Here is a 55,550-nt window from a genome sequence, read left to right as displayed (position 1 = left end):
AGATCGGCGTCGTCTACAACTATCTCCCGCTGATGATCCTGCCGCTCTTCGTGGCGATCGACAGGGCCGGCAAGAACCTGCGCGAAGCCAGCCGCGACCTGGGCGCAGGGCGATGGCGGACCTTCATGCAGGTCACGCTGCCGATGGCCGCCCCCGGCATCGCCAGCGGCTGCCTGTTGATCTTCGTGCCCCTCATGGGCGACTACATCACGGCGTCCGTGCTGGGCGGCGCGCACGGCACCATGGTGGGCACCCTTGTGGCAAGCCAATTCAACGACGGCGCGAACTGGGCGCTCGGCGCGGCCATGGCCGTCGTCCTGATGCTGTTCGTACTTGCCACGGTCGTGGTGGTCGGCGTCATCGTGCTCATCGTCAAGCGGCTCATCAAATGGCATCTGCGCGTCGATATACCCGCCGGCGCGACGGGGCGCCGGCCGGCTACGGAACGTCCCGAAGCGGAGGTCACGGCATGAGCGGCAATGAACGCGGGACGGCGACGGCGTCGCGGGCCGGCAACACGGACGGCGCGGCCGGCAAGCGCGACGGCGCAAACATCGCCTTGACGGTGTGGGGCGTCATCATGTTCGCCTTCTTGTTCCTGCCGATCTTGGTCGTGGTGGTGTATTCGTTCAACAACGGCCGACTGCTCGCGTCCTGGGACAGCTTCGGCTTCCAGGCGTACGTGCACGCGTTCACCAACGACGTCATGAAGTCGTCCGTGCTGACCTCGCTCAAGGCGGCAGTCGGCACGGCGATCCTGGCCACGATCTTCGGCACCCTCGGCGGGATCGCCCTGGCCAGGGCAAAACACGGCGCCAAGTGGGCGCTCGGCCTCACGGCGCTGCTGGCCATTTCGCTTGTCACGCCGGAGATCGTGGACGCCATCGCCATGTTGCCCTGGTTCGTCTCGCTCGGCGTCGACCACGGCATCACGCCGTTGAACAACGGGCTCGTACGGCTGATCATCGCTCATACCGTCGAATCCATGGCGGTCGTCACCTTCATCATCAGGGCGCGGATGGCCGGGCTCGACGAGTCCCTTGAAGAAGCGGCCGGCGACCTGTACGCGACTCCGTGGCGCCGTTTCCGGGACATCACGCTGCCGATGGCCGGGCCGGGCATCATGGCCGGTGCGCTGATGGGCTTCACGCTCAGCCTCGACAACACCATCGTGTCGAGCTTCGTGCAACAGCCCGGGTACACGCCATGGCCCGTCTACATCTTTTCGCAGGTGCGCGTGGCGCTCCGACCCGAAGTCGCGGCGCTCTCGACGGTCATGCTGGTACTGACCCTCATTGCGCTGGCGGTTGTCGGGTACGTGCTGCGCCGCGTTGGCGAAAACACATCGGACATCGTGAAGACAATGACAGGGGAGTCGTGAACACAGACGCTATCCACACCGCCCTCGCCGGCGCCAAACCCGTGCCGTTCTGGTTGGACGACCCGGCGCGCCCGGACTCCGTTGCCGCGCTGGAGGGAACCGTCGACACCGACTTGGTAGTGGTCGGCGGCGGATACTGCGGCCTCTGGACGGCGCTCATGGCCAAGGAACGCGATCCCGGCCGGCGAGTGGTGCTTGTTGAAGGACGCGAGCTGGGCTGGGCGGCGTCCGGCCGCAACGGCGGATTCTGCTCGGCGAGCCTGACCCACGGAGAGGCCAACGGGCAAAACCATTTTCCGGGTGAGCTGGACACGTTGAATCGGCTGGGCCTGGAAAACCTCGACGAACTCGAATCGGCAGTGGCCCGGTACGGCATCGACTGCGAATTCGAGCGCACCGGCGAGCTCGCCGTCGCCACCCGGCCGCACGAAATCGAATGGCTGCGCAGCGAAGCCGGTGACGACGCCGTGTTCTTGGACCGGGATTCGGTGCGTGCCGAGGTGAATTCGCCCACCTATCTGGCCGGCCTATGGGACACCCGCGGCACGGCGCTCGTGCACCCGGCCAAGCTCGTGTGGGGCCTGGCCGCGGCGTGCCGGGAACTCGGCGTGCAGATTTACGAGTCCACTGTCGTGCGCAAGCTGACGTCGGACGCCGGCGGGCTGACTTTGGCGACCGATCGGGGCCGGATCACGGCGCAGCACGCCGCGCTCGCCACGAACGTGTTTCCATCGCTGCTGCGCCGCACCAGGCTGCACACCGTACCGGTGTACGACTACGCGCTGATGACCGAGCCGCTGAGCCCGGAGCAGCTCGACTCGATCGGCTGGCGCGGCCGTCAGGGGATCGGCGACGTGTCGAACCGGTTCCATTACTATCGGCGCACCGCCGACGACCGGATCCTGTTCGGCGGGTTCGACGCCATCTACCATTACGGGCGGCAGCTGCGCGCCGACTACGATCAGCGCCCCGAGACCTTCGACAAGCTGGCCCGGCACTTCTTTGAGACGTTCCCGCAGCTGGCCGGGCTCCGGTTTACCCACCAGTGGGGCGGGGCAGTGGACACGTGTAGCCGGTTCTTCTCGTTCTTCCGGACGGCGCATCGGGGCCGCGTGGCGTATTCGGCCGGGTACACGGGTCTCGGCGTCGGCGCGACTCGGTTCGGCGCCAACGTGATGCTCGATCTGCTCTCCGGACGGCCGACCGAACGCACCGAACTCGACATGGTGAAGAAGATGCCGCTGCCCTTCCCGCCCGAGCCGTTGGCGTGGGCCGGAATCGGCTTGACGACCAAGGCCATGATCCGCTCGGACGCCAACGAGGGACGCCGTGGATTGTGGCTGCGCGCACTCGATGCCGTAGGGGTCGGTTTCGACTCGTAGAGGCGGCGGGCTGCAAGTGCCGCGGTACCGCCCGCCAAAACGCCCGGCGCCGTCGGGAACGCCCCGTGGCGTATAGCCCGCCCCGTCATGACGGGGCGGGCTATACGCCACGGGGCGTATTGCGGGAGGTAGCGGCGAGGAAGAGCGGCTTCCGAGTAAGCGGTTTATAAAGTCCGCGGATAGCTACTGATTTCATCTCAGTCGCTTAGCTGAACAATGGATCGAGTCGTATTACTACTCGATTCTATTGGAATCCCTTGTGTGAGTACGTGACTCATGTCACAATGTATTTCAACTACTCGGGCCGATGTAGGACCGGGAGGACCTCAAGGTTGGGGCGCTATGAGCAGAGTGGCTCAGCACGACGCAGCACTGCATGCATCAATGGGCGGTGAAAGTACATCCGGAGTGCCCGCCATCGAGTTGAAGGGCGTCACCAAGGACTTCACCACCCGGCACGGAACCGTTCAAGCCGTCGAGGAAATCGACCTTTCCATTCGGCAGGGGGAGTTCTTCTCTCTGCTCGGCCCTTCGGGCTGCGGCAAGACGACAACCTTGCGCATGATCGCCGGCTTCGAAGAGCCGAGCCGGGGGACGATTCTCCTGTACGGCAACGACGTGACCAGGACGCCGTCGAATAAGCGTGACGTCAACATGGTGTTTCAAAGCTATGCCTTGTTCCCCCATATGAATGTCTTCGAAAACGTGGCGTTCGGGCTGCGGCGGAAGAAGCTGCCGGAAGCCGAAATCACCACCCGGGTCGGCGACCTCATCACGCTTGTCGACATGGCAGGGAAGGAAAACCGCAAACCGAAAGAACTTTCCGGTGGGCAACAGCAGCGCGTGGCGCTTGCCCGAGCACTCGTGAATCGGCCCAGGGCGCTGCTCCTCGACGAACCACTTAGCGCCTTGGACTTGAAGCTGCGCCAAGCCATGCAGCTTGAACTCAAACGCATTCAACGGGAAATCGGGATCACGTTCATCTACGTGACGCACGATCAAGGCGAGGCGTTGACCATGTCCGACCGGATGGTCGTGATGTCCGACGGCCGCATTCAACAGCTTGGCAATCCACGGGAAATCTACGAGGAGCCGTCGAACCGGTTCGTCGCGGGATTTATCGGTACGTCGAACATCCTGACCGGCACCATCGAACGGATCGACGGTGACATTGCGGTGATCGGCGCGTCGTCCGATGAGCGACTCCAAGTGCGGTTACGGGGGCAGGCGGCGATCGGCAACATGCTCGAATTCAGCGTCCGGCCGGAAAAGATGACAGTCGCCTCCACGCCGTCCGACGCCGGTTGCACAGTTCGAGGAACCGTCAAAGAAGTCGTGTACCTCGGCACTTCCACGCACTACATAGTCACCACATCGCCCGGAGCCGACGTCACCGTGTACAGCCAGAACACCGCCCTGGCTCACGATCGTTTCGCGACGGGCGACGGCGTGTGGCTGAGCTGGTCGGCCGACCACTCTTATCAACTTGCCGGAAACGATGCCGGCGACGGCTCCACGGATCAGTAAAGGACAAACGCCATGAACAATCACATTGATCCCGTCCTGCTTCGCGGCCTCACAGAGCGCCGGGCGAGCCGGCGCGACGTCCTGCGCCTGGGCGGCGTCGGTGCCGGAGTCATCGGAGGGTCCGCTGCACTGGCCTCGTGCGGCGTCAAGGGCCAAAAGAAGAAGGTCAGCGATTCCGACGACAAGGTGAAGGCGTTCTGGTCCAAACAAAAAAAGACCGGAACCGTGAACTTCGGCAACTGGCCGCTGTACATGGATGTGTCGCCGAAGAACAAGAGTGATCACCCCACGCTTGACGCGTTCAAGAAGGAAACCGGCAGTACCGTCAACTATTTCGAAGTGATCCAAAGCGACTCCGACTTCTTCGCCAAGCTGCGCCCGAGCCTGGAAGCCGATAAGTACTGCGGATACGACATGGGCATCGTGCAGAATGACCAGTACTTCTCTCAGTACCTCGAACTCGGCTACCTGGTGCCACTCGACCAGAGCCGGATGAAGAATTTCTATGCCAACGCCGGCGCTCAGTTCACGAAGCGCGGATACGACAAAGGCAATCAGTACAGCATGCCGTGGCAGGCAGGGTTCACCGGGATTGGCTACAACCCGAAGTACACGGGGCGTGAGATCACCAGCTGGCAAGACTTGGCCGACCCGAAATTCGCCGGCAAAGTCGGAATGTTGGGCAACACCGTCGACCTTCCCAACTGCGCGCTGCTGGCGATCGGCGTGGACCCGCAAAAGTCGACTGTCGACGATTGGAAGAAGGCGGCCGACTGGATCCGCAAGATCAAGCCGAAATTGCGGAAATTCTACGATCAGGACTATATTTCCGCGCTGGCAAAAGGCGATATCTGGATCACCATGGCGTATTCCGGTGACGTCTTCCAGCAAAACCTGTCGGGATCGAAGCTGAAATTCGCACTCCCCAAGGAAAAGGCGATCTTCTGGATCGACAACATGATCATGTTCAAGGGTGCGAAGAACCCGGTCGACGCCATGGAACTCATGGACTTCTACTACAAGCCGCGCCAAGCGGCCGACCTCACCGAATACGTCAACTACATCTGCCCGGTGCCGGCCGCTCGGGGGCTGATCACCAAGGACGCCCACGCGGCAGCCAAGAAGAGCCAGAAGAAGTACTTGGAGGCACTCGTCGATAGCTACGCCGTATTTCCCACGAAAGCGGAATACGCCAAATCGGCGCTGGGGCACATCCCGACGTCCAAGGAACTGTCGAAATGGAACCACATCTTCGAGCCGGTGTTCCAAGGATGAGCTCAGAGCGTCGGAGCCGCTGGATTCCTTATCTGCAGGTGCTCCCGGGCGGCCTGTGGATGGTGTTCTTTTTCGTCGTCCCGATGCTCTTCATGCTGTCGCTGTCCATGCAGCAAGGCGATATCTTCAACGGGTTCACGCAGACTTTCCACGTGCAGAACTACGCCGAGGTGCTCAGTCTCTACCACGTGCAATTCATCCGCTCGATCATTTACGGCGTGATAACGACTATCGCGACTATCGCCATCGCCTACCCGATGGCGTACTGGATCGCGTTCCACGGCGGACGACGAAAATCCGTCTACCTGTTTCTCGTGCTCCTTCCGTTCTTCGTCACGTTCGTGTTGCGGACGATCTCGTGGCAATTCCTGCTCTCTGACAACGGCATCATTCTCGGACCACTGAAGTCGCTCGGGCTCATCTCTTCCGACTTTCACGTGCTGGCGACGGGCTTCGCGGTCGTAGCCGGACTGACGTACAACTTCCTGCCCTTCATGGTGCTTCCGATCTATGTCTCGTTGGAGCGGATGGATCCCGCGCTGCTCGAAGCCGCAAGCGATTTGTACGCCGGACGCTTCGAAGCCTTCCGGCGGATAGTGTTCCCGCTGTCGCTTCCCGGTGTCTTTGCCGGCGTGCTGCTGACATTGGTGCCGGCCACGTCGGACTACATCAACGCCGGCATTCTCGGCGGTACGGGGCAGACGATGATCGGCAATGTCATTCAGACCCTGTACATCACCAATAGCGATTACCCGTCGGCGTCCGCGTTGTCGTTCATTCTGTTGGCGGTGTTGCTGGTCGGGGTGCTGGTGTACGCGAAAGTGCAAGGTACTGACGAGGTCATGGAGGCGGCTGCGGGATGACACTCTCCACCACGCGGCCCGGGCAGGTCGACCCGGCCCCGGAAGCGACCGAACCGCAGCGGCGGCCACGCAAACGCGGACGTTTGCTGCACGCGTACACCTGGCTGGTGATCTTTTGGCTGTGCTTGCCCATCCTCGTCATGATCGCGTTCGGGTTCAACGCCACGACCGGACGGTACAACTTCGTGTGGCAGGGCTTCACGTTCCGGTGGTACCGCGAATTGTTCGCCATCCCCAACCTCACGAACGCGTTGATCAATTCGCTGACTATCGCCGTCATCGTCACGGTGATAGCGACGGTGCTGGGAACCTTTGTCGGCTTGGCGCTCGGCCGGTACAAATTCCGCGGACGCAGCGGAATCGACCTGCTCCTCTTTGCGAATATCGCGGCCCCCGAGATCGCCATCGGCGCTGCGCTGCTGTCGCTCTTCGTCTCATTGGGGATACCGCGTGGATATTGGACTATCGTCGTGGCGCACGTGATGTTCGACATCGCCTATGTCGCGATCACCGTGAGAGCTCGCACCGCAGGATACGACCAGTCGCTGGAGGAAGCCGCCGCCGATCTGGGCGCCGGTCCGTGGACGACGTTCAGGCTCATCACGCTGCGGGTCATCATGCCCGGTGTGATGGCCGGCGCCATGCTCTCCTTCGCCTTGTCGATCGACGATTTCATCATCACCCAATTCACTGCCGGCCAAACTCTGACCTTCCCGCTGTGGGTGTGGGGTGCCAGCCGGGTGGGCACCCCACCGCAAGTGAACGTGATGGGCACCCTGATCTTCGTTTTCGGCGTGCTGTTGGTTCTCGGCAACATCGCCATCATGCGCCGCCGCGACAAATCGAGCCGCACACCAGCCGAGTAACCGGCCACCGGTCTTCGGCCGGCCCGCCCGCCAAAACGCCCGGCGTCGTCGGGAACGCCCCGGGGCGTATAGCCCGCCCCGTCATGACGGGGCGGGCTATACGCCACGGGGCGTTTTGCGGGAGTGCGACGCTAACGGTTAGAGCCACCCGCGCCATTTGAACAGCCCGTACAACACGAAGGCACCGCCGACCATGATCACCAGCGATGCGGGCAGGCCCCAATACCAGTCCAGTGCCGGCATATGGGTGAAGTTCATTCCGTACACGGTGCCGACGAGTGACGGCGCGAAGAAGATGGCCGCCCAGCTGGAGATCTTCTTCATGTCATCGTTCTGGCGCAAACTCGCCTCGGTCAGATGTTGCATGTCGGAGTTCTGCCGTTGGGCGATCAGCGTTGCGTTGACCGACATGATCTCACGCAACAGCTGGCGGAAACCGTCGACGCGCTCGCAGACGCGTTCGACGTGATCGGACACGTCGCGCAAGTATCGTTGCAGCTCGGTGTCGACGCGTTCCTTGTCGAATCCGGTTTCCAACGACGTGATTGCTCCCCGAAGCGGATCCGTCGCCCGTTGGAACTCGATCACCTCGCGGGAGAGCGCGTAGATGCGCCGGGAGACGGCGGGGTCGCCGCCAAAGACCTGGGTTTCGATCTCGTCGATGTCGTTCTCGAGCCCGTCCACCACCGGTGCGTAGCCATCGACGATCTTGTCGAGGATCGCGTACAACACGGCCTCGGTGCCGACTGCCAGCAGATCGGGGTCGTTCTCCATCCGATGCCGGACCGTGGAGAGGTCCGGGGACTCGCTGTGGCGCACAGTGATCACGAAGTTGCGGCCGATGAACACGTGCAATTCGCCGAAGTCGACGGTTTCGTTCTCATCGAAGTACTGGGCTGCGCGAAGCACGACGAACATTGTGCTGCCGTAGCGTTCGACCTTGGGCCGCTGGTGAGCCTTGATGGCGTCCTCGACCGCGAGTTCGTGCAATTCGAACTCGGCGGCCAGCGAATTCAACTCCCGCACCGACGGCCGGTACAGGCCGATCCACGCAAGGGCGCCGCGGCGCCGGCCGAGCTCGGCGTAGGTGGCGTTGAGCGACGTCGGCGAACTGACGCGCCGGCCGTCGACATAGATCGCGTTGTCAATGAGGCTCTCGTCGACGACTTCGGAATCGCCGTCGCCGGGAGCCGTCACGGCATCCGACCGGTCCGGCGCGGACTCGTGCGCGCCGGGAACGGCCGGGCGCGGACGAGCCCGGAAGCCGAGATGAAACCTGCGATCGCTCATTGCTCTCTTTTAACACAAAACCGGGCCGGCCGGGAGGGAGGCTAAATCGTCTCGATGTACTCTTCGTGCGGGCCCAATTCGGCATCGGACGCCAGCTCGATGCGCTCGCCGATCCGTTCGAGCTCGAGCACCGTGATCCGGTTCGTGCCGGCGTGCAGCAGCGGCGCCGGCACATACAGTGTCCGCTGCGGGCCGACGTGCCAATACCGGCCCAGCAGGAAGTCGCCGATCCAGACAAAGCCCTTGCCGAACCCGGGGAACGCCAAAAACGTGTCCGCCGGCTCGTCAATGGTCAGCTCGGCCGTCGCCACGCCGGCCACGCCTGCAACTCCGGCGGCACCGGCCGCCGTAGCCCCGGCCGGCCAGGTTGCCCCGGCATCGGCCCGCAGCGATGTTTCCGGCACGTCGTCGGACCGATCGGGCATGTCCAACGCCGGTCCGTTCGCGCCGAGGGCGTCCGGCGTGAGTTCGTCGAGCGGCACCGGCACCATCGACCAGCCCATCACCAATCGCCGATCGATCAGGACGCCGTCGATGATGCCCTTGTGTTCGCCGAGCTTCGGGCCGTAATTGATCCGGCCGAGATTCTCGACGAGGATCTCCAGGCTCAACTCGTCACCGGTGCCTTCGATGGCAAGTCCGTCGCCCGAACCGAGTCGGTGCACGGTGCCGGCGAGCCGGCCGTCGGAATACACCTGCGCCCGGTCGTGCAGCCGCGGGAATTCGAGCACGTGTTTGCCGTCCGGGACTACCGGCGCGGCCCGATAGAGCATGAGCCCGGCGTCCAGCCCAACCTCCTCGAACGTTTGCGGTGCCGGGAACTCCACCGCAGGGGCGACATTGCGCAACGCCGGGAGCAGCTCGCGGCGGAACGTGATGGGCAGCGACTCCTCGGGGAGCGTCGGCGGAACGGGCGGCGGCTCGGGAAAATCCTCCTGAGCGTGCTGGGTGAGGACCTTGCGGAACGAGAAGAATTTGTCCGTCACCGCGCCGTTTTCGGAGATCGGGGCGTCGGAATCGTAGCTGGTGATCGTCGGCTGCAATTGGAAATCGTCGAAGTTGGCGCCGGCACGCAAGCCGAAATTGGTACCGCCATGCGCCATGTAAATGCTGACGGACCCTTCGGCGAGGATGTCGTCGAGCGATTGCGCGCCGCTTTCGGCGCTTCGCACGTGATGACGTTCTCCCCAATGGTCGAACCAGCCGTCCCAGAACTCCGCGCAGAGGAACGGCTCATCGGCCCGCCGAGATCGCAACAATGCCGCCGCAGTGCTCGGCTGGCTGCCGAAAGTGGCGGCCGTGAGGACGCCGGGGACGCTGCCGCCGTCCAGCATCAGCTCGGTCGGCCCGTCCGCCGTATACAAAAGTTCCGTGATGCCGCCCGACCTGAACGTATCGGCCAGCCACCGGAGATACTCGTGGTCGTCGCCGTAGCTTCCGTATTCGTTCTCCAACTGCACCGCAACGATCGGGCCGCCGGCCGAGGCCTGCAGCGGGGCCAACCGCGGCAACAGGTGCGACAGCCACTCGGCCACCGGAGTGGTGAAACGTTCGTCCGAGCTGCGCAGCCGGATACCCGGGATGCCGGTGACCCAACTGGGCAGACCGCCGTTATCCCACTCGGCGCAAATATACGGGCCGGGGCGGACCATCACATCGAGGCCGGCGTCCGCGGCTAGACCGATGAATCGCTCGAGGTCGCGCGGACCGGAGAAATCGGGCTCGCCGCGGTACTGCTGATGGAAGTTCCACGGAATATACGTGTCGATAGTGTTCAAACCCATGGCTTTGGCACGGGCCAATCGGTCCGCCCAATAACCCGGATGCACCCGGAAATAGTGAAGCGCCCCGGAGCGGATCGTATGCGGCCGATCGAATCGATAAAGGCTCGCGTCGCGATACGTCAGCGCTCGGGGATTCAGCGCGTTGTTCTCGCCCATGAGAAGTTCCTTGCGGTTGGGAGCTACATCGTTGTAACCGTTGACTTCGACTATTTCAGATGTCCGACGTCTACTCAATAAAAATCATACGAAAGTTCGCTGGGAATCGGGTGAGCGCGAGGTAGCCCGGACCTGAGCCCGGCCGGTCGGACTCGGGCCCGCCGCTCTCTACAGGTAGCCCAGCGCTGCCGACGTCAGGAGCCGCACACCCGTCGACAAGGTCGGTTCCGGTGCGGACGGCGCGAACTTGTCGGTGTGATTGCCCGGCACGTTCACGACCTTGTCGGCGAAAGAGTCACCCTCGGCCGCATCCCACGTCCGGGGATCGGTAATCCCCAGGAACCAGTATGCGTACGGGATCGGCGCGCCGTCGTAACGACCCGGGCCGGGGATTCCGAGTTCGGAGAAATCCTCGCTGCCCATCATGGTGGCGCCCTCGATGACGGCGCCGCCCTCCAGCTCCTCGTGGGCGGCTCGGACGGTGCGCACGACGTCGGCGTCGTTGACTGTGACGGGAAAGTCGGAATACGTGGTGACGTCCGGCGGGGCCGGGCAACCGGCGGCCAGGCATTCGGCGTCCGCGATCCTCCGGATGGCGGCCAGCATCTTGTCTTTGCTGCGATCCGACCGCACCCGGATATTCATGGTGATCACTGCTTCGTTCGGGATCACGTTGGCCTTCGAGCCGGCGTGGAACATGGTCACGGACAACACGGCGGGGTCCGACGGCGCGAACTCCCGGGACACGATCGTTTGCAGGCGGGTGACAAGGTAGGCGCCGACCGCCACCGGGTCGACGCCGAACTCCGGCTGTGAGCCGTGACCGCCGCGGCCGTGAATTGTCACGTCGACATTGGCCGCCGCCGACATCACGATGCCTTCCTTGTGCATCACCGTGCCTTCACGGCCCGGCATCACGTGCTGGCCGAGGCACACGTCCGGCCGCGGGAACCGGGTCATGAGCCCGTCGTCGACCATTGCCAGGGCGCCTTCGGCAGTCTCTTCGGCGGGCTGCGCGCAAATGACCAGCGTGCCCGACCACGAGTCGAGGTGCGCGGCAAGCAGTTCGGCAGTGGCGACCAGGCACGTGGTGTGCACGTCGTGACCGCACGCGTGCATGGTCGGGGTCGCGGTGCCGTTCACGTCGACGGTCCGCGTGCTGGCGTAATCGAGCCCTGTCGCTTCTTTGACAGGCAGGGCATCCATGTCACCGCGCACGAGGACCGTCTTGCCCTCGCCGTTTTGCAGGACGCCGACCACGCCGGTCTTCCCGACGCCCTCCGTCACGTCGTATCCGGCGGCGCGCAGCCGCTCGGCGACCTTGCCGGCGGTCCGGTGCTCGGCCATCGACAATTCCGGATGCGTATGCAGATCGGTATAGAAATCCACGATGTCGGCTTGCCGGTCATCGGCCGAGTCGGCAAGAAGCGCGCGGGTGCGTTCGGCAGCGGAGAGAGTCATCGTCGGGCCCTTCATCGTGTTCCGTCGGAAAGCGCCGGTACCGGCCGCTTCACACAGTCGATTATGCCCTGCTCGGCATCGCCGGCGAGAGCCCCGGTGAACAGATTTCGTCGGTGAGCTCGGCGATTTGTCGACATTCGCCAATTCGGCTCCGCTCGGTCGCGGCTAGGCTGAGAGGAAGTCGACCTCCCGATCAGAAAGCGACGGCCATGACCCTCACGACGTACAGTTCCGCTATCGACATGCGGGCTGCGCTCGACCGGAAGGAAATCTCCGCCCGCGAGCTTCTCGCCTTGCACCGCGAACGCATTGACGCCGTGAACGGTGAGGTGAATGCGCTGGTCAGCATCGATTTCGACAAGGCCGAAGCGGCGGCGGCCGCGGCGGACGACGCTGCGGCGCACGGCCGGTCGCTTGGCGCCCTGCACGGGCTGCCGTTCGGGTTCAAGGACACTGTGGACGTTGCCGGCTGGCGAAGCACGCATGGATCGCCCGTGATGGCCGATCACGTGCCGGAAGCCGACGACCTGTTGGCCGAACGTGTGCGCGGCGCCGGTGCGGTGACGGTGGCAAAGACCAACGCGCCGGAATGGGCCGCCGGCTCGCACACCTTCAACCCCATCTTCGGCACGACGTACAACCCGTACGATCTCAGCCGGTCCGCCGGAGGATCGTCGGGCGGTGCGGCCGCCGCATTGGCCTCCGGCATGCTTCCGCTGGCGGACGGAAGCGATATGGGCGGATCGCTGCGCAATCCGGCGTCGTTCAACAATGTCGTCGGCTTCCGGCCGAGCCCCGGACGAGTGCCGACGTGGCCGAATTCGACGCCATGGGACAGGTTGGCCGTACAGGGGCCCATGGCTCGATCGGTCGACGATCTGGCGCTGCTGTTGTCGGTCATCGCCGGGCCGACCGACAGGACGACTATGTCACTGTCGACGGCCGGATCGACGTTCGCCCGGATCGAGCAGACTCCGCTGGCCGGATTGCGCGTTGCATTCAGCGCCGATCTGAACGGTGCGCTCGCTCTCGACCCGGCGGTCCGCGCGGTGACGGCGGCCGGACGCGACGTGTTTTCGACGGCCGGCGCGGACGTGCAGGACGCCGCACCCGATCTGAGCGGCGCCGACGACGCCTTCACGACGTTGCGGGCGTGGCAGTTCCAGATGAACCTCGGCCCCATGCTGGCCCGGCATCCCGATCAGTTCAAGGCCACGCTGGCGGAAAACATTCGGGACGGCGAGGCTCTCACCGGGCACGACGTCGCCAGGGCGATGGGAGAACAAGCTGCGATCTATCAACGCATATGGCGGTTCTTCGAACGGTTCGACGTGCTGGTCATGCCCGTCTCCCAGGTCCCGCCGTTCGATGCCGGGCAGGAGTACCCGGAGACCATCGACGGCGCAACGATGACCTCCTACCTGGATTGGATGCGCTCGGCGTACTTCATCACCGTGACGGGGTGCCCGGCCATTTCCATGCCGGCCGGCTTCACACCGGAAGGGTGGCCGGTCGGCGTCCAAATTGTCGGCCCGCCGAACCGGGATCTGAAGCTGTTGGGCATCGCGAAGGCATTTGAAGCACTCAACCCGGCCGGTGCCCGCCGTCCGGAGCTTGACAGGATGAGGTGAAGGACAGTCCTTCCCAACAAACAGGTGTGTCGGTGACGGGCGAGACGGCGGCTGAGCAGCTGATGTTCCCGCCCGACGGACTCTCGCGCTTTTTGATGACGTACCGGTTCGGCATCGACGAGATGATGACGAAGATCAACATTCTCAAGGACGAATTCACCTATACGCACGAATACAGCCCTATCGAGCACGTCACGTCGCGGCTGAAAGAGCCGAAGAGCATTGTCGAGAAAGCGTGTCAGTTTCAGAAGTCGACGGCACGAAATGTCAGAAGTGGCCTTCACTCCCTCGACTGACGTCATAGTCCGTGAGCAGCTCACGTGAGGATTCGCGCCCGAAGTTACTTGCTCTTGCTCTGCTTCAGTACCTTTCGTCCGTCCTCGCGGAGTTCTCCGCTGGGAGAGACGTGGCGGTAGAGGGTTTGGCGGGTGATACCGAGTTCTTTGCAGAGTCCGCCGACCTTCGTGTCGAGTTGGCCCATTGAGGCTACGGCCAGTCGCACCTTGGCTGGCGTCATCTTGTACGGCCGTCCGCCTTTGCGTCCGCGGGCGCGGGCTGAGGTGAGGCCGGCGACGGTGCGTTCGGAGATCAGTTCGCGTTCGAACTCTGCCAGGGCGGCGAATATGCCGAAGACCAGTTTCCCGGACGCGGTGGTCGTGTCGATGGCCGCACCCTGGCCAGTGAGGACTCTCAATCCGATGCCACGTTCGGTGAGGTCATGGACGGTATTGACCAGATGACGCAGATCCCGACCGAGACGATCGAGCTTCCACACGATCAACGTGTCACCGGCGCGTAACGCTTTCAGACACGCGGCCAGATGTGGCCGATCGTCTTTCTTCCCGGAAGCCTGGTCCTCATACAGCCGTTCGGCCCCTACTCCGGCGGTGAAGAGCGCGTCACGTTGCAGATCGGTGGTCTGCGACCCATCGGCCTTTGAGACCCGCGCATATCCGACAAGCATCCGGTGGTCCTCCATCACTTATTCGTTCGATAAAGTGACACCGTTCAGACGATTCGCTCTCCTAGACTATTGTGTCACTTATTCCGTTACTTATTCTACGTAACACAGACGGTATCGTCCGCATCTATTGTGACAGGAATTCGAGAGGGATGCCGAGCTGGTCGAATTTGAGTCGGATGCCGCCTCGTTGAGACGCGCGCATAGCCGATCAACTTCCCCGTGACGTCCTCTCAAGATGTCTCGAAACTAACGTCGAGCACTCCACTTCAGCCGAACGGTTTCAAGACATAGTTGTGAGATTATCTGGAGACGAGCGACCACGCAGGATTCCGCGAAAACCTGAAGGACATCGTTCATATGCGCACCCGACTGGCGAGACGTCTCATATCCCTAGGGTTACGAGACTGAGCGACAACATCTGCAGAGCTCATCGTCTGAACCTGCCTCGGCATAATTCCGCATTCCCACTCAAGACTTACCGAGCAGATTCACTGACACGTGTGTGCAAGCACAACGAAGAGACTCCTGGTCGCCTCCGATTCTCACCAGTCCCTCACATTCGCTACACGAAAACTCCTTGATCAAACACCTCCACGACTTCGCTACCAGAGCAAATTCAGCCGGGGTCTGATTCTCCCATTCGTTGAAGTGAACGACAGTGTTGATTGCCCATTCATCTTGTTTTGCTTCCTGGGCTGCCGCTTGTATTTGGGTATCCCACGCGTCTAGTTCAGCAACAATCTCGGAATGCCCCCAAGAGTTGGCAGAGTTCTTTCCCTTTTTAATTGTTGCTCTCAGCGCCTTGATGCTGCTGTTGAAGAGTTCTCCAAGCGTATTTTGGCCGTCCAGTCTGTACGGGACTGGTGCTGCGACGTTGCTGGCGCATTCGCGCCCAATGTGCTCAAGGTAAGAGCGCAATGATCCAGCAGCAGCTTTCACCTGCCCCTTACCCAAGAAGGTCGAAATCTCATCCCACGGTTCATAGTTCGCCCAGTCGACAGGCCCGCTATCGACACTCCATGTCCGAAATTGAAGTACGTTACGGCCTTGTGCAAAACCCTGTGATTTCATTTGGCGCATCCATTGCTCGTCGTGGGTAGTCACGACAAACTGCGTGTTCGGAAATTCCTTCATCAACAACGAAACGACGAGACGGCGGTGACCCGAGTCGATCGACATTAGGACGTCGTCCAAGGCGCACAGGGTAAATTTGGAGCTCATGGTCAATTGGGCTAGAGCGAGATAGAGACATAGCCCCATCGCATCTTGATGACCCTCGCTATGGTATGCCCCAGGAGGGTACTGACCTCGACCGTAGAAGTCGACATTCATGTCCAAGCCTGCGCCTGATGGAGTTAAAGTTGCAGAAAATTGGCTCTCATCGTCAGCATTGACAGCCGCGTAAAAGGACGCAAACTTAGTTTGAACATCGAGATAGATTTGCTCAAGACTCGTAGACGTCGACGATTCAAAGACCTTGCAGACTGCGCTTGATCTTCGAGACTTTTCGGACAGTTCAGAAGCCACTTGCTGCTGTTGTTTATACTCATCCAGAGCATGCGACATTGACCGCAAGCGACCCTTTCGTTCATCCGATTCGCTAGGTAAGGGGAGTGCCTGAACTTTCAGTTGCAGCTCCGAAAGCCAGGCACTAATTGGCTCCATATTCGACTTCGCGAGTACAGCAAGCGCTGCTAGCTCCGAGGGCGAATCGACGGAAAGGAGAGTATTGATTGCCGCACGAATTATTTCAAGTTGCTGCTTTGTTGCGGTCGATTCGTGGTCCATCGCTTCCGCAATGGGAAGCACATCCGAGATCTTGTTCTGTAAATCACTAAAACGTGGCACCAGAAGGCCGGACCTAGCACTGAGGGCCGTTAGAGCGTTCTTTGCTGCAGTAGATTCAACCCTTTTACGTGCAACGACCGCCTCAAACTCGCCTGGGAGCCAGGTGGTTGCGCAAACGGGGCACTCCACGCCCTCGAACAGCTCCAGCGCAGATTCCAGAAGGTCATCGGACTTCAGCGCTGTCATAAACTCCACCGAATCAGTCCGACGAGCAGCATCATCTACCAATTGGCCTAGCTGCCCGTCGACGTCATCTTGAAGGGAAGCTTTCAGACTTGCCTCAAGTATTGACAGCTCGTTTATCCATTCGGGCCGGTTGTGGAGCGATGCGGACTTGCTCGCAGAAGAATCGACTCCTGCGACAATCCCTTCGGGATTTACGTCGACGACAGACCGAAGTCCCAGACCTATCCTGTTCGTGTTGACCACAGTTAATAGCGCATCACCATCTAGAGTTTCGATTCCAGACGCAGAAAGTAGTTTGTCCTTTCGACCAGAGAGATCTGTTCTGGCTATATCAGAATCGCGCTTGTCCACATTGCGAACCCGGACCAATGTCGATCTCGCTTGGCCGATACGTTGAAGACCAAGTAGATCCGCAACACCCTCCCCTCGACTTTTTCCCTCAGCTAGAACGAAGCGGACTATCTCTCTTCGCGTGAGAGCGAACTCAGGATGTTGCACCATCCAATTGAGCGCGGCCTCAGATTCGAGAGTATGTGGAGTCAAAGCTGGCTCCCGAGGTTTCGCGACAGTCCGCTTCAATACATGAGACGAGCCTGTCCCAACGACGGTGAATGTCATTTCGACCCAAGCATCTTTAGGTGTCTTGACCATGTCAACATGCGAAGCATGCGACTTAACCGAAACCCCGGCCGAACCTCTGCCTGTCAAACGGGTGATGGATCCTGTGAGTGCGAACTCGAGTGCGTCGATCACGCCGCTCTTTCCTGTCCCGTTCCGCCCTTCAACTACGAAAGACTTCTCATCCATCTTGAAATCAAACGAGCGGATGCCTCGAAAGTTGTTGATGCGTAGCATCTCGATTTTGATCATTTCGTGGCACCTTCGAGGATCGCACGAACTTCAGCTTCAGTGGGTGCCTTCTCCCGACGTAGAAGTATCGCCAAATCAGCTCCGGTAGTCGAAAATCCCTCTAGTTCTCCCAAGGAGCGACCAAATTCGATCATGATTTGATCTACAACGGAAAGAACGTTGTCGTCCATTGGCACCTCAGTGTGCGCTTCTTCCTCAGAGTTGAGCATGTTGTCATTCTGGGCTGTAGAGGCGTCATTTACTAGCATTACCGTCTTTCAGCGAGATTCGTTAAGATCCAGGGTTCTTCATTGAACCGCACTCTGAGGCCGGGTCACTCAAACAATGTGTCTCAGAACCAACGTGTGTCACAACCTATGGTTATAAGATGACGCGCGGCCCGACCTGCAGTACGGAGCGACCACAAACGTCGCTACGAAGCGACGAACTCCACAGCCAGGACATCACTTTAACGATGCTGATCAGCGCCGTGTTTGACCGGTAAGGGATCCGTTTACGGAACGTGGAGGGTGGCCATGTTGGCCTGTTACGGGGTCATGGGCGTGAAGTGCCTTGGTTCGCAGCGACGGACTCGCGCCATTCTGGGCGCAAGCGACGGGCTTGACGTTCCGTGGCGATCACGCCGATAATCCCGACAGTCAGCGCGACTAGCAGCAGCCACCAAAGACCGATCCAGATGAGGATGACGGCTGCGATAATGACTCCAACAACCACGGGTGGCCACTTGAGGACCCGGACTCCACCGCGCTCCAAGAAGCCCGTGGCCGTTGCGACGGCGATCGGCCGCAAGTTCGGATCGTCTAACCGTTGGCCGCGATCGACAGCGAATTTCACTGCCTGCCGGTCACGGAAATTCAATCGGTAATAATCGGCCACCGAATACGGCATCGCACGCCTCCACCCCAATCCCGAAAGCAAAGCCAGTCACCAAAGCCAACCGAGCCGCCGCTCACGAACTCACGCGGCCCGAGCGTCGATAGGAACGACGAGCGAAGCGGATCAGGTGCAGGCCGGCTTGGTGCAATGCGACTCCGGCCGCGGCATTGATCAGTCCCAACGCGGCACCGGCCGCTAGCCCCGGTCCGATACTCATCGCACCACTCACAACGAGTATCACCGGCCAGACGACAACTGCCGCAACCAGAGCCGGACGCCACCAGCGACCGAACAGCACCCCAAAAAGGATCATCGTCGGAATCATCGACCTCACCTCGTGATTCCAGTCTACGACGGCACAGACGACCCGGAGGCGACTTCGACAGCTCCGGCAGGCCAAGTGCTCCGATTAGGGATCCCGCTGCGGGACAGGCGGAATGTGTTTATTGGGTGTGTGCATCCGCGCTCAGCGGCCATTTGAGCGGGCCTGGCGAATTCGTCGGTGCACACGCCCTCGTCGTGTCAGCCGGCTACCCGTTGCAAAGAGCGGCGTCATAGCTCAGCCGGACCGTAGTTGTGGCGTCGTGTGTGGCGCTGTGCAAATCGAGACAGCCGCCTGACTCCTTGATTAATAGTCCGCCGAACCAGGAACCCTTGCGAGAAGGGCGGCCCGTGAAGTCGGTTTCGTTGGCTACCCATTCGTCAAGATCGACCGGCCCGGCATTACCGGTCCAGAACTTGGCTGGAACAAAAGCGAGGTGAATGTCGGAGGGGCTACTGACCACCAACCTCAGAGTGTGGCGCTGCGCAACGGTGATGGGTCCCTTATAGAAGTACCAGTCGTTCAACGCATCCGGTGGCTGCAAGTTCACTGTCTTTGCCGCGGGTAGATTGCTCACTCGTACTTGTTGATGCCTTTGGAAGTGGTCCAGTCCCCATCCGGCGGCTCGGCCGGTTCGATCGGATTCTGTGGTGCTACTGGAATCGTCACAGGTGAGCGCTAAAGATTTGGTGTTGTTGTGTGAACTCGTAGGAGTCGTTCTCTTTGAGTTTGGCGACGAAGTGGTGGGAAACGCGACGTTATCCTCAGTCCCAGTGTTACCGCAGCCTGCGGCCATGACCGTCATGGCGACCATGATCACCCAAAAGAAGTGTCGACCTCGTTTCAACGCGGCCACCACCCTTCTCCGGAGAGAATACTCGCTTTCGATCGCCTTGGTTCCAGCCACGCGAGGCCGTTCGAACCGTTCGGCTCAGCGCCGAATCTCCTTTGCGGACCGGTAGCCGAAATGCCATCCCTCAGCGAACACTTAAGCTATCCCGAGCGCTGCTGCGCAGTCGCCCACTCCCTGCAACCGGATGTCGGTCCTGCGGTGGGGAAGCCAGTCGTCGCGGGTCAGTCTCCATCGTTGGAGCAGGCCCACTTCGCCACGGCGAGTCGCCCAATCAACACCGTTCTCCGTGTACCCAAGAGCCCTCGATACACCGTTGGAGCCGGCATTGTCGACGAACGCATCGGAGGCTGCCTCTGTGGCTTTAAGCCCCTCGAATGCCAGATGCAGAATTGCCTGACGCATTTCTGTGCCGATCCCACGGTGGCGTATGTCGGTGGACAGCCATGAGAACGACATCACTGTTCCGAAGGTATCGAAGTTTTCGCCGATCAGGTCTTGCATTCCCACTGGTTGACTATCGAGCACCACGGCGAAGTTCAGCCTCCAGGAGCCCGGGGCTGCGTGCCCGCGGCCGCGCCATATGCCCTGCAGCCACTTGTGTACGCGAACTGCCGGGTCTTCTTCGTAAAGCGATATGGGGTCGTCATAGGGTGCGGGGTCCGCATTGGCTTTGCCATCACGCACGAGGGGCTGCAGTTGTTCGAGCAGCTCGTCAGTAGCGCCAACGAGCTCGATTCGCGGCGTCGATACTCGGACTTGCAGCGGTGCAAAGCTCAACATCGCTTCACCGTACATGCGCGTGGCCCAGGACGGCATCTCAATATTGGACCGAGCGCCGGAAGACCAGAAACACCCGAGGACCAGTCCCGACTTGTACATCCGTAAGAGGAACCCCAACTGACAGAGCCGAATCGCCATGGCGCGGAGTGCCGTGTCGTGAATGGGACTTCAGAGCAAAACGCACGCTTGTGAACGGGACTTCTGACAAATAAATGTCAACAGTCCTCTGCACAACCCTGAAATTGCGCGGCAGGCCGTGCCGTCGACTTCTGAAACTGACAACCGCCCCCAACATTCCCTCGATGAAGAACCACGGCTCATTGAAGAGCAGGTCCTGCACATCGGCCGAGCGCCGGTCGAAGGACAGCCAGAACTGTTCAGGCAGCTGAGCCGGGTGCACCCCGGTCACGCTGAGCAACCGCAGCACGCCGTCGACCAGGGCGTGCATGCAGCAGCCGACCGCGCCGATCCAGCCCACCACCGGGATCGTCGTCCGCAGCGCCGTCGCCCGGGAGAGCACCACCGGCAGCACCGCGGCGACCAGCAAGATGGCGGCACCAGTAGCGTTGACCCGCCGGAACAGCCCCTCCGAGACCGGACGGCCGATCATCCCAACTTCGCCACCGTCCGCGTAGTAGGCCCGGTAGCAGGCGTAGCCCAGACCCCAGAGAGCGAGTGCCGCTACGACCGCCGACCGCAGCCGGCACCGAGACTCCCGTGCACGGGTCGTGGCCGCCCGGTGGGACGTCGCCCGCGCCGAACCCTTCCCGATGACTTCCTCCCGTGTCGGCGTACTACCTCATATGTCGGTGTGGATGTCCGGATATGTCGACATCATGCCACGACCGCACGTGACGATTCATAGATTTTCCTACCGTTGAGTTTTCAGGCCCGCAGTCACTTCATCCCGCGACATATTGACAGCAGGGGCCGACATCTTTAATGTGTAAGCAACTGCTTACGGTAAGGAAATACTTACATGAATAATCGGGATCGGCTCAGCACGGCGTTCGCCGCATTGGCCGATCCGACACGTCGAGATATTCTCACCCGACTCCGCAACGGCTCCCTGACCGTGAGTGACCTGGCGGGGCACTATTCGATCAGCAGGCCCGCCGTCTCCCAGCATTTGGCGGTGCTCGAGAAGGCGGGGCTCGTCACGCGCGACCGTAGAGCACAGTGGAACGACTGCACGCTGGAGACCGCCAGCCTGGACGAGGCGGCAGCATGGATCGAGCAACAACGCGCGGAGTGGATCGAAAAGTTCGACCTGCTCGACGAACACCTCCGCAGCCGCCGAGAGCACGACCACGCACCACACGACCCGAACGAAGGAGAACAGCAATGATCAATACGACCGAAGGCTTCACGCTCGTGCGCACGTTCGACGCGACTCGCGAGGAAATCTGGACGGCGTGGACGGACCCCGATTCGGTAGCGAAATGGTGGCATCCGCGCGGGACGAGCACGCCCCGGGAGACAGTGGACATCGACGCGCGAGTAGGTGGCCGGTACACGTACGCCATGGTGAACGACGCTACCGGCGAGAAAGTCGTCACTGGAGGCACCTACCTGACGGTCGACCCGTTTGAACGTCTCGCATTCACCTGGGGCAATCCGGACGACGATCCCGATGACTCGCCGGTCGTGACCGTCACTCTCGAACCGGTTGCCGACGGCACGCGGATGACGTTCGAGCTGCGCGGCGTCACCGGGGCGAAGGGCGATGGGTACTTTTACGACGGGTGGGACGCAACGCTCGATTCTCTCAGCGAGCACCTGGGCGGGCCTGCTGCATGAAACAGCAGGTCATAGACTACGAACTCGCCAGTCCCGGCGCCCAAGAGCTGCTCACCTCGAGTCGTTTGGCCCATCTGGCGTACGTCGGGAAAGATGACACGCCGAAAGTCATCCCGGTCGGCTTCTTCTGGACCGGTGCGCAGGTCGTCATTTCCACGGCGACGACCTCGCCCAAGGTCACGGCACTGTCGGCCCGTCCGGACGTCGCCGTAAGCATCGATGCCGGCGACTCGCCCGATCAAGCAAGGACGCTGTCGATACGCGGGCGAGCGAGCGTCGAGATTGTCGAGGGTCTCACCGGGGAGTATCTCGCCGGCGCCGGGAAGATCATGGACACGGAAGCCCTTGCCGCGTTCGAGCGGAACTCGCGCAACATGTACGACCAGATGGCGCGCATCGCGATCTCACCGAGCTGGGTACGGTATTACGACTTCGGCGCCGGACGATTGCCGCACTTCCTGCAGAAGCTGGCCGACCAGAACTCACCCTGAGGCGCGGGCCCGGGACGCCCGATAACGGTCGAGCACAGGGCAATCCCACATATGGCGAGCGACGACCCATGCAACGTTCATCCCACAAGCCGAACCGATTGGGGCCGGCCCGCTCAATGGTGAAATAGGCTTACACAATTCAATTTCCCGGCTGTTGGCGCACTGCGCGCAGACGAGCGTTGGCCTCCGTTAACTCCGCAGCGGTTCGATCCCGCGCACTGCTAGTCAGACGTCGCAACTGTAAGTCCAGCACCGCCACGGCGCCGGCGTACTCAAGACCCAGCTTCTGCTGTAATCCCTCCAACGCGACCTCTGCTCGTGGTTCCGTAAGCGGACCGGCTTGCGGCGATCGTTTTGGCTGGGTCGAACCGTCGGTGTGAGTGGTCGTAGGTCTGTCTTGCCGTGGAGATCACCCAGGAGAACCGAGTTCGAGGCATGGCAGTCATGCGTACCGCCATCGAGCCACGCCCCCATCCGGTAGGCGGATCGCCAACCGGAACGGGGTTTGTGGCTCATCGGCTCGAGGCTCGAATTGTTCACCGTCGTCGCCGGATGCGGTTCGGCTTACGGTATATAGCCAATAGCCGTCAGCCCGGCTACGCCTCGATCGGTGAGAGTAACTGCTCGGTGTTGGTGCCGTCGCATCACCCACCCGTTGTCGATGAGGGTCGTGGCGAGGACGGCACCGAGCCGACCGGCCAAATGTGGTTGCTGCTCGCTCCAATCCACACAGAACCGTAAAAGCGGTCGTCGACTCTTAACCACTCGCACCTCCGCCAGGCTAATTCCGAGCCGGTCGAAGATATCGTCGGAGGCTGGTCCGAGATGGTAGGGGTTGGATGCCACCGGCCCGGCGCCGAGTTTGGCATGAGGGTCTCGGCCGATAGGGACGAGTGCGTCGCGAGCGATCAACGCATCCGTGATAGCCACACCAAGCCTGCCTGCGAGGTGATCGTAACAAGTGCGACCCGCCCGAAGAGCTCGCGCCTTGCTGCCTTGGCGTAGTGATCGTACTGATTCGGCAGGGGCGAGCCGGGCCAGGGCTTCAACCAAGTCCGCCACGTTGGGTCCGGCGAGGCGGTAATAGCGTTGCCGGCCAGCTGCCTCGGCGGTGATGAGGGCACCTCGCACTAGTTTGGCCAGATGGGCGCTGGCTGTCTGTCGTGATACTCCGGCTTCCGTGGCCAGTGCCGAAGCCGACAATGCCCGTCCGTCGGCCAGTGCCATGAGCACTCTGGCGCGCGAGGGTTCGCCGACCAGCGCGGCGATAAAGGCAACGTCAGCCTCGCCGACTGTCACCCCGACCGGATCAGACGATTTCCTCATAGTTTCAATGTAGCGCGGTCACAGTTCCACCACCATTGAATTATTGGCGTGGGATTGTGAGAAAGCCCTGTCACGAGAGAGAGGAACCAAAAGATCATGACGGCTACCGCAGAACAAGCAAAATTCGTATTTGAGCAGTGGCATCAACGCATCAAAGATCGGGACGCGGACGGGTTGGCGGCTTTATACGCCGACGACGCCGAGTTGGAAAGCCCGCTGGTGCCCCGCATGTTTGATATCGATACCGGTGTTGTTCAGGGTCGGGAGGAAATCGACCGCTTCGTGGCTGAAGCCACCAAGCGGCGCCCCGATGACGAGTTGCCCTCACTGTATCGAAGTGGGGATTTCATGTTCGACGGCGAGACTCTGACCTGGGAATATCCTCGAAAGACACCTGACGGAGATCAGCTCGACCTTGTTGAAGTAATGGAACTTGACGGCGCACTCATCCGACGGCACCGGATTTATTGGGGATGGCGCGGCACGCAACACATCATCGCCAACGCCATCACCAAAGCCAATCGATAAACGGCATTCCGGAAGATGCGGGCGACGAATCCAACCTGTCGGCAAACCCGACCGGTCAATGATCGGCTTATGGGTTGCTATTCACGTCGAGTTGGCCGAGAAGGCAACCAAGGTCATATTTGCCGCGTTTGATTTGAACCCCGGAAGTATTCTGCACGAGTTCCGGCGATAGCGAGCATTTGTGCAATCTATCCAGGCATGCCGCGTCCAAACTCGACGGCATCTCTACAAGTGGCAGTTTCAGCATTGGGACGTCACACAAAGCGGGATTGCATTTTTTTACTTCACCAAGTAACTTTTTACTTGTGCGAGTAACGAATGCGGATAAATCTGCGGCGGCAAGTGCACGGCGCACGCAGATCGTGGCTGCGACGATCACTGTGATTGCCGAGGAGGGCTACGGTCGGGCGTCGTTCGCGCGGATCGCAGAGCGTGCGGGCCTGTCCAGTACCCGGTTGATCTCGTATCATTTCGCCGGCAAGGACGAGTTGATCACTGCCGCGGCGAATGACGTGGTGAGTACGATCGGGACCTTCATGGCTGAGCAGTTGCGTGACCGGGATGGCGCTCCGGCGCGTTTGCGTGCCTATATCGAGGGGGTAGTGGGCTTTATCGACACTCATCGGGCGCAAATGAAGGCGCTGATGGCCATTTTGCTCGGTGGAGGGCTGAATTACGACGCCGATGCCGACCGCAGAGTGATTTCTCCGGTCGAGCAGATCTTGCGCGACGGGCAGGCGGCCGGTGAGTTCGGAGAATTCGACCCGGTCATTATGGCCGCCGTCGTGCAGCGGGCGGTGGATGGGCTGCCGTTCCTGCTGGACTCGAAGCCGGACCTGGACTGCGCCCACTACGCCCACGAGCTCGTGGAACTGTTCCAAGCCGGCACTACTCGGACCCTGCCGTGAACCAGACGACCACACAGGAGTCTGGTCGACGCACTGGTCGCGCATTGCTCGCCGCAGCACGAATGGTATTCGACTTGGTCGTTCCACTCACGTTGTTCTATGTGCTGCGCGGCGCTGGAGTGAGCATCTACCTCGCACTGCTTGCGGGTGCGCTCGCCTCCGGGATCACCGCGGTCGTCGTAGTGGCGACGCAGCACCGGCTGGACGGTATCGCGGTGTTCGTGATGAGTACGATGCTGCTGAGCGTCGGGGTGTCGCTGCTGACCGGCAGCACCCGGTTCCTTCTGGCAAAAGAAGGTTGGCTGACCGCCGTCACGGGGGTCTGGTTCCTCGGCTCGCTCAGGGCGCGGCGGCCGCTGGCCTATCAGTTCTCTCGACCACTTCTCGAAGGGCGGCTCGGTTGGCCGGCCGATTGGGACGCCGCCTGGGAACGTGCGCCGCGCTTTCGTCGAATGTGGCAAATCTCCACGGTTCTCTGGGGACTCGGCACCCTACTCGACTCTGCCGCCCGGGTGGTCATGGCCTACACCCTGCCCGTCGACGTCGTCCCCGCCATTAGTGCTGCGATGTACGCGATCACCTCAGCCGTCCTCATCGTCGTGACAAACGTCTACTACCGCGCCGCCGGTGCGTACAACCCGACATCGGCGCTCTACCATCCCAAACCCGCTCGACTAAAACGAACGGACGAAATAGGAGGTCTCGATGTCTGACCGGCCCCGCGCAATGCTGCCGATCCTGGTGCTGATCGTGCTCACCCCGTTGGTGGCCGAGCTGTCGTGGGGCTCGCTACCGATCCAAGTCGCGTACGCGCTGCCATTCCTGGTGCCGGTCTATGGGTGCGGCGCGCTACTCGCTCGCGAGCTGGTCCGTCGCACCGGCCGCGGCTGGGCGAGTCTGCTGTTGCTCGGCGTCGCTTACGAGGTCGTCGAGGACGGATTCGGTCTGCGCGCAATGTTCAGCCCGCACACCTACCACGCCGCCCAGTGGGGAGCCCGGGTCCTCGGCGTGAATTGGGCCTACACGGAGTTCAACATGATCTATCACGTGGCATTCACCATCGCCGTGCCGATCTTGATCACCGAACTGATGTTCCCGGCCCGGCGACACCAACCGTACCTTCGCACCCGTGGACTCGTAATCACCGCCGTTGCCTACCTGCTCGGCGTCGCGATCCTCCGCCTTGCCGTCGCGCCCAACGCGCCCGGCGCCAACACCGCCGACGCCGTACCGGTCGGGCACCTCATCGTCGCCGGAACAGTCGTGCTGGCTCTGGGCCTCACCGCGCTGCTGATCGTTCCCAAGCCCACCCACCGGCCGATCGTTCCCGGCACTCCGCCTCCGCCGTGGCTGATCGGCGTCGCCGTTGCCGCTGGTACGGTGCTCGCGCTCCGGCTCACCGCCCCACTCGGCGCAGCCGGCGACCCGCATCCCCTCTTCGGCGCGGGATGGCCCGTCCTGGCCCAAATCGCGGGCTCCCTCGCCGTCACCGCTGTCGTACTCACGATTTTGTGGCGCTCGTCCTTACGTACCGGATGGAGTCGGCGCCACCTCGTCGCTGTCGCCGGCGGTGCACTGTTGGCACACACCATTGTCGGCGCCTCCCTTTTCGCGTCGACCAACCCGGCCGAGCTCATCACCCTTGCAGTGTTCGCTCTGCTCGAAGCGGCCTTGATCATCGCCCTCTACCAACGCCGACTCGACTCGCGGCCGGCATCGTCCGACCAGCAAAGGGCACACCCGCTTTCTGCCGATCCAATCTCCGACAACACGCCAGGAAAGGACAAGAACAGTGCACATCGGTCAAATAGTCCGAAGGACGCTGAAGAGGTGCTTGACCGGCCTGCAGTTTCGAACTGATCCACACAAGGATCGCTTCTTCGCACTTCGAACTTTCCGACGTAACGGGTCCGCCAAGTCGACACCGATCTGGCTCGCACCAGCGAACGGGCGATGGTACGCCGTGACACCCAGCCGGTCGTGGAAAGTCAGACGCATTCACCACAACGACCACGTCGAGATCGCAGCAGCCACGTTCCACGGCGAACCGCTCGGACGATGGCACGCAGGGCGCGCACGCGTCCTGCCCAGAGCGGAACTACGCCCGGCCGCACGCGCCATGACGGCCAAGTACGACAATCAATTTCGCCTGTTCCATCTGATGCTCCTCATCGGCGCGTCCCGTAAGCACGGTGGCCCGGCCGTCGGCCTGGAGATCACCCTCGACACGGAACCCCGGCTACCGCCGGCGGACGGCCTGTGACCAGGGCATCAGAGGGGCACGATTCAACGTGAGGATCAGCAAATGGCAGGTATAAAAAGCAAGGGCACCCATCGTTTTCCTTGGTGGGAAGGCCTTATTTACCTGCTTGTGTTGTTGGTGGCGTCGGAGTTGCTCATTGCGCTGCAGTCCCTCATCGGTACGGCACTAGGTACAGGGAGTGACAACTCGGCACAGTGGGTCCAGTTCGCGCCGGCTTTGGGAGTCGTCGCGGTCATCGTATATCGCCGTTTCACGGGGCGAGATTCTACCGACCTCTTGGATAGCGTGCGCGCTAACGGCGTGGTTTGGCGCCGTGTCATCACGGGGATCATTGCGGCTGCCGTCGGAGTGTTGGGCTGGTTGCTGATCATGCGCGCTCTCGGAGTCACCGATCGCATCTTCACTCCCGTTGACGAGGGTGGAGCCCTTCCAACAATTTTAATTTGGACGCTACTTGGCTCATTCGGTGAGGAGTTCGGGTGGCGTGCATACCTGCAGCCCAAGCTACAGAATCGGTTAGGATTCTGGCTCGGCACCGCCAGCGCGGGGTTATTCTGGGGGGCCTGGCATATTCAAATCTTTACGCAGGCCCCGCTATTCGTGCTCGGGTTTCTCACGACTACGGTCGCCCTGTCGTTCATTATGGCTTTCTTGATCCGGGGGCAAAAGATCGGTTCATTATGGATCGCCGGGTCTGTGCACGCCAGCTTTGACTTGCTCGGCTACCTCAGAGGTCCCGGCGCTGGAACCGGGCCGGCGGAGCAATGGCTGCAAGCACTCGTTGTTGTCGCCGTTGCCGTGGTGGTTGGGCTGTTGACCCGCACGATAATATCGGACAATGACCACACTCAATCTCGCGCCGGTCGCGTGATCGAATAGTTCGTGGCGCAGATTCGTGTGATTCGATAAAGCCCCTTCTGGCTTGTGGAACGTTCCTCGTGTACTGATGAGCCCGATTGACGGTCGCGCCGACCGACACGGCCCACTTGACGATGGTTGAATGGACCGCTCGGGACTGTCCGAGGCACCGGCCACGAACGCCGTCGAGCTTTGAGATTTGTGGAGACAACTTCTGAAACTGACAGTCGATCTTTTGTAGCGTAAATCGAGGCCCTGATGCGCACTGTGCTATCCGAAGGGGTACGCGCCCGGCAGCATAAGCGTGCGCGGTGCTCGGAAGTGCCCAGCAATGCTGCCCTGTGGCGGTTCACACTGTTCCGGGTCGATTAATCGGCCGGTCGCACCTGGCCCAGTTCTTGCGTGCAGCGGGTCAGCGCGACATACAGTCCGTTCCAGCCGCGAGGCTCAGCGGTGATGCCGTCCGGGTCGACGACTAGCGCGGCGTCCCACTCCAGCCCCTTTGCCTCAACGGCGGCCAGCACGACAGCGTCCGGCACAGCTTCTCGCAACACCGCGATACGCGACCGCGGTGCCACCACACCGACACTGCCACTTTGCCACCGCACTCTCATTGCCTCCACCAGGCCCGCGACGGTGTCGGCCAGTTCTGGGTCGGCCGAAGTGACTTCCCAAGGCTCAAACCCTGAGTCGCGGACCGCGCGGGGCGGCTCGTTGTGGCTTCCTGCCCGGGCCAGGACCGGGCCGGTGAGAGCTATAACTTCACGCGGGGTCCGAAAGCAGATCGTCAGGTCGCCGCGGCGCCATCGCTCACCGAAAACCGGGGTGAGCGACCCTTCCCACGTCCTATGCCGATGCGGCGCTTCAGCCTGGTCAATGTCGCCCACGGCGGTGATAGATCGGGACGGGACGCGGCGGGCCACCATCTGCCACTGCATCGCCGAGAGTTCCTGCGCCTCGTCGACGACGACGTGCCCGTATGCCCAATCACGCTGAGCTGCTGCCCGGTCCACGAGGAACTCACCCTGTTCACTTGCTGCTTCGGTCGGTCCCAACAACTCCGCGACGGCGTCCAACAGCGGAATATCGCTGGGCGCGAGCGGCGTCAGGGCGTTAGTGATCATTGCCCGCTCATGTTCATCGAGCCAGGGGGCGAACTCGTGGAGCAGCGCGTCGTCCGCTAGGAACGATTGAAGGGTCTGGCGGGGGTCGTAGAGAGGCCAGAACCCGTCGAGCACGCCAGTGATGTCGCGGTCGCCCGCGATTCTTGTGTGCAGCCGCTCGATGTCATCGTCGGTGAGAGTCCCATCGACGTCGCTGCCCATTGCGCCGGTAAGGGTGCCGCGATTATCCGACTTCGCCAGGCCGGCGTCCACACGGGCCAGGAGGTCCTCAAAGCCATCCTCCACGCCGTCGAGCAATTCCTCGTGGCGTTCGATCACGGCGTCGGTCAGCAAGTCGTGCACGTTCTCGACGAACCAACGACGGGCCGCGTGTAGGTCCCTTCCGGACACCGCACCCTCCACAGCGCGCCGGATCCGATGCGCCGGCAGCGTATGAGTCTCGCCGTCCACCAGGAAGTCCAGAGCAGTCGGCACAGGGGCCAATGAGCGCACGTACGCCGTCAGCGAAGACTGCCAGAGAGAGCGCCCCTTCAGCTTCGCGAGCTCACGGGACTCGTCCCGCTCCACTGCGACACCTGGCACCAGCGTCTCGCAGGTCGCTCCCACGACCGCAGTCTCGCCAAGAGCCGGCAGTACTTGAGCGATGTAGTCCAGGAAGCGGCGCGACGGGCCGAGGACCAATACCCCCTGGCTGGCCAGACTCGGATGGCTGAAGAGCAGGTAGGCGACGCGGTGCAGCGCGACGACCGTTTTGCCGGTACCCGGGCCGCCCTGCACGACCAGCAGGCCATCGGGCGCCGCCCGCACGATGTCGTCCTGCTCACGCTGCAGTGTCGCGACTGCAGTGCCCATCCGGCCGGTCCGGCGTGCGGAGAGCGCCGCGAACAGAGCGCCCTCACCGACGAGATCGCCGGATTCACCTCCCGCGTCGAGCGGTTCGTCGTCGACTCCGACCACCTCGCGCCCGTTGGTTCGGATGTGCCGGCGGCGCCGTTGGCCCTGTGAGTCGAGCGGCGTCGCCGTGTAGAACGGACGTGCCGCGGGAGCGCGCCAGTCTAGTACCAATGGCTCGGAGTCGTCGTCCGGGCTGGGGAGTCCGACTCGCCCCAGATGACGGGTGGATCCGTTGGCGGCGTCGAGCCGGCCGAAGACCAGGCCGGTTTCAGCGTGCCGCAGGTCCGCTTGTCTGCGGCGAAGGATCGTGAGGCGGGCCGCTTCCACGGCATTGCGTGGGACTGCGTCGACGAGACCCTGCTTGACCTCCATCAGCAGCTCGTCTCTGCGCCCGTATGCCAGGTCGACGGCGTGCTGCTCATCGGCAAGCGCGTCGGCCTGTCGGACAATTGCTTCGGACATTCGGCTTCCCTTGAATGGATCGATTTTCTACGATTGAACCAACTCCAAGACGAGGCCACGAAACCTCACGCCGGTCAACGCGCCAATGCGGTCGCCGTCAACCCGTAATGCAGCACGGAACTGCGTTTATGCGAAGTAGAAGATGCCGGTTTCAGAATTCGCCCGTACCGATGCCAGAGCCCCTCCGCACTCGCGCCCAACCTCCTGGGACGAGCCGTGAGCGGATCGGTGTGCGGGACGTGAGCGGGGCGGCCCGGCTTGAGTGGCAACAGGGTTACTGATCCCATGATGAAGGAGTTGGTCGACGGCCTCCATTCCGCCTGCCTCGTGCCGGGCGAACTCGCCCAGCAGTTCAGAGCCGGTCCACGCATCTTCGTCATCTTCGCAGACGAAACGTGTTCCTTTCACCGGAGACATGGGCGTCCATCCGGTTGCAGAGAAGCTTGAGAGCTTCATGCCACAGGACGATCCTCTCTTGGACGCCACCGCGAATTACGTCATGATGAGACGGTGACAATCAACATTGGTTCAGGTCTTGGTATCGATGAACATTCTGGAGAGATGATTATCGTCAACCGGTCGCGTGTCGAGGCGGAGCTTGCTCACTCTCCTGACCACTGCAACCGCGCCGTCGCCGCTCTCGTCGACGGCGACTTAGATGTTGCAGCTACCGAACTTGATGCAGCGCCGCAGAATTTTCGTCGCGATGTTCTCCGTGGAGAACTCGCTCGATGCGCGGGCCATCCCGAGCAAGCCATTGTCATCTTCACCGATTTGTTCCAGATCCATACCCCGAAAGGACTTCGGCGAGCCATGTTGATTCAACACCTTGCCAAAGCGGAATACGCTGCCGGCGATCGGCATATGGCGTTAGCGCATCTGGAAGAAGCGTTAGAGCTTCGCCTGAGGGACCAGGCCCCAGCCGAACAGATCGAGTCTTCGAAGCTGATGCTAAAAATTGCCAGCCGTAAATGATCCGAGACCAAAGAGGTGAACCGTAACAGGATCGGCGAGTGGGTCAGCGATCAAGCATGGCGATGGCGGCGACGACGCAGTCAGCGTTATCGCGTGCTTGGCGACCACCGGGAAGGACCGGAGTGTCCTCCAGCCCGGTCCGGATGCCGTGGCCGAGAGCAACCGCGCGCTGGTTGACCGACCACGATGCGATTCCGTCACCGTGATGCACCTGTCCCAGCGGGATGCCCGCACCGGTCACCAATTCCTCAATGGCCTCGGCCTGCGCCAGCGCGGCATGCGGGTCGGCGTCCAACGGTTCGACCATGACCCGCACACACCATCGTGCCGAACCGGACGCGACGAAGGCTTGGGCGTCGCCGAAGGACAGCAGACCCGCTTCGATTCCAACGCCGCGACCTGCGAGCAGTTCGCAGAGGTCGGTGATGCCGTCCTCGCCTTGGTTGGCGGTGACCAGATCCGGGAGCTTGGTCCACGCTTCGATCGCACGTAGTCGACTCGCAGGATCTGCTTCGACGTCGGCTGAGGTGGTCAACGAGATCGGCGTGTGCGGCGACGAGGCGCGAATGGCGCGCAGCACTTTCGCGACATGATCCGCGGCGAGGGTCTGCCGGCCCTCATCGTCGAAGACGTGGACGTGCACCGACTGGGCACCGGCGGCTACCGCTGCGACCGTGTCCGCGGCGATCTCGTCCGGGGTGTGCGGCACCGCAGGATGTACGCGATCCCCGTTGAGCGCTGCCTGTACGAGCTGTACCGAATTCGTCATACACACCAGAATGCCCGCTACCACCGACAACACAGCAGCACGTGCCGCGAGAGGATCCTCGTGCGGGACGGCCTGCGTTCATAGGTTCAGCTTCAGACCCTCGTGTGAAGCAACGAAGCCGAGTCGCTCGTAGAAGCGGTGCGCATCGAGGCGGGTCTTGTCCGTGGTCAGTTGCACGAGGATGCATCCGCGCCGGCGGGCCTCGGCGATGGCCCACTCGAACATGGCGGCACCCAAGCCTTGGCTGCGGTAGGCCTGGGCCACTCTCACAGCTTCGATCTGAGCTCGCAGCGCGCCCCGCCGAGACATGCCAGGAATGGTGGACAACTGGAGAGTGCCCACCATCTCATCGCTGCGAGTGGTGGCGACCACGAGGAGCTGGGCCGGGTCAGCGTCGATCAGATGGAACGCACGCCGATACGGCCCCAGGTCCGCCTCACCAGCAACATCCTCCCGGGTGTTGCCCAATGGGTCGTCAGACAACAACTCGACGATGCCTCGCACATCCTCAATCGCCGCTCGACGAAGCACGACCACGGCGTCGGGCAGCGCAAGCGTTGTCAACGTTGTACCCACCCTGACAGTCTCCCATGCCCGCACCCCTGGCCGATCCCCAACTGAATGTGAGCCTTCACACCGACTGCCGTTTCGTGAAGGGAACTTTAGAGCAAAACGCAATGTTGCGAACGGGACTACTGACAAATAAAAGTCAACAGTCCTCTGCACAACCCTGAAATTGCGCGGCAGGCCGTGCCATCGACTCCTGAAACTGACAAAGCGAGACGCATCGGGTGCCCGCTGACCTTCGAGGCCATGCGGGCGACAATGCACGATATCGCCGGGATCCGCGTGGTCTGCAGCTTCATCGCCGATTCGTACCGGGTGGCCGATATGCTCACGCGGCAAGGCGATGTGAGCGTGATCGAGGTCAAGGACTACATCAAGTCACCCAAGCCGAACGGGTACAAGAGCTTGCACCTGATCGTGGACGTGCCCGTCTTCATGTCGGACAACGTCGAGCAGGTTCGCGTCGAGATCCAGATTCGCACGATCGCCATGGACTTCTGGGCCAGCCTCGAGCACAAGATCTATTACAAATACGCCAGGGACGTTCCGGCCGAACTGCTTGCCGAGCTCGGCCGCGCAGCCGATGTGGCGAACGAACTCGACGTCACAATGGAACGTTTACATGACGAAGTCCGCGCGCTCGACACCCCGTAAGTTTTCAGCGGACTCCACCACTCGGCGATAGGGGAGGGAGGGTCAGGCCGGGGACTCCGCGTAGTAGCCGTCGGCAACGCTCAGCGCCTCGTCGATCGCGTCCAATCCGCGCACCAGATCGTCTTCGCTGATGACGAGCGGCGGCGCGATCTGCAGCCTGTTGAAATGGCTGAACGGCCACACGCCGCGCTCTTTGCACGCGGTCATCAAGCGGGCCATCGGCTCGGCGTCGGCCCCCGACGCGTTGAACGGCACGAGCGGTTCACGGGTGTCGCGGTTGCGCACCAGCTCGAGTGCAAAGAACAGGCCCTTCCCACGCACCTCGCCGATCGAGGGGTGGTCGACGGCCATCTTCTCGAGCCGGGGGCGCAGCACCCGTTCGCCGAGGTCGCGCACATTTTCGAGGATGTGCTCTTCTTCGAAGATCTTGATGGACGCCGCGCCGGCCGCGCAGGCCAACGGGTGCCCGGAATAAGTCAGTCCGCCCGGGTACGGCGTGTCGTCGAACGTGCGGGCGATCCGGTCGGACAAAATGACGCCGCCGAGCGGAACGTACCCGGAGTTGACGCCCTTGGCGAACGTGATGAGGTCGGGTTCGACGTCGAACCCGCCGATGGCGAACCACTCGCCGGTTCGGCCGAATCCAACCATCACCTCGTCCGCGATCATGGCGATACCGTAGTCGTCGCACAGCTGCCGGACGCCGTCCAGATAGCCGGCCGGCGGAATCAGCACGCCGTTGGTGCCGACAATCGTTTCCAACAGGATGCCGGCAATCGTGCCGGGCCCTTCGAGCTGAACGGTTTGCCGCAAATGGTCGAGTGCCCGCCGGGATTCCTCCTCCTGGTCGGTCGAACCGAACGCGGAGCGGTAGGCATAGGGGCCCATGAAATGCACCACACCCGTCGCCGCCCCGTCGGACGGCCAGCGGCGTGGATCCCCGGTGGCCGTGATAGCCGTCGACGTCGCACCGTGGTACGAGCGGTACATGCTCAGAATCTTGTGGCGACCGGTGTGCACGCGCGCCATCCGGATGGCGTTCTCATTGGCCTCGGCGCCGCCGTTGGTGAAAAAGACTGTGTTCAGGGCGCCGGGAGCACGGTCGGCGATGAGCCTCGCCAGCTCGCTGCGCTTGTCATTGGCGAATGCCGGAGCGATATAGCAAAGTTCGTCGGCTTGATCCTTGATGGCTTGGACGAGCTTCGGATGCTGGTGCCCGATGTTCATGTTCACCAGCTGCGAGGCGAAATCGAGCCACGTGTTGCCGTCCGCATCGGTAAAGCTGGCGCCGGACGCACTCGCGATCGGCACCGGGGTGATCGCGTTTTGCGCGGACCAGGAATGCAGGACGTGCTTGGCGTCCAACTCGCGCACTTCCGCAGTGCTCAGGCGATCCCCGGACAAGGCTACTCGACCTTAATCGACTGGCCGTCGATCTTGGCGATGATGTGGATCGGGACCCCGAAGGCCAGTCCCATCAGGATCATGGCGCTCGACCATTCGATGACGGCCCGCATCTCGGAGATCGCCGGGTCGAAGGCGCTGCCCATGAAGTACAGGCTGGCGGCGAACAACACGAATCCGATAATGAGTCCGACCGCGGTGACGGCCCGGCTGCCCACCGCTCCTCGTTGGAGCTTTAAATCGTTGCTCACTGCATTTCCTTTCGAAGATCCCGCTCACGTCGGCAACCTGCGCCGACGCCTGTGACACGTCTACTTGCCATTATCCGTCACCGACCGTCTTTCCAGCCACCCGGGTGGTCCATCAAGTGAAAGATCGCCGGGCGCCGGCCCATTGTGCGAAGTCGCCGGGCATGCGCGGAATCAAAACGCGCTCGCCGCGGTTGAGTGTGTTGTGCCTGAGACATCCCCAACACCCGCCCCGGCCCCCGCTCCCGCGAGCGCCGCCGCAATCACGCCCCGGCCCCCGATCGCACGAGTGATGCTTTTCGGCGCCCTGACGGCGATCGGCCCTCTCACCATTGACATGTATCTAGCGGCCTTCCCGGCCGTCTCGGCCGACCTCGACGTGTCCTCGGCCATGGTGCAGCTCACGCTCACTGCGACACTTGCCGGTCTTGCGCTCGGCCAGCTGTTCCTCGGGTCGATTTCGGACGCGTACGGACGCCGTCGGCCCCTCATCGCGGCGTTAGTGCTGTACGTGCTGGCGTCGCTCGTTGTCGCCGTGACCTCGTCGTTCGCCCTGCTGTTCGCCATGCGGTTCGTGCAAGGATTCACGGCAGCTGCCGGCATGGTGTTGTCGATGGCCATGGCGCGCGACCTTTACACCGGGAGCGTGCTGGCCCGGCTGTTGTCGCGGCTCATGCTGGTTTCCGGCGTGGCGCCCGTGCTCGCTCCGACGATCGGTGCCGGATTCCTCGCGCTGGGCACCTGGCGGTCCATGTTCTTCGCCCTCGGCGGCTTCGGCCTGGCGCTCGCCGTTCTCGCGCTCGTCCGGGTGAAGGAGACGTTGCCGGAATCCCGGCGGGCGCAGGCCGGCGTGATGCCGGCACTGCGGTCGTACGGCGTCCTGTTGCGGTCGGCACGGTATCTCGGAATCGTGCTGACCGGGTCCGTCGCGATGGGGGCGCTGTTCACGTACGTCAGCGCCGCCACCTTCGTCTACCAGGATCTGTACGGTTTCAGCGTCCAAACCTACGCGATACTCTTTGCCGTCGGAGCCGTCATGATTACGGGCGGCAGCCAGCTCAACGCCAGTCTTGTGGGGCGATTCCATCCGGCCAACATCTTGCGGACGGCGATGGCCGGCGGGGCATTCTTCGGCGCCGTCCTGATAATTCTGGCAGCGTCGGATGCAAGCAAATGGGCATTCATCGGCATGCTGATGCCGGCACTGATCTGCATGGGCATGGTCATGCCCAATACTCCGACGCTCGCCTTGTACGACCACCCCGACCGGGCCGGATCGGCCGCCGCGTTCCTCGGTGCCATGCAGTTCTTGGCGGGAGCGCTATTGGCCCCCGTGACGGGATTGTTCCCTCAGGACTCGGCGGTGCCGATGGCCGCCATGATGTTTGCCTGCTTTGCAGCGGGATCGCTGGTCTTCGCGCTCATCGCCAAGCCGCGCGCGCTCGTCCGGTCGATGCCGTGGCATTGAGCGCCCCGAAGGGCGGGCGCCCCACAATATGCGTCCGCTAGTCGTCGTCCAGCGTGCTCGAAATCGATTCGGGCACCCGCGCCGTGCGAGCATGCTCTTGTTTGGCGACGAACCGCTTGACAAGGAGTTGCACCACCGCGATGCCGACGCCGGACAGCACTGCCCAGCCGATGGCCTCGGCCCACGCGACGTCCGGATCGTGCACGTCGTCCGGAGGATTCTTCCCGGTGCCCTTTTGCCAGGCGGCCGTCATGGCCTTGCGGGTCGCCATTCCGGCCAACGCGGCCCCGCCGGCCCCCGCGATTTTCCAGACAATCGAGTTCATGGCCCATCTCCTCGTGCATCGGCGACGAACCCCCACTATGAGTAGCCCGCCTGTGGTCCTCGGCGCTCGGTATCGAGCATGTCCTCGCCTAACCGTAGCGCGGCCGGACCAAAACGTTCGCGCCCGGATGCCAAGTTTGGCTAAGATCGGTAATTCAGAGCTCTCCGATCGTCGGGTTCCCCACCGGGCTCGTGCGCGAGGACACTTTTTCGCCAGTGTACGAGGCACGCAACACCGAACAAGGTTGAAGGTCAATGATTCGGTTCGAAGCAGTCACGAAGAAGTTCCCCGATGGCACGGTGGCGGTCGACGATCTCGACCTTGAAGCCCCCACGGGCAAACTGACGGCGCTTGTCGGCCCGTCCGGATGCGGTAAGACGACGACATTGCGGATGATCAATCGGCTGATCACTCCCACCACGGGGCGCATCATGCTCGGCGACGACGACACCGCCGAGCTCGATCCGGCAGTGTTGCGCCGGGGTATCGGCTACGTCATTCAACATGCCGGGCTCTTCCCGCACCGCACGGTCCTCGGCAATGTCACTGCCGTGCCGCGCCTGCTCGGCTGGTCGAAGTCCGAGGCACGGTCGCGCGGCATGGACCTGCTCGAGCGTGTCGGCTTGGACGCGGCGATGGCCGGCAGATATCCGGCACAGCTGTCCGGCGGGCAGCAGCAGCGCGTCGGCGTGGCACGTGCGCTCGCCGCCGATCCGCCGGTCATGTTGATGGACGAGCCGTTCTCGGCCGTCGATCCGATAGTGCGCGCTCAGCTGCAGGACGAGTTCTTGCGCTTGCAGGCCGAGTTGGAAAAGACGATAGTGCTTGTCACGCACGACATCGACGAAGCCATCAAATTGGGCGATCAGATCGCGGTCTTCGCCCGCGGCGGGCATATCGCGCAGATGGCCGAGCCGGCCACCCTCTTGGGGCGTCCGGCTAATGATTTCGTTGCGGATTTCGTCGGCCGCGACCGCGGGTACCGGGCGCTCGGGTTCCGGCAGGCCGCGGGTCTGCCGTTGCACACCGAGCCGACGGTCCGGCCCGGCACCGCGTGGAGCGATGCCGCGTCGGCAAGTCTCGATCACTGGATCTTGATCGTGGACGACGACGACCGGCCATTGGGATGGACGGACCTCGATCGGCCGTCGGGCGACGTCATCGACTCCACCACCATGAACCTCGGCGGCACGCTGGCCAGCTCGAACGGCGCGATTCGTGAGGCGCTGGACGCCGCGCTGTCCTCGCCGTCCGGTCGCGGGGTCGTTGTGGACGGTTCCGGCCGGTTCGCCGGCTCCGTCCTGGCCAGTGAAGTCGTCGCGGAGCTTGCCAATAAGCCCGAGGTGGTCGGCGCCGGCGAAGCCGTTATTGAACAGGACGTCGTCCCGTGACCGCGGGGATCGCTGCGGCATCGCTGAGCGGGGGCGCATCGCTGAACGCCGCCGGTAACGTGTCGCTGAACTGGCTGGGCAGCAACGCCGGCGAGATCGTGTCGATGTTTGTCCACCACATTGTGCTGTCCGGCATTCCAACGCTTGCCGGGCTGATCATCGCGCTGCCGATCGGAGCGTTCGCCAACCGCTATCGGTGGGCGTACACGCCCACCATCACCATTGCCGGGCTGTTCTATACGCTGCCGTCACTTGCTGTATTCGTGCTTTTACCGCTCGTGCTGGGTACCAAGATCCTCGATCCGCTCAACGTGATCATCGCGCTGATCATTTACACGCTCGCGCTGCTGGTCAGGGTCGTGGCCGACGGTTTGGCGTCCGTGCCGGAAGAGACGGTGCAGGCGGCCGAGGCCATGGGCTACCGCAGCGTCCGGCGGTTCCTCACGGTCGACCTGCCCATTGCCGCGCCCGTCATCTTGGCCGGACTGCGTGTGGCGTCGGTGGCGAACGTGAGCATCCTGTCGGTTGCCGCCCTCCTGGGCATCCCGCAGCTCGGGCAGCTGTTCACCGAGGGATTTCAACTCGATTTCTACGCGCCAATCATCGCCGGCATCGTCTTGACGGTGTTCTTGGCGTTCGTGTTCGACGGCATCATCGTGGTGGCCGAACGGCTCATGACGCCGTGGAAGCGGGCACGCACGGAAGAGGTGACGGCATGATCGCGTGGCTGTTCGACCCATCCCACTGGACCGGCCAGACCGGCATCTGGATCCGCGTCGTCGAGCATCTCGCCTACTCCGGGATCACGCTGGCCTTCGCCATGGCGATCGGACTGCCGCTGGGCCTCTACATCGGGCATACCGGGCGCGGCCGGGTCGTCATGGCCGGCATCGCCAACGCCCTGCGCGCCCTGCCGACCCTCGGATTGCTGATCCTGGGCGTGCTCATCATTTCGCCGGTGATCACGAATGACCTGGCGTTCACCCTGCCGTGCATCATCGTGCTCGTCATTTTGGCGATTCCGCCGATCATGACAAACACGTTCGCGGGCGTGGCCGCGGTCCCGGAGGAGATCAAGCAAGCCGGATACGGGATGGGAATGACCAGCCGACAGGTGTTGTGGCAGGTCGAACTGCCGAACGCGCTGCCGCTGATCGTGGCCGGGATCCGAAGCTCGGCGCTCCAGGTCATCGCCACGGCGACGGTCGCGGCGTACGTATCGTTGGGCGGCCTTGGCCGGTACCTCATCGACGGGCTCGCCACGCAGGACTACGCGCAGATGGCCGCCGGATCGCTGCTCGTCGTCATCCTGGCCGTTCTCGTCGAGATAGCGCTGGTCGGCGTGCAAACCCTCATCGTGTCCCCGGGCGTGTCGGCTCGTAAACTCCGACTCACGAATGCCCGGTCGGCACGCGCGGCACAGCGTGCGGAGTCGGATGAGCGCGGCACGGGACCCTCGGCCGCGGGGACGTCAGGCACTACGGACCAAGAGATGGCACACAGATAGGAAACGTTCATGCGAAAGATGGCAATCGTTGCGGCCGCAGTGGCCGGGGTACTCGCCGTGTCCTCGTGCGGTGCGGGGAAAGATCCGCTGAAAAATGACAGCACCGAGGGAGGATCGAACGGGAAGATCATCGTCGGCTCCGCGAACTTTCCGGAAAACTCGCTGATCGCCGAGATCTACGCGGGCGCGTTGAACGATGCGGGCGTGAAGGCCGGCACGAAACTCAATATCGGCCAGCGCGAGGTGTACATCAAGGCAATTAAGGACGGCTCCATCGATCTGGTGCCCGAATACACGGGGAACCTGCTGCAGTATCTGGACAAGAACGCCACGTCGACTGATCCGGCCACAGTGATGAAGCGGCTGAAGAAGGCCGTGCCGAACAATCTGACGGTGCTGGACCCCAGCAAAGCCGCCGATCAGGACTCGGTGACCGTCACCAAGGAGACCGCGAAGAAGTACAACCTGAAGACGATCTCCGATTTGAAGCCGGTGGCATCGAAACTCGTGTTGGGCGGGCCGCCCGAATGGGCCAAGCGAAAGACCGGCGTGCCCGGCTTGAAGAAGGTCTACGGCCTGCACTTCAAGGACTTCAAGCCGCTGGATACCGCCGGTCCGGAGACCGTGACGGCATTGAAGAACGGTCAAGTGCAAGCGGCGAACCTGTTCACCACCGACCCGCAGGTCGCCAAGAACGGTTTCGTGGTGCTGAAAGACGATAAACACCTCTTCCTGCCCGGCAATGTGGTACCGCTGGTGAACAAGAAGAAGGCAACGCCCAAGGTCAAGAAGGTGTTGGACGAAGTCAACAAGAAGCTCACGACGCACGAGCTGACCGCGCTGACCAAAAAGGTGCAACTCGACAAGCTGGACAGCAAGAAGGTCGCCGGCGACTGGCTGGCAAAGAACGGCCTCGGCGGCTGAGCCGGCTCCGGCCGCGGGGCGGACGTTTGGGTCGGCCGCCTGTTCCGACGTACACTTGCCGCAGCGACAGGGGAGCACGGCAAGAGTGCTGAGAGTGCGGTGACGAATCCGCAGACCCTCGAACCTGATCCGGCTAATACCGGCGAAGGGAGTCGAGAGCTCTTTACCCCTCCTGATATGCACAGGAGGTCAGTGCAATGGTTACTGCACACGTTTCGCAGACGCCGCGCGCCGGTAGATTCCGGTGGCGCGTCGTCGACATCGTGATTGCGGCGGTTCTTGGCGTTGCGGCAGGCGTCATCTTTTGGGCCTGGGGCCTGGCGTGGACGCCGCTGAGCAATCTACTGGTGGTCATCGCGCCGCTCAGCGGGCTGCTGGCCGGCGTCTGGCTATTTGCCGGAGTCATCGGCGGGCTGGTCGTCCGCAAGCCCGGTGCCGCCGTCTTCACGGAGATCGTCGCCGCGACGGTCGAGATGGCCATTGGCAGCCAATTCGGCTTCTCCAACTTGATCTGGGGGCTCGCCCAAGGGCTCGGCGCCGAGGTGATCTTGCTGCTCTTCCTCTACCGGAAGTGGGGCGTGGCGGTCGCCGTCCTGGCCGGAGCGGCGTCCGGACTGGTCTGTGGGCTGATGGACACGACGTTCACGGACTCGGCGGCGTGGAGCGCCGCTTGGAAATCCCTGTACACGGCGTGCACCATCGTCTCGGGCGCGGTGCTCGGCGGCCTGCTCTCCTGGGTGGCCGTGCGAGCGTTGGCACGCACCGGCGCGCTGAACCGGTTCGCGGCCGGACGCAGCCGGGAAGCGATTTAAATGGCCGAGCCCGAATTCGCCGGCCCGGTCGGCCCGGCCGCGGTCACCGCACGCGGATGGGGCTGGAGACATGCCGGCCGCAAGGCGTTCGCCGTTTCCGGGCTCGACCTGACAATCGCGCCGGGCGAGAAAATTCTGGTGCTTGGCCCGTCCGGAGCCGGCAAGTCGACGCTGATGGGCGCGCTGGCCGGCGTCCTGGGTGGAGCCGACGAAGGCGAAAGCGTCGGGGAGCTGCTCGTTGACGGCCGGCCCGCATTCGGACCGGGACGGCTGCCCGGCAGGTCGGGGCTCGTCCTTCAAGACCCGGAATCACAGGTTGTCCTGGCCCGGTGCGGCGACGACGTGGCGTTCGGGTGCGAAAACCTCGGCGTGCCTCGTCGCGATATCTGGCCGCGGGTCGATTCCGCGCTGCGCGCCGTCGGGCTCCCCGTTGAACGCGATCGGCCGACGACCGCCTTGTCCGGCGGACAAAAGCAACGCTTGGCGCTGGCCGGCGTGCTGGCCATGCGGGCCGGGCTGATTCTGCTGGACGAGCCGACGGCGAATCTTGACCCGGACGGCGTCCGGCAGGTTCGAGAGGCGGTGGTGGCCGCCACCGCGTCGCGTCAGGCCACGACGCTCATCGTTGAACATCGGGTCGCGGTATGGCGGGACGTCGTCGACCGGATCATCGTCCTGGCGCCGGGCGGCGGGGTGTTAGCGGATGGCGAGCCGGACGACGTCCTGGGTCGGCACGGCCGCATGCTTGCCGAAGCCGGCGTCTGGGTGCCGGAATTTCCACCTGCCCTGCCTGGGCGCGGCAGGCGTCCGGCCGGACCGGAACTTCTCCGGGCCAACGGCCTGACGGTCGGCCGCGGGGGACGACGTCGCTTCTTTTCTCGGGAGCGACGGCCGGCGGGGGGCGTGCCGGCTGCCGGCGACATCGACGTGCGCATCCGCTCGGGACGGTGCTTGGCCATCAGCGGACCGAACGGGTCCGGCAAATCCACGCTCGCGCTGACATTGGCCGGGCTGCTGCCGGAATTGGGCGGCGCCGTGGAAGCCGCGTCCGAACTGGCCGGCGATGCCGGCAGCGAGCCGAACGAGTGGTCCTCGCGTGAGCTCCTGACCCGGATCGGCGTCGTTTTCCAAGACCCGGAACTGCAATTCTTGACCGGATCGGTCGATGACGAACTCGCTCTCGGGCTGGTGAAGGCCGGCGTGCCGCCGGAACAACGCCGTGCGCGCATCGACGAGTTGTTGAACAGGCTGCGCTTGTCGGGGTTGGCCCGGGCCAACCCGTTCACATTGTCGGGTGGGGAGAAGCGGCGCCTTTCCGTGGCTACCGCTCTTGCCACCGCTCCCAAGGTCGTCGTGTTGGACGAGCCGACGTTCGGACAGGACGCCGGAACCTGGGCCGAACTCGTCGCGTTGCTTCGTGAACTGCTGGATTCGGGTAGCGCCGTCGTAGCGGTCACGCACGACGCCGACTTCATTGACGCGCTGGCCGACGACCGCTTGCAACTCGGACCGGCCGTGCAGCCCGCGGGCGAGTCGAGGCGGGCCGTCGCATGAGCATCATGGCGGCACCGGTGCGTGCGACACCAATCTCCCGGGCGAACGCCGTGGCCAAAATGACTGCCGCCCTGATCCTCACCGCGACGCTGGTGCTGTCGATCGACCCGGTCTCGGCAGCCGTGGCGCTCGCAATCGAGCTGATCGCGTTGCCGTTCGCCGGGTTGGGCGTGAAGACGTTGCTGGCCCGCACCTCCGTTGTGTGGCTTGCCGCGTTCGCGGGCGGATTCGCGACGCTGTTCTTCGGAGTGGATTCCGGCGCCACCGTGCTCGACCTCCAGGTAGTGCGAATTTCGGAGGGGTCGGCAATGCTGGCCGCGGCAATCTGCTTGCGCGTGCTGGCCGTCGCCTTACCCGGTGTGGTGCTCTTTGCAACGACCGACCCAACGGATTTGGCCGACGGAATGATCCAGCGGCTGGGGCTGCCGGCACGATTCGTGTTGGGAGCGCTTGCGGCGCTGCGCTTGGTGGGGCTGCTCATCGACGACTGGCAGTCGCTCGCGATGGCCCGCCGGGCGCGAGGCGTCGGCGGCGGCATGGGGATCAAACGATTTGCCGGCCAAGCGTTTGCGCTGCTGGTGATGTCGTTGCGACGCGGTTCCCAGCTGGCAACGGCCATGGAGGCTCGCGGGTTCGGCACTGCGGCGCCCCGGACGAGCGCGCGCGTGTCCACGTTTGCCGCTCGGGACGCCGTCCTGGTGGGCGGTGCCGCGCTGGTGGCGGCGCTTGCCGTGACGGCCGCGAACCTCGCCGGTACTTGGAACTTCATCTTCACGTAGCCCCGGCCCCGCGCCTCCTCAGCCCCCTTCCCGTGTCTGGGTCCGCGCCTGGCCCCGCGCCGACACTTCTATGGTTGTGTCAAGCGGTGATGTGTTCGAGGTTTCGGTAGATTTCTCGGGCTATGTAGCGTTTGAGGCTTCGGTGGATGTCGCGGTTGCTGGCGTCGTGGGTGGTGCGTTTGTCGCGGTATGCCTGGGTGGCGGGGTCGTGGGCGAGTCGGGTCATGGCGATGCGGTGGAGTGCTGAGTTGAGTTGCCGGTCGCCGTAGCGTGATAGCCGGTGTCGGGTGGTGTTGCCGGAGGATGCTGGTAATGGGGCGGTGCCGGCGAGTTTGGCGAATGCGGCTTCGGTGCGGATGCGGCCGTGGTGGGAGTAGGCGTTGAGGATTTTCGCGCCGTTGATGGGGCCGACGCCGTTGATGTCGAGGAGGGCTGGCGTGGTGTCGGTGATGATGGTGGCCAGGCGTTCTCGGTTGGCGGCGAGTTCGGCGGTGAGGTGGTGGATTTCTTTGGCTATGCGGCGGGCTTCGTCGCGGCAGGTGGTGGTGTCGAGGTCGTCGGTGGTTCGGGTTCGCCAGGCGGCGATGGTGGTGATTTGAGCGTTGGTGATGCCGGTGCGGGCGTCGATGCCGAGGTTGGTGTCGCGGCATAGCGCGGTGAGTGAGTTTTTCAGCCGGGTGCGGTGGGCGTCGAGGCGTAGGCGGGCGGCGAGGAGCACTGCCAGGGCGTGGCGGGCGCCTGGCGCGCGGGGTGTGATGAGCTGGTCGGTGTCGGTGCCCAGAATCCCGCGGGCAGCGGTGCGGGCGTCGATGTTGTCGGTCTTACCGGTACCGACTCGGCTGGTTTTGGCTGGTGGGCGCACTTCGGTCACTTGCAGGCCGGCGTCGGCCAGCAGGAGGGCCAGTTGGCGCCCGTAGGAGCCGGTTCCCTCGCAGGCGATCAACACGGTGCCGGTGACTTGGCTGATCCAGGTCAGGGCTCGGGCTAGTCCGGCCGGGTGGGTCGGGAACGTTTTCGTTTTCTCAATGCCGCCGGTGCGGGCGTTGACGAGGGCATAGGTGTGCGTGCGGGCGTGGGTGTCCACGCCGATGACATGATCGTAGGTGTCTGCGACGATAGTCATGATGGTTACGTCTCCTTCACGGTTCGTGACTGTCACGGTGCCGGTCTGGAAATAGTGTGTGGAGGCATCTCCTTTAAGGGCCACACCCCCACATACGGGGTGGGCATACTTCTATCAAGCCTTCGACACGGTCAGGCCGGCACCGGCCTCTTATCGTGGTCAAGTCGACGCAAAGACACCTCAACAGAGGGGCCGAGTGGTGGAGAGACACGCCACAAGAGACCAGTTACCAGCCTGCCAGCTAACAACCAGGCCAGCCACACACCAGTAAAGGAGTGGTGGCGAATGGCTGCGAAATCGCCGATTTCGCAGCCATTCGCCACCACTCGGCGGGAGCGGAGCGCCATTCGCCACCACTCGGCGGGAGCGGGATCAGTCGGAGTACCGCCGGCGGCGTAGGGTGACGACGGCGATCACGATGATGATCACCACTATCAAGGCCACCCCGATGACAATCAGAATCGTGCCGAGAGACCCCGAACTCTGACTGGTGGACGGCGTCGAGGCGTCCTGCGAGCCGTTGTCCCGGTCGCTACTGCCGGATTTTCCCGTGGTGCCGGACGCCGGGGACGCGGGCGCTTCGTACGTGGTCGCCTTTTTGGCGGTGAAGTCGAAACTGCCCGAGACCGGATGCCCGTCGGCCGACGTGACGCGCCAATTCACCGTGTACGACCCGGCCGGGAGTTTTCCTCCGACCACGACTGCGACAGTATTGTTGACGAGCTTCGCCTTCGAGACGGTGGCCGGGCCGTCGGGCCCCTTCACCGCGATAGTCGTCCCGATCGATTCGGACGGCTGATCGAACGTCAGCACTACGCGATGCGGCACCGTTGAAACGGACGCCCCGTCCTGTGGGGCCGTCGACTCCAGCACATTGTGTGCCGACGCCGCCGTCACTCCGGAAAAGGCCAGAACGATCGTCAACAGCGCAATGAGCGGAATTCGCAGGATCGGTCTCATCGGTCAGTCCGATTCCGAGCTGCCGGACGTACCTGAGGTGCCGGGCTTCGTGCGTCCTCGTGCTCCCGTGACGGGCCCGGAATCGCGCCGGAACAAGGCAATGAATACGGCAATGACGCCCAGGCCGATCCCGATTCCGCCGAGCCATCGGGCGGTGTCGTCGGAAGCGGACGACTTGCTCATGTCCATGCCGCTCATCCCCTTCATGCCGCTCATATCCTGCCCGGACGACGCGTGGCTCGACGACCCGTGGCTCGACGAGTCGGCGTCCTCGGCGGCAGTCGTGGTGAAGGTGGGGGCAGGATGCGGCGGTTCTTCGGCACCGGCTTTCGTCTTTTGCGACCATGAGACGACGGACTTGTCCGAATACGTCTGCTTGGCCGGCATCATGACGGTACTGCCGTCCTTGGGCAAGGGGCCGACCATGATCGTGAACGTTTGATATTCCCCTGCCTTGATGCGATGTCCGGGTTCCGCCTTCCATGTCACGGTGCGCGGCGCCTTGGTGATCGTGGCACCGTCGACCGTCACGGCCTTCGGCAGCTTGCCTTCTTTGACTGTCGCAGTCCACCCCGGGGTGGGCTTTGTCGAGACGGACGTGAACGGATGCTTTGCGGGCAGTTTCACGCTGAGCTTCGTAGTGGTTGCCGTCGCGGACTCGTTTGGTACCCGGAACGTCAATTGCGAATATCCGCCCGCGGCGGTGCCGTCGGCCTCGACGCGGACATGCGCGGACGCCGCTACGGTCGGCAGGGCGATCATCGCGGCGGTCACGGCTCCGGCAGCGAGCATGCGCAGCCCGAGTTTCTTGTGCTTCATGTCAATTCCTTAAGAATGGTGCCGACAAGCGGGTGCTTGCGGGCAGTACGAATTGGCCGACCGGGTGCGGTCGAGCCGAGAACGTGTTCAGGCGAATTGACGACGTGGCGGTCCGCGCAAGGGAGCCACGCTCAAGATGGGACACAGCGTCGGCGTGCCGAATTGGACGCGGGCACGCAACACCGACCGCGGGCTCAGCCTAAAGGGATACGTCCGGACGACGCGTGCCGTCAGCCAGGCCCACAGGCGCCAGACCGCGTCCTCGCCGTGGCTGAGAGCCAGCGCGGTCACCGCCGTAGCTATCACGTGGAAGACGATCATGCTGAGCGGGTGCGACAAGCCCGCGTTCATGGACGCCGCCTGCATGGCCGTGGCGGGCAAGTCTGCGCCGTGCATCCCGGCCATCGCGCCGGTGCCCATCGCGCCGGCGCCCATCGGCCCGGCCATGGTTCCGGGCGAGATCATCAGCGCTTCATGCAGCGCGAGCTCGCCGAAGCCGAGCATGGCCAGGACGGCCGGCAGCGGCAGTCGCCACCGAGTGAGGACGACGCAGGCCCATAAGACGAGAACGAAGATTATCGACCCGTGGACGAACGACGGAAGCCGCCCGCCGCCGGCAACATGGGCGGTGGTGCCGACCAGAATGATCACCGCGGCAAAGACGGCGGCACGCAGATAGCGCAGCTGTCCGAAGCGCGGAGACCTCATGCTGTGAATTCTAGCCGAGCAACTCCAACAGCGTCCGTCCACGATCGTCGTCGCGTTTGACCGGTGTGCCGTTGATTGAGTTGACCGGAACCAACAGCCGGACGCTCGACAGCACCCAGACGGCGTCCGCCGTCAGCAGGTCCTCTTCCGTCAACCGGGCGTATTCGACGGTGAGGCCGACTTCCGGGGCCCGGCGGAACAGCTCGATCTGCGTCGTGCCGAACAAGATGCCGAAGTCGGGGTCCGGAGTGAGGAGGGTGTCTCCACGCGCAGCGACGACCGTGGAGGTTGGCGCCTCGAGAATTGCGCCGTCCGAACTGGTGAAGATGACCTCGTCGGCGCCGTGGTCTTTCGCATATCGGGTGGCAGCCATATTGACGGCGTAGGAAAGTGTTTTGGCGCCAAGAAGCAACCACGGCGCGCGCTGAGCCGCATCGCTGTCGTAGCCGCGTTCGAGAAGGACGACGTCCACCCCGGTCTCGCGTTCGGCAATCGCATGCTCGGGTGCCGGGCCGGCCAGTGCCCACGCCGTCAGCGCGCCGGTTGCCTCGACGCCGCGGCTGATGATGAAGCGGACGACGATTTCGTCGCACGCGTCGTGCGCCTCCACTGCCGCTTCAACGGCGCGGCGCCACAGCCCCGCATCGGGCTCCGGTAGGTCCATGGTGCGTGCCGAACGGGCGAGCCGGGCCATGTGGTCGTCGAACCCGTGTATGACGCCGCCGCGAACCGAGACCGCTTCAAAGATGCCGTCGCCGCGCACCGGGGCGAGGTCGTCGACTCGGAGCTGGGGCTCGGTGACGTCTGCCGGATGAAAGGTGCCGGCGGCAAGATCCACCATAACGAGCGAAGGAGAAACCATACGCCAGTCTAATCACGCCTGCGCTCGATCAGATCAGCTGACATCCCATTCATGATGGACCAGTTCGTGCAAGAGATATCTGGCCAGCGAGTCGATAGTGAACCGGACGCCGTCCCCGCGATCGCCGACCAGCTCCCACTCGTCGTCCTGGACAAGACGCAGCCGCAGACTCACGGCCGCCGCGTTGGCAGTGATCTCCTCGGCGACACGGTGCGAATCGGCGTGTGCGTAGTCGCCGGCCGCGGCCGCGTCGTCGGCGCTCCAATCGTCGAACTCGGGGGCGTCCTGGGTCAGCATCTGATCGAACCTGCCGTCGAACAGTGCGAGGATGTCGCGAATATGACAGGCGTATTCCATTGGCGACCACTTCGTCGGCGCCGGCCGTTCGCGCAGCTCGGGGCCGTCGGATTCCAAGAGCGATTGCCAGAAAATTGCAGCTCCGTCGATACGCGAAGCAAAGGCGTCACTGCCGTATTCGGGCGAGTTGAAACCGCATTCCGGGCACGGGCGCTCGAGCACCCACGTCCAGTCTTTCGTGTCCGGCGGCGGTGTCGGAAAGTTACTCATAAATGAACACTAGTCCGCGGTTTGGCGGACGGAACCAATTTGAGGTGCATTGATACCGCAATTTCCGGTAGTCTTACCCAGTAGTTGTTGTGCCACGCACGTCTTGCGCGCTTCGGAAAGATGAGAAGCGCTTGTTCTACCTAGGAGCGGACGAGCATCACCTCGACGAATGCTCTCGAAAGTCGGGAGTGGAAACGTTCCAAGTTAGGAAGAACAAATATGACCACCGGTACCGTGAAATGGTTTAACGCTGAAAAGGGCTTCGGCTTCATTGCTCCGGACGACGGCTCGGCCGACGTCTTCGCCCACTACTCGGCGATTAACGCCACCGGCTATCGCTCGCTCGAAGAAAACCAGAAGGTTGAATTCGAGATCACGCAGGGCCAGAAGGGCCCGCAGGCGGAAGACATCCGCGCGCTCTAATCAAATAGTTGTCGAAGCGTGAGCGCTTCGGGATCTTGCACAAGTGGCTCGCCGTCCTCGGACGGCGGGCCACTTGTGCGTGTGGGCCGCGTGCGGTGACGTCCCCGCCGGCGCCGCTGACATCGAAGCGATTCCGGGGCATGCTTGAGGCATGGCGACACATGGGGATGACAACCGTACGTACACGGCCACAGCCGCGGAGTACACGGAGGCGTGCGCCCGTTTTCGACGGCTGCATGAACCGGGACACTTGTTGATCTTGCCGAACGCGTGGGATGTGACGTCGGCGCGGGCACTGATGCAGGCCGGCTTCAACGCCATCGGCACGACAAGCCTGGCGACGGCTTTCGGGGCGGGCGTCGAAGACGGCACCGGACAGACGCGTGACCAGACGATCGATTTGGCGCGGCAACTCGGCAGGCTGAAGGCGCTCGTTACCGTCGATATCGAGAGCGGGTTCAGCGAGCGTGACGACGAGGTCGCCGCAGTAGTCCGGGAGCTCGCAGAGGCCGGCATCGTCGGATGCAATATAGAAGACGGCACGTCGACGGGGAAGCTGGTTCCCGCGGACCGGCAGATCGAGAAGATTCGTGCATGCCGGGAAGCCGACGCGGACATCTTCATCAACGCGAGAATCGACACCTACTGGGTGGGGTCGGCCGAGGGCGATGCCGCCGCGAACGAAGTACTTGAACGAGCACGACGGTATGTCGACGCAGGGGCAGACGGGATTTTTATCCCGGCGTTGGCCGATGCCGCGCAAATCCGCGCTTACTGCAAGGAGATTCCGGCGCCCGTCAACGTCCTGTATTCGCCGGCCGGGCTCACGGTTGCCGAGCTCAACGACGCCGGGGCAGCACGGCTCAGTACCGGATCCTTCTTGTTCAGACACGCAATTTCCGGGGCGGTTGAGGCCGTGCGAGAAATAGTCGGCGGCGCATTGCCGGGAGCGGAGGTACCGGCTTACGGCGAGTTTCTCGGCTGACAACCGGAGTAAGTTATCAAAACGTTATGTGACGTTCCAATCTAAAATATCTGTTCGAGTGATTTACGGTGGACGAAGTGGAATCATGGTGACTCTCGAAGCTATTGGCGGTTGGGGTCGCAATGACGACAAGGCAAGAAGCGATAGTATCCACACTCTTGAGCGAATACGGTTCCACGTACGCGCAAGATGCCGGGATCACCGTGCGCGACAAGCCGGCGCCGCTCTACCGGTTGCTCGTGCTGGCATTGCTGTTGTCGGCTCGCATCGGTTCGGACATCGCGGTGGCCGGCGCGCGCGAGCTCTTCGCATCCGGCTACCGCACGCCGCAAAAGATGCGCGACGCGGGCTGGAAAGAGCGCGTTGCCGCGCTGGGACGCGCGCACTATCGCCGATACGACGAACGGGCATCGACGGCGTTGGGCAACGGGGCGACGATGCTCATCGACGAGTACGGCGGCGATCTGCGCAAACTGCGGCTTGCCTCCACGGGCCGCGAGCAAATGCTCGGCAGACTGCAGGAATTCCCGGGAATCGGACCGACCGGATCGTCGATATTCTGCCGCGAGGTGCAAGCGGTGTGGCCCGAGCTCGCGCCGTTCGCCGACCGGAAGGTCCAAGACGGTGCCGAGCGTCTCGGATTGCCCGGCGAGGCGGCCAAGCTGGGCAAGTTCGTCGAATCCGCCGATATGCCGCGACTGGCCGCGGGCTGTGTGCGAGCAGCTCTGCACGAGGACGTTGCCGACGCCGTCCTGCGCCCTTCCGGTGACAGCGGCACACTCGTCCGGGGACGCTAGCTTTCCGGGGTCAAGTCGGCAATGCCGTGACGGAATGCCCACACGACTATCTGCACCCTGTCGCGCAGATCGAGTTTCGTCGTAATCCTGCCCAAATGGGATTTCACGGTACTGATTTCGAGGAACAGACGTTCGGCGATTTCCGCGTTGCTCAATCCTTCGGCCAGCGCGCGCACAATGTCGATTTCCCTGGCCGACAAGCTTTCGGAGGCCGCCGGCGCCGCATCGGTGACGGGAGGACGGCGGCGGGCGAATTCGCCGATGATGCGTTTGGTGACTGCGGGGGAGACGAGCCCGTCGCCGCGCGCGGCCGCGCGAACGGCGCCCGCGAGGTCATCGGGATCGGTGTCTTTCAAAATGAAACCGGCCGCTCCGTTCTCGAGCGACGAATAGAGGTAGTCGTCGGTGTCGAACGTGGTGACGATGATGACCGGCAGCGGGTCGACAGTCTCCGGCCCGGCGAGCTCGCGGGTTGCGCTCAGTCCGTCCCCGCCCGGCATCCGAATATCCATCAACACGACGTCCACCCCGAGCGCGCGGGCCTGCCGGACGGCGTCCGGCCCCGAGGATGCTTCGCCGACCACGTCGATATCGTCGGCGCCGTCCAGAAACAGTCGGAAACCGCGCCGGATCACTTGCTGATCGTCGGCAATGAGCACCTTAATCATGATGGGACTCCCGTGAAGTCGGCCGGGTCCGCGCCGGCAGCGGCAGCTCGGCGGTTACCCGCCACCCGCCTTCATCGGCACGGCCCGCGGTCAGGGTGCCGCCGAGAAATGCCGCACGTTCGCGCATTCCGGCCAGTCCGAACCCCGGCTCCTCGTCAGGCGGCGGTGACGTGGGCTCCGCGTTGGTCACCGTGACGGTCACCGAGGTGTCCGTCGCGGCGACCCCGACCCGGATCGGTGCGCCGGGAGCGTGCCGGTGCGCGTTGGAGATCGATTCTTGAATGATCCGATAGCAGGCCAGGCCGACGGTCGGATCGATGTCACCCGCACTGTCGGGGAGCGTGAGCGCAATGCGCGGATTGATCGTGCGCGCCGCAGCGATGAGCGCCGGCACGTCGTCGAGAGATGGCTGCGGCTCGTGCGCGCTCCCGTCGTCCCGGCTTCCGGGAGACCGGCGGAGGACGCCGACGACGCTTCGCATGCTGTCCAGCGTCTGTTGCCCCTGCACCGTGATGTCGGCAAGAAGCTCGGTGGTGGTTTCCGGATCCGTCAGCTGGAGGCGACGGGCTGCTTTGGCCTCGATGATCAAGGCGGTCAGGTGGTGTGCAGCCATATCGTGCAGCTCACGAGCCATCCTATTGCGTTCGGCGGCAAGTGCTTCGCGCAGTTTGGCATCGTGTTCGCTCAGTTGTGCGCGGGCGAGCTCGCGCGATGCTTCGCGGCGCCGGTCGTACAGCGCGACGCCGAAACCGGCCAGCGCGAAGAGAGCGTTGTTCGCCGCCGAGCTGAGCACTATCAGCAATACGGCCTGAAGATCGCCGATGTTCAACCTGGCCATGATGCTCGGCACGTCGCCCAGAACGGTGCATTGCACGGCTGAATCCAGGGCTATCAGGGCGCCGAGCAAGAGCAGCATGGTCCGCGGCCGGACACGCCGTCCGAGGCTGAACAGCGAAAACATCAACGCCGGATTGGCGGCCAGCATTCGGTTGCCCAGCAGCAGGCACAAGACGAGATAGCCGATGGCGCACACCGCGAACACGGTGATGGGCCGGCTTATCCGCCACGCCAGCGCGATGCACGAGGCAAGCAAGATGGCGGACGCCGCGGCCGCTCCCCACGCGGTGAGCGCGGCAGGACTGACGGATTCGAGACGATCGCGACTGACGGTCCATGCATTGGGGACCACATACACGAGTTCAAGCGCCACGAAAAGCAGCACGACCAGCACCGATCGGGCCCGCGGACGCTGGGGCATCGCGCGGGCCCATCGGGGGCCGACGGGGTGCAGAGGTGTCAACGAACGTGTCCTGACCGCTTCTATTGTGCGTGCATGGGGCAAATGAGTGCTGTGCTCAGTCTGTCATCATGCCGGGACGTCGCGCCGCCGTAGCGTGAATCCTCCGACGCCGACCGTGCAGACCATCCACACGATCAAGGCAATCAAGGCGATCGACGGCGCCACCGAGACGAGCGCTCCTCCGCTGAATTCACCGCTGCCGTGGTTGACGGCGGTACCCAGGCCGAGCGGGAGGAAATCAGCGATTGTGGTTCCCTTGACCAGGAAGGCGACGATGGAACGGACGAGTGATTCGGCAAAGACCCACGTGAACACGATGACGAGTGCGGCCACCTGGCTGCGTACTATCAGCCCAACGCCCATGCCGATTAACGCCATCGCGATGAGTGCGGCGACCTCGATCAACCAATTCGTCAGCATTCCGCCGACGGGGACGGCCAACGGCACGCCGTGTATGACGAGTCCGAGCGTCAGTGCGACGGCGGTGATGGCGACGAGCACGACGGCGATGGCGGCTGCAACCGTCGCGATCGCCGCCCCACGGGCAGCCAGCGCGCGGGTCCGGCTCGGCGAGGCGATCAGCGTCGTCGACATCGAGCCGAATCGGAAGTCGCCCGTGACGTTCAACAGGCCGAGGACGATCAGGCAGATAGCGCTGATGCCGGTACTCGATCCGGAGGCGCCGGAGATGTTCAGTGTCGCCCATTGCATCGACGCGTGCGAGAAGCCCGCAACGTCGAGCTCGCCGGCCACGGCGCTCGACGACCCGGCGACGTTCTCGGCCCACGACACGAAGTCACGAGCGAAAACGGACAGGAGCGACGTCGCTATGACGCCTATCGACGACACGATGGCGACGATCCACAGGGCCCGTGAATACAGCAGTTTGGCGAGTTCGCTTTTGTACATGGCGATCATCCTTTGAGTCCGGAGGTGACGGGGACGGAATCGTCGCCCATCACATTGAGGTAGAAGTCTTCGAGTGATTCCTCGTGCACGAGTTCGGCCAGCGGACCGGAAGCGACGATCCGCCCGCGCCCGATCAGCACGAGATCGTCGGCGATCTGCTCGACTTCGGCAAGCACGTGACTCGTGATGAGCACCGACTTTCCGGACGCTGCGAACTCGCGCAGCGTCGTCCGGAGCCAGCGGGCTCCCGCCGGGTCGAGACCGCTCGTGGGTTCGTCCAGGATCAGGATGTCCGGGTCGCCCAAAAGCGCCGTGGCCAAGCCGAGCCGTTGTTTCATGCCGAGCGAGAATTGTTTGATTGTGCGGTCGGCATCGCGGTCGAGGCCGACGAGTTCGAGTACCTCGTCCACCCTGGCCGGCGGCAGGTGGGCGGCCAGGGCGGCGATTACCAGATGGTGGCGCGCGGTTCGGCCGGGGTGTAGGCCGGCGTTGTCGAGCAGGACGCCGACGGTGCGGGTCGGATTCGGGAGGTCGACATATCGTGAGCCGCAGATCAAGGCGATGCCGGACGTCGGCCGCGCCAGTCCGAGAAGGGCGCGGAGCGTCGTCGTCTTGCCCGAACCGTTCGGACCGAGAAACGCGGTGATGTGTCCGGGCGGCACGGAGAGGCTTATTGAGTCGAGTACCCGACGGGACGAATAGGTTTTGGTGAGGTCCTGGATTTCAATGCGTGGTTGCATGTCTTCATCGTGCCGGGGCACGCATGGGTCTCGCGCCGGGCGGAAGCAGGAACCTGGGTTACGACTTTTGGCTGAATTCCGGGGCCCCGCGGGCCGTTCGACGGCGTCCCCGGAGCACCGGAATCATGCTGAGCAGGCAAGCAAGAGTCGTGGCCAGAATCAGGATGCGGTAGTCGACGAGGCCGAGCAGCGACGCGCCGACCGCTGCCGTGAAAACTTGCGGCAGGTTGAACGCGAGATTAGCCGCCGCCGACACGCGCCCTTGGAGACGGTGCGGCGTCTCGGTCTGCCGGAGGGTGACGAAGGCGACGATCATCCACGTGATGCCGAGCCCGAGCAGGCA

60 protein-coding genes and 1 riboswitch (2 of these 61 cut by a window edge) are annotated in these 55,550 nt (G+C 63.1%); of the genes, 31 read left to right on the top strand and 29 right to left on the bottom strand.

Annotated elements, in window-relative coordinates; translation table 11 throughout:
* The 7 genes from BJY26_RS03055 to BJY26_RS03025 all read left to right on the top strand — a co-directional run.
* A protein-coding gene (locus tag BJY26_RS03055; protein WP_179425550.1) for an ABC transporter permease crosses the window boundary here: on the top strand, positions 1–473 show its 3' portion. It extends 472 nt beyond the left edge of the window; 473 of the gene's 945 nt are visible here — the last part of the coding sequence; its start codon lies off the left edge, out of view; the stop codon is at positions 471–473.
* Positions 470–1,381 (top strand): ABC transporter permease, encoded by a 912-nt coding sequence (locus tag BJY26_RS03050; protein ID WP_179425548.1) that lies wholly within the window; start codon positions 470–472, stop codon positions 1,379–1,381. The genes BJY26_RS03055 and BJY26_RS03050 overlap by 4 nt, the downstream gene beginning before the upstream one ends.
* A complete protein-coding gene (locus BJY26_RS03045) occupies positions 1,378–2,763 on the top strand; it encodes an NAD(P)/FAD-dependent oxidoreductase (protein WP_179425546.1) in 1,386 nt (461 codons plus the stop codon). The genes BJY26_RS03050 and BJY26_RS03045 overlap by 4 nt, the downstream gene beginning before the upstream one ends.
* Positions 2,764–3,105: 342 nt before the next feature.
* Positions 3,106–4,290, top strand: coding sequence for an ABC transporter ATP-binding protein (locus tag BJY26_RS03040; RefSeq protein ID WP_179425544.1), 1,185 nt, complete (start codon positions 3,106–3,108; stop codon positions 4,288–4,290).
* A gap of 12 nt (positions 4,291–4,302) precedes the next feature.
* Positions 4,303–5,565: a polyamine ABC transporter substrate-binding protein gene (locus BJY26_RS03035; RefSeq protein ID WP_179425542.1), complete on the top strand. Its 1,263-nt coding sequence runs from the start codon at positions 4,303–4,305 to the stop codon at positions 5,563–5,565.
* Complete coding sequence (locus BJY26_RS03030) at positions 5,562–6,428, top strand: ABC transporter permease (RefSeq protein WP_218852235.1); 867 nt, start codon at positions 5,562–5,564, stop codon at positions 6,426–6,428. The genes BJY26_RS03035 and BJY26_RS03030 overlap by 4 nt, the downstream gene beginning before the upstream one ends.
* Positions 6,425–7,294, top strand: a complete 870-nt coding sequence (locus BJY26_RS03025) for an ABC transporter permease (RefSeq protein ID WP_179425538.1) — start codon at positions 6,425–6,427, stop codon at positions 7,292–7,294. Before BJY26_RS03030 ends, BJY26_RS03025 begins: the two co-directional genes overlap by 4 nt.
* Before the next feature lie 138 nt (positions 7,295–7,432).
* On the opposite strand, the gene BJY26_RS03020 is transcribed toward BJY26_RS03025, so the two are convergent.
* The 3 genes from BJY26_RS03020 to BJY26_RS03010 all read right to left on the bottom strand — a co-directional run bounded on the left by BJY26_RS03020 (position 7,433) and on the right by BJY26_RS03010 (position 11,985).
* A complete protein-coding gene (locus BJY26_RS03020) occupies positions 7,433–8,584 on the bottom strand; it encodes a magnesium and cobalt transport protein CorA (RefSeq protein WP_179425536.1) in 1,152 nt (383 codons plus the stop codon).
* A gap of 41 nt (positions 8,585–8,625) precedes the next feature.
* Positions 8,626–10,524: a glycoside hydrolase family 35 protein gene (locus tag BJY26_RS03015; RefSeq protein ID WP_179425534.1), complete on the bottom strand. Its 1,899-nt coding sequence runs from the start codon at positions 10,522–10,524 to the stop codon at positions 8,626–8,628.
* A gap of 168 nt (positions 10,525–10,692) precedes the next feature.
* On the bottom strand, positions 10,693–11,985 hold the full coding sequence (locus BJY26_RS03010; RefSeq protein ID WP_179425532.1) for an amidohydrolase: 1,293 nt from the start codon (positions 11,983–11,985) through the stop codon (positions 10,693–10,695).
* Between the two features lie 209 nt (positions 11,986–12,194).
* Between BJY26_RS03010 and BJY26_RS03005 the strand changes: the two genes are divergently transcribed.
* Together BJY26_RS03005 and BJY26_RS19495 are read left to right on the top strand one after the other, a co-directional pair.
* On the top strand, positions 12,195–13,616 hold the full coding sequence (locus BJY26_RS03005; RefSeq protein ID WP_179425530.1) for an amidase: 1,422 nt from the start codon (positions 12,195–12,197) through the stop codon (positions 13,614–13,616).
* On the top strand, positions 13,613–13,912 hold the full coding sequence (locus tag BJY26_RS19495) for a hypothetical protein (RefSeq protein ID WP_218852234.1): 300 nt from the start codon (positions 13,613–13,615) through the stop codon (positions 13,910–13,912). The genes BJY26_RS03005 and BJY26_RS19495 overlap by 4 nt, the downstream gene beginning before the upstream one ends.
* Positions 13,913–13,956: 44 nt before the next feature.
* Here BJY26_RS19495 and BJY26_RS02995 read toward each other — a convergent pair whose 3' ends face one another.
* The 8 genes from BJY26_RS02995 to BJY26_RS02960 all read right to left on the bottom strand — a co-directional run bounded on the left by BJY26_RS02995 (position 13,957) and on the right by BJY26_RS02960 (position 20,925).
* The gene (locus tag BJY26_RS02995; RefSeq protein WP_179429743.1) at positions 13,957–14,580 is read right to left on the bottom strand and encodes a recombinase family protein; all 624 of its coding nucleotides are present in this window, start codon (positions 14,578–14,580) and stop codon (positions 13,957–13,959) included.
* Positions 14,581–15,048: 468 nt separating this feature from the next.
* Entirely contained in the window at positions 15,049–17,484 is a 2,436-nt protein-coding gene (locus BJY26_RS02990; RefSeq protein ID WP_179425528.1) for an AAA family ATPase, read from the bottom strand.
* The gene (locus BJY26_RS02985) at positions 17,481–17,693 is read right to left on the bottom strand and encodes a hypothetical protein (protein WP_179425526.1); all 213 of its coding nucleotides are present in this window, start codon (positions 17,691–17,693) and stop codon (positions 17,481–17,483) included. The genes BJY26_RS02990 and BJY26_RS02985 overlap by 4 nt, the downstream gene beginning before the upstream one ends.
* A 325-nt stretch (positions 17,694–18,018) precedes the next feature.
* Positions 18,019–18,372 (bottom strand): hypothetical protein, encoded by a 354-nt coding sequence (locus BJY26_RS02980; RefSeq protein WP_179425525.1) that lies wholly within the window; start codon positions 18,370–18,372, stop codon positions 18,019–18,021.
* A gap of 61 nt (positions 18,373–18,433) precedes the next feature.
* Positions 18,434–18,673, bottom strand: a complete 240-nt coding sequence (locus BJY26_RS02975; protein WP_218852232.1) for a hypothetical protein — start codon at positions 18,671–18,673, stop codon at positions 18,434–18,436.
* Positions 18,674–18,890: 217 nt separating this feature from the next.
* Complete coding sequence (locus BJY26_RS02970) at positions 18,891–19,259, bottom strand: hypothetical protein (RefSeq protein ID WP_179425523.1); 369 nt, start codon at positions 19,257–19,259, stop codon at positions 18,891–18,893.
* 411 nt (positions 19,260–19,670) lie between these two features.
* Complete coding sequence (locus BJY26_RS02965) at positions 19,671–20,315, bottom strand: GNAT family N-acetyltransferase (protein ID WP_218852231.1); 645 nt, start codon at positions 20,313–20,315, stop codon at positions 19,671–19,673.
* Positions 20,316–20,352: 37 nt separating this feature from the next.
* Positions 20,353–20,925 (bottom strand): hypothetical protein, encoded by a 573-nt coding sequence (locus BJY26_RS02960; RefSeq protein WP_179425521.1) that lies wholly within the window; start codon positions 20,923–20,925, stop codon positions 20,353–20,355.
* A gap of 369 nt (positions 20,926–21,294) precedes the next feature.
* Here BJY26_RS02960 and BJY26_RS02955 point away from each other — a divergent pair, with 369 nt between their 5' ends.
* Genes BJY26_RS02955 through BJY26_RS02945 form a run of 3 tightly spaced genes read left to right on the top strand, consistent with a single transcriptional unit; the run spans position 21,295 to position 22,606 of the window.
* Positions 21,295–21,663, top strand: a complete 369-nt coding sequence (locus tag BJY26_RS02955) for an ArsR/SmtB family transcription factor (RefSeq protein ID WP_179425520.1) — start codon at positions 21,295–21,297, stop codon at positions 21,661–21,663.
* Positions 21,660–22,115: an SRPBCC family protein gene (locus BJY26_RS02950; RefSeq protein ID WP_179425519.1), complete on the top strand. Its 456-nt coding sequence runs from the start codon at positions 21,660–21,662 to the stop codon at positions 22,113–22,115. The genes BJY26_RS02955 and BJY26_RS02950 overlap by 4 nt, the downstream gene beginning before the upstream one ends.
* Positions 22,112–22,606 (top strand): pyridoxamine 5'-phosphate oxidase family protein, encoded by a 495-nt coding sequence (locus tag BJY26_RS02945; RefSeq protein ID WP_179425518.1) that lies wholly within the window; start codon positions 22,112–22,114, stop codon positions 22,604–22,606. The genes BJY26_RS02950 and BJY26_RS02945 overlap by 4 nt, the downstream gene beginning before the upstream one ends.
* 564 nt (positions 22,607–23,170) lie before the next feature.
* Here the strand turns inward: BJY26_RS02945 and BJY26_RS19685 are convergent.
* Positions 23,171–23,932 (bottom strand): ArsR/SmtB family transcription factor, encoded by a 762-nt coding sequence (locus BJY26_RS19685; RefSeq protein ID WP_179425516.1) that lies wholly within the window; start codon positions 23,930–23,932, stop codon positions 23,171–23,173.
* A gap of 96 nt (positions 23,933–24,028) precedes the next feature.
* Between BJY26_RS19685 and BJY26_RS02935 the strand changes: the two genes are divergently transcribed.
* The 6 genes from BJY26_RS02935 to BJY26_RS02910 all read left to right on the top strand — a co-directional run bounded on the left by BJY26_RS02935 (position 24,029) and on the right by BJY26_RS02910 (position 28,510).
* Positions 24,029–24,460 carry a nuclear transport factor 2 family protein gene (locus BJY26_RS02935; RefSeq protein ID WP_179425513.1) on the top strand — a complete coding sequence of 144 codons (432 nt, stop codon included), beginning with the start codon at positions 24,029–24,031 and terminating at the stop codon, positions 24,458–24,460.
* A gap of 269 nt (positions 24,461–24,729) precedes the next feature.
* Positions 24,730–25,368 (top strand): TetR/AcrR family transcriptional regulator, encoded by a 639-nt coding sequence (locus tag BJY26_RS02930; protein WP_218852230.1) that lies wholly within the window; start codon positions 24,730–24,732, stop codon positions 25,366–25,368.
* A gap of 62 nt (positions 25,369–25,430) precedes the next feature.
* Positions 25,431–26,081, top strand: a complete 651-nt coding sequence (locus BJY26_RS02925) for a VC0807 family protein (RefSeq protein ID WP_280928321.1) — start codon at positions 25,431–25,433, stop codon at positions 26,079–26,081.
* Positions 26,074–27,228 carry a hypothetical protein gene (locus BJY26_RS02920; protein WP_179425509.1) on the top strand — a complete coding sequence of 385 codons (1,155 nt, stop codon included), beginning with the start codon at positions 26,074–26,076 and terminating at the stop codon, positions 27,226–27,228. Before BJY26_RS02925 ends, BJY26_RS02920 begins: the two co-directional genes overlap by 8 nt.
* Positions 27,161–27,631, top strand: coding sequence for a PPOX class F420-dependent oxidoreductase (locus tag BJY26_RS02915; protein WP_237249164.1), 471 nt, complete (start codon positions 27,161–27,163; stop codon positions 27,629–27,631). The genes BJY26_RS02920 and BJY26_RS02915 overlap by 68 nt, the downstream gene beginning before the upstream one ends.
* Before the next feature lie 42 nt (positions 27,632–27,673).
* Complete coding sequence (locus BJY26_RS02910; protein ID WP_179425505.1) at positions 27,674–28,510, top strand: CPBP family intramembrane glutamic endopeptidase; 837 nt, start codon at positions 27,674–27,676, stop codon at positions 28,508–28,510.
* A 347-nt stretch (positions 28,511–28,857) separates the two neighbouring features.
* On the opposite strand, the gene BJY26_RS02905 is transcribed toward BJY26_RS02910, so the two are convergent.
* Positions 28,858–30,969: a HelD family protein gene (locus BJY26_RS02905; protein ID WP_179425503.1), complete on the bottom strand. Its 2,112-nt coding sequence runs from the start codon at positions 30,967–30,969 to the stop codon at positions 28,858–28,860.
* A 510-nt stretch (positions 30,970–31,479) separates the two neighbouring features.
* Between BJY26_RS02905 and BJY26_RS02900 the strand changes: the two genes are divergently transcribed.
* Positions 31,480–31,944, top strand: a complete 465-nt coding sequence (locus BJY26_RS02900) for a tetratricopeptide repeat protein (protein ID WP_179425501.1) — start codon at positions 31,480–31,482, stop codon at positions 31,942–31,944.
* Positions 31,945–31,987: 43 nt separating this feature from the next.
* On the opposite strand, the gene BJY26_RS02895 is transcribed toward BJY26_RS02900, so the two are convergent.
* Both BJY26_RS02895 and BJY26_RS02890 read right to left on the bottom strand, forming a co-directional pair.
* Positions 31,988–32,713, bottom strand: coding sequence for a 3-keto-5-aminohexanoate cleavage protein (locus tag BJY26_RS02895; RefSeq protein WP_179425499.1), 726 nt, complete (start codon positions 32,711–32,713; stop codon positions 31,988–31,990).
* A gap of 78 nt (positions 32,714–32,791) precedes the next feature.
* The gene (locus BJY26_RS02890; protein WP_237249165.1) at positions 32,792–33,289 is read right to left on the bottom strand and encodes a GNAT family N-acetyltransferase; all 498 of its coding nucleotides are present in this window, start codon (positions 33,287–33,289) and stop codon (positions 32,792–32,794) included.
* Positions 33,290–33,538: 249 nt separating this feature from the next.
* On the opposite strand from BJY26_RS02890, the gene BJY26_RS19330 reads away from it, so the two are divergent.
* Complete coding sequence (locus BJY26_RS19330) at positions 33,539–33,934, top strand: GTP pyrophosphokinase (protein ID WP_342354636.1); 396 nt, start codon at positions 33,539–33,541, stop codon at positions 33,932–33,934.
* A gap of 42 nt (positions 33,935–33,976) precedes the next feature.
* Here BJY26_RS19330 and BJY26_RS02880 read toward each other — a convergent pair whose 3' ends face one another.
* Positions 33,977–35,338: an aspartate aminotransferase family protein gene (locus BJY26_RS02880; RefSeq protein WP_218852229.1), complete on the bottom strand. Its 1,362-nt coding sequence runs from the start codon at positions 35,336–35,338 to the stop codon at positions 33,977–33,979.
* 2 nt (positions 35,339–35,340) lie between these two features.
* Complete coding sequence (locus BJY26_RS02875; RefSeq protein ID WP_179425497.1) at positions 35,341–35,589, bottom strand: hypothetical protein; 249 nt, start codon at positions 35,587–35,589, stop codon at positions 35,341–35,343.
* Positions 35,590–35,791: 202 nt separating this feature from the next.
* On the opposite strand from BJY26_RS02875, the gene BJY26_RS02870 reads away from it, so the two are divergent.
* A complete protein-coding gene (locus tag BJY26_RS02870; protein ID WP_179425495.1) occupies positions 35,792–37,054 on the top strand; it encodes a Bcr/CflA family efflux MFS transporter in 1,263 nt (420 codons plus the stop codon).
* Between the two features lie 37 nt (positions 37,055–37,091).
* Here the strand turns inward: BJY26_RS02870 and BJY26_RS02865 are convergent, their stop codons facing one another.
* The gene (locus tag BJY26_RS02865; RefSeq protein WP_179425493.1) at positions 37,092–37,379 is read right to left on the bottom strand and encodes a DUF4235 domain-containing protein; all 288 of its coding nucleotides are present in this window, start codon (positions 37,377–37,379) and stop codon (positions 37,092–37,094) included.
* Positions 37,380–37,633: 254 nt separating this feature from the next.
* On the opposite strand from BJY26_RS02865, the gene BJY26_RS02860 reads away from it, so the two are divergent.
* The 7 genes from BJY26_RS02860 (at position 37,634) to BJY26_RS02830 (ending at position 44,346) form a co-directional block, all read left to right on the top strand.
* A complete protein-coding gene (locus BJY26_RS02860; RefSeq protein ID WP_179425491.1) occupies positions 37,634–38,770 on the top strand; it encodes an ABC transporter ATP-binding protein in 1,137 nt (378 codons plus the stop codon).
* Positions 38,767–39,489: an ABC transporter permease gene (locus BJY26_RS02855; RefSeq protein WP_308191278.1), complete on the top strand. Its 723-nt coding sequence runs from the start codon at positions 38,767–38,769 to the stop codon at positions 39,487–39,489. Before BJY26_RS02860 ends, BJY26_RS02855 begins: the two co-directional genes overlap by 4 nt.
* Positions 39,486–40,277, top strand: coding sequence for an ABC transporter permease (locus tag BJY26_RS02850; protein WP_179425489.1), 792 nt, complete (start codon positions 39,486–39,488; stop codon positions 40,275–40,277). The genes BJY26_RS02855 and BJY26_RS02850 overlap by 4 nt, the downstream gene beginning before the upstream one ends.
* A gap of 9 nt (positions 40,278–40,286) precedes the next feature.
* A complete protein-coding gene (locus BJY26_RS02845) occupies positions 40,287–41,201 on the top strand; it encodes an ABC transporter substrate-binding protein (RefSeq protein WP_179425487.1) in 915 nt (304 codons plus the stop codon).
* Between the two features lie 58 nt (positions 41,202–41,259).
* Positions 41,260–41,369: riboswitch (TPP riboswitch) on the top strand.
* Positions 41,370–41,398: 29 nt separating this feature from the next.
* Positions 41,399–42,013, top strand: a complete 615-nt coding sequence (locus tag BJY26_RS02840) for an ECF transporter S component (RefSeq protein WP_179425485.1) — start codon at positions 41,399–41,401, stop codon at positions 42,011–42,013.
* The gene (locus BJY26_RS02835) at positions 42,014–43,567 is read left to right on the top strand and encodes an ABC transporter ATP-binding protein (RefSeq protein WP_179425483.1); all 1,554 of its coding nucleotides are present in this window, start codon (positions 42,014–42,016) and stop codon (positions 43,565–43,567) included.
* Positions 43,564–44,346 carry an energy-coupling factor transporter transmembrane component T family protein gene (locus tag BJY26_RS02830; RefSeq protein WP_179425481.1) on the top strand — a complete coding sequence of 261 codons (783 nt, stop codon included), beginning with the start codon at positions 43,564–43,566 and terminating at the stop codon, positions 44,344–44,346. The genes BJY26_RS02835 and BJY26_RS02830 overlap by 4 nt, the downstream gene beginning before the upstream one ends.
* A gap of 79 nt (positions 44,347–44,425) precedes the next feature.
* Here BJY26_RS02830 and BJY26_RS02825 read toward each other — a convergent pair whose 3' ends face one another.
* The 6 genes from BJY26_RS02825 to BJY26_RS02800 all read right to left on the bottom strand — a co-directional run bounded on the left by BJY26_RS02825 (position 44,426) and on the right by BJY26_RS02800 (position 49,385).
* Complete coding sequence (locus BJY26_RS02825; protein WP_179425479.1) at positions 44,426–45,469, bottom strand: IS110 family RNA-guided transposase; 1,044 nt, start codon at positions 45,467–45,469, stop codon at positions 44,426–44,428.
* 372 nt (positions 45,470–45,841) lie between these two features.
* Entirely contained in the window at positions 45,842–46,429 is a 588-nt protein-coding gene (locus tag BJY26_RS02820) for a copper resistance CopC family protein (protein WP_179425477.1), read from the bottom strand.
* A gap of 3 nt (positions 46,430–46,432) precedes the next feature.
* A complete protein-coding gene (locus BJY26_RS02815; protein ID WP_179425475.1) occupies positions 46,433–47,248 on the bottom strand; it encodes a YcnI family copper-binding membrane protein in 816 nt (271 codons plus the stop codon).
* Positions 47,249–47,335: 87 nt separating this feature from the next.
* Positions 47,336–47,956 carry a hypothetical protein gene (locus BJY26_RS02810; RefSeq protein ID WP_179425473.1) on the bottom strand — a complete coding sequence of 207 codons (621 nt, stop codon included), beginning with the start codon at positions 47,954–47,956 and terminating at the stop codon, positions 47,336–47,338.
* Between the two features lie 10 nt (positions 47,957–47,966).
* Complete coding sequence (locus BJY26_RS02805; protein ID WP_179425471.1) at positions 47,967–48,818, bottom strand: aminodeoxychorismate lyase; 852 nt, start codon at positions 48,816–48,818, stop codon at positions 47,967–47,969.
* A gap of 33 nt (positions 48,819–48,851) precedes the next feature.
* Positions 48,852–49,385: a DinB family protein gene (locus tag BJY26_RS02800; protein ID WP_179425469.1), complete on the bottom strand. Its 534-nt coding sequence runs from the start codon at positions 49,383–49,385 to the stop codon at positions 48,852–48,854.
* Positions 49,386–49,604: 219 nt separating this feature from the next.
* Here BJY26_RS02800 and cspE point away from each other — a divergent pair, with 219 nt between their 5' ends.
* The 3 genes from cspE to BJY26_RS02785 all read left to right on the top strand — a co-directional run bounded on the left by cspE (position 49,605) and on the right by BJY26_RS02785 (position 51,590).
* Positions 49,605–49,808 carry a transcription antiterminator/RNA stability regulator CspE gene (gene cspE, locus BJY26_RS02795; protein ID WP_179425467.1) on the top strand — a complete coding sequence of 68 codons (204 nt, stop codon included), beginning with the start codon at positions 49,605–49,607 and terminating at the stop codon, positions 49,806–49,808.
* Positions 49,809–49,959: 151 nt separating this feature from the next.
* Positions 49,960–50,793, top strand: coding sequence for an isocitrate lyase/PEP mutase family protein (locus tag BJY26_RS02790; RefSeq protein WP_179425465.1), 834 nt, complete (start codon positions 49,960–49,962; stop codon positions 50,791–50,793).
* Between the two features lie 122 nt (positions 50,794–50,915).
* Positions 50,916–51,590 carry an endonuclease gene (locus BJY26_RS02785; protein WP_179425463.1) on the top strand — a complete coding sequence of 225 codons (675 nt, stop codon included), beginning with the start codon at positions 50,916–50,918 and terminating at the stop codon, positions 51,588–51,590.
* On the opposite strand, the gene BJY26_RS02780 is transcribed toward BJY26_RS02785, so the two are convergent.
* From BJY26_RS02780 to BJY26_RS02760, 5 genes are all read right to left on the bottom strand, one after another.
* The gene (locus tag BJY26_RS02780) at positions 51,587–52,258 is read right to left on the bottom strand and encodes a response regulator transcription factor (protein ID WP_179425461.1); all 672 of its coding nucleotides are present in this window, start codon (positions 52,256–52,258) and stop codon (positions 51,587–51,589) included. The two genes, BJY26_RS02785 and BJY26_RS02780, sit on opposite strands and share 4 nt — an antisense overlap.
* A complete protein-coding gene (locus BJY26_RS02775) occupies positions 52,251–53,516 on the bottom strand; it encodes a sensor histidine kinase (protein ID WP_179425459.1) in 1,266 nt (421 codons plus the stop codon). The genes BJY26_RS02780 and BJY26_RS02775 overlap by 8 nt, the downstream gene beginning before the upstream one ends.
* Positions 53,517–53,624: 108 nt before the next feature.
* A complete protein-coding gene (locus BJY26_RS02770; RefSeq protein ID WP_179425457.1) occupies positions 53,625–54,467 on the bottom strand; it encodes a hypothetical protein in 843 nt (280 codons plus the stop codon).
* 5 nt (positions 54,468–54,472) lie between these two features.
* On the bottom strand, positions 54,473–55,207 hold the full coding sequence (locus BJY26_RS02765) for an ABC transporter ATP-binding protein (protein ID WP_179425455.1): 735 nt from the start codon (positions 55,205–55,207) through the stop codon (positions 54,473–54,475).
* Positions 55,208–55,265: 58 nt separating this feature from the next.
* On the bottom strand, positions 55,266–55,550 hold the end of the coding sequence (locus BJY26_RS02760; RefSeq protein WP_237249202.1) for an MFS transporter. 969 nt of this gene lie beyond the right edge of the window; only the last 285 of its 1,254 coding nucleotides appear in the window; the start codon falls outside the window, past its right edge; it ends in the stop codon at positions 55,266–55,268.

This window comes from Spelaeicoccus albus, assembly GCF_013409065.1.
Classification (GTDB): Bacteria; Actinomycetota; Actinomycetes; order Actinomycetales; family Brevibacteriaceae; genus Spelaeicoccus; species Spelaeicoccus albus.
The sequence above is the reverse complement of the archived record's forward strand: the minus strand, read 5'-3'. Positions and strand labels throughout refer to the sequence as shown.

Bases quoted from the DNA above. Each gene is read 5' to 3' on its own strand.
- BJY26_RS03050 (WP_179425548.1), top strand. From the start codon at position 470: ATGAGCGGCAATGAACGCGGGACGGCGACGGCGTCGCGGGCCGGCAAC.
- BJY26_RS03040 (WP_179425544.1), top strand. From the start codon at position 3,106: ATGAGCAGAGTGGCTCAGCACGACGCAGCACTGCATGCATCAATGGGC.
- BJY26_RS03035 (WP_179425542.1), top strand. From the start codon at position 4,303: ATGAACAATCACATTGATCCCGTCCTGCTTCGCGGCCTCACAGAGCGC.
- BJY26_RS03030 (WP_218852235.1), top strand. From the start codon at position 5,562: ATGAGCTCAGAGCGTCGGAGCCGCTGGATTCCTTATCTGCAGGTGCTC.
- BJY26_RS03025 (WP_179425538.1), top strand. From the start codon at position 6,425: ATGACACTCTCCACCACGCGGCCCGGGCAGGTCGACCCGGCCCCGGAA.
- BJY26_RS03020 (WP_179425536.1), bottom strand. From the start codon at position 8,584: ATGAGCGATCGCAGGTTTCATCTCGGCTTCCGGGCTCGTCCGCGCCCG.
- BJY26_RS03015 (WP_179425534.1), bottom strand. From the start codon at position 10,524: ATGGGCGAGAACAACGCGCTGAATCCCCGAGCGCTGACGTATCGCGAC.
- BJY26_RS03010 (WP_179425532.1), bottom strand. From the start codon at position 11,985: ATGACTCTCTCCGCTGCCGAACGCACCCGCGCGCTTCTTGCCGACTCG.
- BJY26_RS03005 (WP_179425530.1), top strand. From the start codon at position 12,195: ATGACCCTCACGACGTACAGTTCCGCTATCGACATGCGGGCTGCGCTC.
- BJY26_RS02995 (WP_179429743.1), bottom strand. From the start codon at position 14,580: ATGCTTGTCGGATATGCGCGGGTCTCAAAGGCCGATGGGTCGCAGACC.
- BJY26_RS02990 (WP_179425528.1), bottom strand. From the start codon at position 17,484: ATGATCAAAATCGAGATGCTACGCATCAACAACTTTCGAGGCATCCGC.
- BJY26_RS02985 (WP_179425526.1), bottom strand. From the start codon at position 17,693: ATGCTCAACTCTGAGGAAGAAGCGCACACTGAGGTGCCAATGGACGAC.
- BJY26_RS02980 (WP_179425525.1), bottom strand. From the start codon at position 18,372: ATGCCGTATTCGGTGGCCGATTATTACCGATTGAATTTCCGTGACCGG.
- BJY26_RS02975 (WP_218852232.1), bottom strand. From the start codon at position 18,673: ATGATCCTTTTTGGGGTGCTGTTCGGTCGCTGGTGGCGTCCGGCTCTG.
- BJY26_RS02965 (WP_218852231.1), bottom strand. From the start codon at position 20,315: ATGTTGAGCTTTGCACCGCTGCAAGTCCGAGTATCGACGCCGCGAATC.
- BJY26_RS02960 (WP_179425521.1), bottom strand. From the start codon at position 20,925: ATGATCGGCCGTCCGGTCTCGGAGGGGCTGTTCCGGCGGGTCAACGCT.
- BJY26_RS02955 (WP_179425520.1), top strand. From the start codon at position 21,295: ATGAATAATCGGGATCGGCTCAGCACGGCGTTCGCCGCATTGGCCGAT.
- BJY26_RS02950 (WP_179425519.1), top strand. From the start codon at position 21,660: ATGATCAATACGACCGAAGGCTTCACGCTCGTGCGCACGTTCGACGCG.
- BJY26_RS02945 (WP_179425518.1), top strand. From the start codon at position 22,112: ATGAAACAGCAGGTCATAGACTACGAACTCGCCAGTCCCGGCGCCCAA.
- BJY26_RS19685 (WP_179425516.1), bottom strand. From the start codon at position 23,932: ATGAGGAAATCGTCTGATCCGGTCGGGGTGACAGTCGGCGAGGCTGAC.
- BJY26_RS02935 (WP_179425513.1), top strand. From the start codon at position 24,029: ATGACGGCTACCGCAGAACAAGCAAAATTCGTATTTGAGCAGTGGCAT.
- BJY26_RS02925 (WP_280928321.1), top strand. From the start codon at position 25,431: ATGGTATTCGACTTGGTCGTTCCACTCACGTTGTTCTATGTGCTGCGC.
- BJY26_RS02920 (WP_179425509.1), top strand. From the start codon at position 26,074: ATGTCTGACCGGCCCCGCGCAATGCTGCCGATCCTGGTGCTGATCGTG.
- BJY26_RS02910 (WP_179425505.1), top strand. From the start codon at position 27,674: ATGGCAGGTATAAAAAGCAAGGGCACCCATCGTTTTCCTTGGTGGGAA.
- BJY26_RS02905 (WP_179425503.1), bottom strand. From the start codon at position 30,969: ATGTCCGAAGCAATTGTCCGACAGGCCGACGCGCTTGCCGATGAGCAG.
- BJY26_RS02895 (WP_179425499.1), bottom strand. From the start codon at position 32,713: ATGACGAATTCGGTACAGCTCGTACAGGCAGCGCTCAACGGGGATCGC.
- BJY26_RS19330 (WP_342354636.1), top strand. From the start codon at position 33,539: ATGCACGATATCGCCGGGATCCGCGTGGTCTGCAGCTTCATCGCCGAT.
- BJY26_RS02865 (WP_179425493.1), bottom strand. From the start codon at position 37,379: ATGAACTCGATTGTCTGGAAAATCGCGGGGGCCGGCGGGGCCGCGTTG.
- BJY26_RS02860 (WP_179425491.1), top strand. From the start codon at position 37,634: ATGATTCGGTTCGAAGCAGTCACGAAGAAGTTCCCCGATGGCACGGTG.
- BJY26_RS02850 (WP_179425489.1), top strand. From the start codon at position 39,486: ATGATCGCGTGGCTGTTCGACCCATCCCACTGGACCGGCCAGACCGGC.
- BJY26_RS02845 (WP_179425487.1), top strand. From the start codon at position 40,287: ATGCGAAAGATGGCAATCGTTGCGGCCGCAGTGGCCGGGGTACTCGCC.
- BJY26_RS02840 (WP_179425485.1), top strand. From the start codon at position 41,399: ATGGTTACTGCACACGTTTCGCAGACGCCGCGCGCCGGTAGATTCCGG.
- BJY26_RS02835 (WP_179425483.1), top strand. From the start codon at position 42,014: ATGGCCGAGCCCGAATTCGCCGGCCCGGTCGGCCCGGCCGCGGTCACC.
- BJY26_RS02830 (WP_179425481.1), top strand. From the start codon at position 43,564: ATGAGCATCATGGCGGCACCGGTGCGTGCGACACCAATCTCCCGGGCG.
- BJY26_RS02825 (WP_179425479.1), bottom strand. From the start codon at position 45,469: ATGACTATCGTCGCAGACACCTACGATCATGTCATCGGCGTGGACACC.
- BJY26_RS02820 (WP_179425477.1), bottom strand. From the start codon at position 46,429: ATGAGACCGATCCTGCGAATTCCGCTCATTGCGCTGTTGACGATCGTT.
- BJY26_RS02815 (WP_179425475.1), bottom strand. From the start codon at position 47,248: ATGAAGCACAAGAAACTCGGGCTGCGCATGCTCGCTGCCGGAGCCGTG.
- BJY26_RS02810 (WP_179425473.1), bottom strand. From the start codon at position 47,956: ATGAGGTCTCCGCGCTTCGGACAGCTGCGCTATCTGCGTGCCGCCGTC.
- BJY26_RS02805 (WP_179425471.1), bottom strand. From the start codon at position 48,818: ATGGTTTCTCCTTCGCTCGTTATGGTGGATCTTGCCGCCGGCACCTTT.
- BJY26_RS02800 (WP_179425469.1), bottom strand. From the start codon at position 49,385: ATGAGTAACTTTCCGACACCGCCGCCGGACACGAAAGACTGGACGTGG.
- cspE (WP_179425467.1), top strand. From the start codon at position 49,605: ATGACCACCGGTACCGTGAAATGGTTTAACGCTGAAAAGGGCTTCGGC.
- BJY26_RS02790 (WP_179425465.1), top strand. From the start codon at position 49,960: ATGGCGACACATGGGGATGACAACCGTACGTACACGGCCACAGCCGCG.
- BJY26_RS02785 (WP_179425463.1), top strand. From the start codon at position 50,916: ATGACGACAAGGCAAGAAGCGATAGTATCCACACTCTTGAGCGAATAC.
- BJY26_RS02780 (WP_179425461.1), bottom strand. From the start codon at position 52,258: ATGATTAAGGTGCTCATTGCCGACGATCAGCAAGTGATCCGGCGCGGT.
- BJY26_RS02775 (WP_179425459.1), bottom strand. From the start codon at position 53,516: ATGCCCCAGCGTCCGCGGGCCCGATCGGTGCTGGTCGTGCTGCTTTTC.
- BJY26_RS02770 (WP_179425457.1), bottom strand. From the start codon at position 54,467: ATGTACAAAAGCGAACTCGCCAAACTGCTGTATTCACGGGCCCTGTGG.
- BJY26_RS02765 (WP_179425455.1), bottom strand. From the start codon at position 55,207: ATGCAACCACGCATTGAAATCCAGGACCTCACCAAAACCTATTCGTCC.